We start from the raw sequence: 54960 nt of genomic DNA, 5'->3' as shown, positions 1-54960 counted from the left end.
ACGGCGTGCTGGCCTACCGCGGCGGCGAGGCCGAAGCGCGGGTGCTCGCTCGGGCGGGCCGGATGCTGACGCGCGGCGCCTGAAAGACCGCGACGTCAGGCTGGTTGCTGGCCCTGCTGGTCGAGCGACGGGCCTAAGCTATCTGAAAGTACTAACAGTACGATAGAAAATGCGTCACACTGGCGCCAGATGGGCGGACCTCTACGTGACAGGAGCGACCATGGACAAGGACGCGAACAGCCTCGGAGCCGACTACGAACAGTGGCAAAAGCTCACGGACGACTACGAAAAGGCGCTCGACGCATTGGCTCGCGGCGAGACCGGTGCACGTGAACACGCGATTGCTCTTTCCTTGGCGCTGCGGCGTCTGTACCCCGTACAGAACGTCAGCACTGTGAATTAAATGCTTCGCCTGCTGGAGCGTTACGGACAGAATCGCTATCGTCGATTGATTTTCTATCTCGATGAGGGCATAGCCTCTTGGCTGTGAGCATTCATCAACTTATTCGCGAAGGTCGAAAACGTCTCGGGATGAGCGAGCAACAGTTTGCTGACGCCGTCGGAGTGAGCCGTGGTGCCGTACAACAATGGGAAAAGGCCGGCGGAACCGCACCGAAGCGAAGCAACCAGCCGCGCGTCGCCGAGCTGTTGGGTGTCTCGCTGGCCGAGCTGGTCTCCGGCGGCACCAACATCAGCCCGGGCTTCGACATGCGCGCTGAGGTGCCGCTGGTGTCCGAAGTCGAGGCGGGCAACTACACCGTCATTGACAACTTCAAGCCCAAGGGCCGGTTCGAAACCGTGCCCGTCACGGTGCCGATCAAGCGCCACACCTATGCGCTGCGCGTGCACGGCGACAGCATGGTGAGCGAGACCGGCGACTCGTTTCCCGATGGCTCGCTGGTCATCGTCGAGCCCGAGATGGCAGCCTTGCCGGGCGACTACGTGATCGCCATGAACGACACGAACGAAACCACCTTCAAGCAGCTCATCCGTGACGGCGGCGACCTCTATCTCAAGCCGCTCAACACGCGCTATCCCATCAAGCTGCTCGGCAACGCCACCGTGATCGGCGTGGTGCGCGAGTTCACCAAGCGCTTTCGGTAGGCGCTTTTCATTTATTTCCAGATAGATTTGCCTGCGGGCCGATGAATTTGCTATCGGTGTCCGCGATCCGGCGGCAGGCCGTCATGGGTCTGTCACCTCGGGTTCACAGAATCGGGCCGCCTGCGGGGGTGGCGGGCCACGCCTGCACGGGCGGCGAGACTTCCTCCTGACGTTCAGCCCGGCGAAGCCTCTTCTTCCCCCTGCGCCTGGAACATCCGCGTGAAGTCGCAGCATTCCTGCGCCAGCATCACGATGGACGAGGTCAGCGCGCTGCGGTGCTCGCCCTTGTGCATGGCCACGTACCGCACCACGGGCAGGGCAGGCGTCACCTCGATCACCGCGAGCATGCCCGCATCGACCATCGGCGACAGGCATTCGCGCGGCAGGTAGCTCACGCCCAGGCCCGACACCGTGAGCCCGGTGAGCGCCACCAGGTTGCTCACCACGATCACGTTGGCCGGCTGCACGCCTTGCTCCTTCATCCACGCGTCGTAGGCACGCCCGGTGCCCGAGTTGTTGCCCTGCACCAGCATGCGGTGGCGCGCCAGCTCGTGCAGCCGAACGCTGCCGCTGGCCGACGCCGCAGGCACCACGCCGGGCTTGCACATCCACGCGCTGCGCACCTGCCCGATGACCGTGTGCGGCAGGCGCGACTCGGCGAAGGTGTCAGGCACGATGACCAGGTCGAGCTCGTCGGCCAGCAGCTTGTCGCGCAGCTGCAGGCTGTCGTCCACGTCGGGCTCCAGGATCACCTTGGGGTAGTGCTGCTGGATCAGCCCCACCAGCCGCGGCAGCCAGGTCATGGCGGTGAGCTCGGTCACGCCGATGCGGATGCGCCGCTCCACCACGCCGGGCTTGCCGAACTGCTCGACCGCGGCGTCGCGCTGCGCCAGCAGCTTCTGCGCGAGCACGAACATCTCCTCGCCCTTCTCGGTGAGCCGCGCGGTGCGCTGGCTGCGGTCGAACAGCGCGGTGTCGAACAGCAGCTCCAGCTCGTGCACCCGCTTGGACACCGCGGACTGCGAGGTGTGCAGCTGGTTCGCCGCCTGCGCAAAGCCGCCCAACTGGCCGATCCAGTAGAGGGCTTCGAGTTGCTTGAAAGTCATCACGGTGCGGCACTCCGGCTGAAAGAACGCTTTTAGTCATGTGATTCGATCACAAAAAATCGCTTTTGGAAATTCATCCAGAGGCAGAAGATGCGGCCAAGCCACCCTCATCCACCCTCCGTCCACTCTCTTCGACCCTTCAAGGAACCCCCGATGACCTTCAAGAAACTTCCCCTCGCGCTCTGTTTCGGCCTGGTCTTCGCCTGCGGGGCGGCCAGCGCCCAGGACGGCGGCACGCTGCAGAAGATCAAGGAGAGCGGCACGATCCAGATCGGCGCGCGTGACAGCCAGATTCCGTTCTCGTACAAGCTCAGCGCCGACAGCGCGCCCATCGGCTTCACCAACGACATCTGCCTGAAGATCGTCGACGCGGTGAAGGCCAAGCTCGGCCTGCCGAAACTCGAGGTGCGCTACACCATGCTCAACTCGACCAACCGCATTCCGCTGCTGCAGAACGGCACGGTCGACCTCGACTGCGCCACCACCACCAACACCACCCAGCGCCAGGCGCAGGTCGACTTCGCGCCCAGCCACTTCGTGACCAACATCACCGCCGCGGTGAAGAAGGCCTCGGGCATCAATTCGCTGGCCGACCTGAACGGCAAGAACGTGGCCACTGTCTCGGGCAGCACCTCGATCCAGCTGCTGCGCGGCGCGCGCAAGAACGGCACCATCGAAGTCAACGAGATCGCCGGCAAGGACACCTCCGACGGCTTCCTGCTGCTGTCCACCGGCCGCGCCGACGCCTACGTGCTCGACGACGTGCAGCTCGCCGGCATGGTCGCCAGTGCCACCAACCCCGGCGAATACAAGCTGCTGAAGGAGTCGCTGCGCCAGGAGCCCTACGGCATCATGCTGCGCAAGGACGACCCGCAGTTCAAGGCGCTGGTGGACGAGACCGTCACCGGCCTCATGAAGTCGGGCGCCATCGAGCAGCTGTACACCAAGTGGTTCCTCTCGCCGATTCCGCCGAAGAACGCGAACCTGAACTTCCCCATGTCCGACGCGGTGCGCGAGATCTACAAGAACCCCAACAACAAGGGCGTCTGAACGATGGCTTCCCCGCACGCACAACACCCCCATGGCCTGGCCTTTTCCGATGCGCTGATGCGCGAGGTGCAGCAGCGCTTTCTCGGCGTGGACCATGACCACCACGGCCGCGAGCGCCTGTACTTCGACAACGCCGGCGGATCGTTCCGCCTGAAGGCGGCGGTCGAGCGCTTCGCGCAGGTCGACGCCATTCCCGACAACGCCGAGCGCATCCACGCCACGGCCGTCGAGCTGCAGGACATCCAGGCCCGGGGCAGCGACGACCTGCGCACCATCCTGAATGCGAAGGGCGGCAGCGTGTACGCCTCGCTCACCGCCTCTGGCGCGATGTTCGACATGGTGCGCGCCATTGCCGAGAACGTGCCGGGCACGAACATGGTCACCACCGTGCTCGAGCATCCCTCGGCCTTCGACGCGATGAGCCTCTATGCCCAGCGCCTGGGCCGCGAGCTGCGCGTGGCGCAGAGCAACCCCGTCACCGGCGGCGTCGACGTGGAAGAGATCGTGCGGCTGGTCGACAAGGACACCTGCCTGCTCAACGTGATCTACGCGTCGAACATCTCCGGTGCCAAGCTCGACATGGAGGAGATCGTGCGCCGCGCGCGCGCCATCAAGCCCGACCTGTACATCGTGGTGGACGCTGTGCAGCATGCGCCGCACGGCCTCATCGACCTGCAGAAGACGCCGGTGGACGGCGTCAACATCGCGCCCTACAAGTTCTTCGGCTGCCGGGGCTCGGGCTTGTCATGGATGTCCGAGCGCGCGGCCGTGCTGCCGCACCACAAGCTGGCCGCCAAGAAGCCCGACTACTGGGACCTGGGCAGCTCGGCGCCGTGGCAGTTCGCGGTGCTGACCGAAATCGTCGACTACGTGTGCTGGCTGGGTGGTCACTTCACGGATGCCACCGACCGCCGCACCCTGTTCGTCGCGGGCATCACCCACATCGAGCTGCACGAGCGCGCGCTGCTCGCCGTGCTGCTCGACGGCAACGCCAATGCGACCGGCATGCGCGAGATGCGCGGCGTCGAGGTGTTCCTCGACCACGAAGACCTGACCCGGCGCGACCTGATCCTGGGCATCGGCTTCGACCACATCGACTGCACGCAGGCCGTCGTGGAATACGGCAAGCGCGGTGTGACGGTGTACGAGCGCGTGGCCACCAGCCTGTATTCGAAGCGCATGCTCGAATCCTTCGGCCTGGCGGGCACCGTGCGGGTGTCGCCGCTGCATTGCAACTCGGTGGCGGACATGGAGAAGTTCCTGCGCATCACGCAGGAGATCGCGGCTCAGCAGGGGCAGTAGCGCGGTGTTGTCCGCACGGTCATCCAGCGTAGCTCCATGAAGGCGCCCGCGGCCGCAAGACCGCCGAAGCGCCCGTAGCCTTCTTGCGCTGTCGAGCGCGGTGCTGGCGAAGGGCGGTGTGGCATTCTTGGACATGGCCAACCGCGCATACCTGTTCAACACCTCCGTCCCTGTCTGCGATCGCATCCACCTGCATGAGGCATCTGCGCGTGACGGATCGCCTTATGCGGCAGTGGCCGAAGGTGCCAATCAGATCCCGGCGATCTGGTTCTTCTGCTTTCGCAGGGAGGACCTGATTCCCGCAACCCTGACCTTCAGGCATGGGGCCGGCGTCGTGCACCAACAGATTCTTCTGCCATGCGTACCCGTCGAGAACGCGGTGCGCAACCTGGTCGCGGCCCGCGCGTTGCTTGATGCATTCGTCGGAGACCGGTCGCGGGTCGAGGACTATTGGCAAGCCGCCGTCGATGCGTTGCGCGGGCTCTCGCTGCCATATCTCGCCATGGACCCTACGGAAGTTTTTCTGCTCAACGATCCAGAGGAAGAGGCGCTTACTTTCGTGAAAGCCTTTGAAGGTGGCGAAGCAGCATTCGAGGCCGTCAGGTTGCTGTCGTTCTATGAAAGGGACCAGGCACCGTATACGTACAAGGAGTTCATGTCGGGGGTCGTGCTGGACCATGCGGTTCGACGGCGCAACTCCGCAGCGCTCCTCGGGGGCTTCGTCACCGCACCTGAAGCCCCTGTCGATGCTGTGCCGATGCCGATGCCGATGCCGATGCCGATGCCGATGCCGAACGTGGCTCGACCCGATTTCACCCGCGCGTCCGTGCCGTCCATCGCGATGACGCATGCGCCTGCATCCGTTTCTTTCGATACGGCCGCCATTGCGGCTTCCGTCCGGCGGGCTTTCAGGCCGCATGGCGCGCACGAGACAAAGGGCGACGCCAAGCCGAAGCCGTGGTGGAAGATCTGGTAAGGGCCGAACCGGGCGTTCTCGCTCACTGCACCGCGTCGTCCACGCTCCACGGCGCATACACGTCCGCATGCAGGTCGGGCGAATTCACCTTGGCCAGCAGGTCCCGCACGTCGTCTTTCACACGCGCCAGCGACAGGCGCGCGCCGCGCACGCGCACGTAGGCCGCGAAGTCGCACAGCGCCTCGATGCTGGTGGCGTCGAGGTCGGGCGACTCCTCCAGGCTCAGCACCATGCGCTGCAGGCCCGGCATCGCATCGACGCGCGCACGGATCGACGCGAACACCGCATCCGCATTGCCGAAGAACAGCGGCACCTCGGGCCGCGCGATCAGCGTGTGCGGCGGCACCACGGCCTCGGGGTGGCGGGCCGTGTCGACGTAGTCGTGGCTCTGGCCCAGCCGGCCGAGCCAGCTCACCGTGGTGCGCGAGAAGCCGCGCAGCAACAGCAACAGGCTCACGCCGATGGCGGCCAGCAGCCCGTCGAGCACGCCCAGCAGCAGCACGGCGGCCACCGCCACGAGTGCCACCAGCCGGTCGCGCCGCCACTGGAAGTAGGGCCGCAGCGCGGCCGGGTTCAGCGTGTGGCTCACCGCATGGATCACGATGGCGGCCAGCAGCGGCTCGGGCGTGTGCGCGATCCACGGCAGCAGCGTGAGCACCGCCACCAGCACCACCAGCCCCGCGACGATGCCCGCCGCGCGGCTCTGCGCCCCGGCCGACTCGTTGGCCGAGGTGGCCGAATAACCCGCGCCCACCGGCATGCCCTGGAACAGCGCCGAGAGCAGGTTGGCGCCGCCCAGCGCCAGCAGGTCGCGGTTGGCCGACACGTTGTCGCCGTGGCGCAGCGCGAAGGTGCGGATCGACCCGTACGACTCGGCGTACAGGATCAGCGCCATCGCGAAGGCCAGGCCGCCCAGGTTCTGCCACTGCGCGCGGTCGAGCACGGGCACGCGCGGGTGCGAGAAGTCCAGCGAGATGGTTCCCACCGCCGCCACGCCCCAGGCCTGGCACAGCCCGCTCACGTCGAGCGCGATGCCGCCCGCGATCACCAGCAGCGCGGCCGGCACCGCGCGCCAGCGCGCGAGACCCCGCAGCAAGGCGAGCGCGACCAGCGCCATGGCCGCGCCGGCCAGGTTCCAGTGCCGCCACTCGCCCAGCAGCCCGCCGGCGAGCCGGAAGAAGTCGCTGTGCGCCGGCTGCACCGCCAGCACCTTGGGCAATTGCTTCACCACGATGGTCAACGCCAGCCCGAGCGCGAAGCCGCGCAGCACCGGCTTCGCGATGAGGCTGGAAACCGCGCCGAGCTTCGCGACACCCGCGACGACGAAGAACAGGCCCGCCAGCAGCACGATGCCCGCGCCCATCGCGAGCCGCGTGGCGGCATCCACGCCCGTGACCGACATCGTGGCCGCGAACAGCACCGCGGCCGACGACGAGGTGGCCGAGACGATCGCGAAGCGGCTGCTGCCGAAGAGGCCGTAGACCAGCAGGCCCGCGAACAGCGCGATCACGCCGGCCTGCGGCGGCAGGCCCGCGATGCTGGCGTACGCCACGGCCTCGGGCAGCAGCAGGCCCGCGATGGACACGCCCGCCACGAGGTCGGCGAGACCGGGGCGGCGGGAGGCGGTGCTTCTCGGCGGGATTGGCGGGATTGGCGGGATGGGCGTGGCGGGCGGCGTGGCTGCAGTCATGAAGGAGTGGGTGTTGCCGCCGCAAGCTATCAGGCGCCGGCGGACCGGAAGCTGACGGCATGCGCCATGTGCGCAGCCCCCGCGGACCGCAGGCCGTTGAGCCCCGCGGGGTCGTAGCGCGCAATGCCCTGGTGCCCGTCCAGATCTTCCTTCAGCCGCAGGCCGGTGTCGAGCAGCAATGCCTGCAACGCCGCGGGATCGAAGCCCGACAGGAAGGACTCTCCCGCGGCCGACACATCGCTGCGCAGCTTGCGGAAGGCCTCCGCGCCGGCATGGCCCGGGGCGAGCGCGGCTTCGTCGATGTAGGTGAAGACCAGTTCACTGTGAGCGGACGTGCACGACGCGATGGAGCGCAGCGCCGCCAGGTTCGCCTCGCGCGTGAGGTACACGGTGACCCCCAGCCACGAGAAGAAGGCCGGCTGTGTCGGGTCGAAGCGCGAGCGGGCCAGCGCGGTGCCCAGGTCTTCCGTGGCCAGGTCCGCCTCGATGAAATGCACCGACGGCGACGCGGCCACGCCGCACGCCTGCAGGCGCTGGCGCTTCAGGCGCTGCGTGTCGGGGTGATCGACTTCGTAGATGTCCAGTGCGCGCGCCCATGCGGGCCGGCGGCACACGAAGCTGTCGAAGCCCGCGCCGACGATCACGTACTGCGCCACTCCCTTTGCCACGGCCGCCTGGAGCGCGTCTTCGGTGTAGCGCGAGCGCAGCACCACGTCGGCATACGCCGCGTTCGCGCGCCACACGGCGTCCAGCACGCTGTCGGATGAAAAGGCGGTCTCGGCCTCGGCCTTGCCGGCTGCTGCGTGCCGTGCCATCGCCCGTTCGCGAAAGGCCGCGCGCACGGCCTCCGGCACCAGGCGGTCGCCCCATGGGTCGTCCAGCAGCGGGGCGGGGTCGCAGCGCGAATGCAGTGCGCGCATCAAGGACGTGGCTAGGGCGGTGCGGCTGGCTTTCGAGGGGGTCACTGGGGCGGGCTCCAACGTGGAATGGGTGCGCAGTGTGCTTTGCCGGCGTGCGTGTGTACAGCGCGTCGTTTCAAGCAGGTCCCATGGCATCTCGAAGCTGCAGTGAATGCTTTAGAACGGGTCGCTTGCGATGCGGCGACAAACTTAAATCTTCCAGGCTAAGCCCTTCGTACGAAGTTCGTTTTTCACTCGAAAAATGAGGCCTCGACTGACACGCCAGGCCTCGGGAAAGACGCAATGCGCTGGTATGGTGCGCGGGTAGTTTCTTGTTCGCCCGTGTCCTTTCATCGGGCCCGCCACATGCCCATTCGCCACGCCAGAATCTTTCCTCGTTACTCGTTCTATTGCGTCCTCGGCGGTCTGGCCGCCATCTATGTCTTCTGCGCCATGATGCTGGTGCCGATCAAGGTCTACATCCTTCCGTACCTGATCACGCCGGACTTCATTCGCTACAAGGGCGCGATCGTCGTTCTGTTCCTGGCCATTCCTGCGGCGATCTACCTGATCTGCTGGAAGGGCAGCGACTTCTTCGCGTGGTTGCGCACGCCCGGAACGCTGACCGTCGGCGAGCACGGCCTGCAGCTCGGCGAACGCACGCTGGCCTTCGCGGACGTCACGCGCTTTCGCCATCGCCACAACCGCAACCACGTGCTGCTCACCACGCGCGACGGCAAGACGCTGCGCCTGCGGCTCGATCTGTGGGACCAGCCGGACGCGCTGCTCGCCGAAGTGGAAGAGGCCGTCGGCGACACCATGTCGCACGACGTGGAGCGCCGCCTGCACGCAGGCGAGACGGTGAAGTTCGGTGCGCTCGGCCTGCAGGCCGAAGGCCTGGTGCACAAGGGCCAGCTTATTGCGTGGTCGAGCATCGACACCATCCGCACGCAGTCCGACGAGGAAGGCATGGACGTGGACGAACACCTGGTCATCGTCGCCAGCGGCAAGACCCGCAAGATCGATCGCTCGAAGATCGACAACGAACCCGTGCTCATGGCCTGCCTGATGCAGCGCCTGCCCGCGCACTGAATCTTCTTCGTCGCCCTTCAGCCTTTTTTCAACCACTCCAACAGACGCACACAGCGAACACCACAAATGGAAATCTACAGCTCCGCCGCACAGCAAGAAAAGACCCGCCAGGACCGTCCCGTGTTCTATTCCCGCTCGCGCCTCATCGGCGGCACCGTGCTCTGGGGCGTGGTGACCCTGGTGCTGGCCGTGCTGTGCATCCGCGCGCAGGACAAGAACATCGGCATCCTCATCGCGGCCTGCTTCGCGCTGCTTACGGCGTGGCTGACCTTCAAGTGCTTCAACACGCTGCGCAACATCGCGACGCCGGCGTTCGTGGTCGGCCACCAGGGCCTGACCTTCGAGAACGGCATGGTGCTGCCGTGGGGCAACATCGTCGAGAACACATGGGTGAACCAGAGCTACGTCGGCATTCCGATCAGCCGGCAGATCCAGATCAGGACCGACCTGCCCAAGCCCAAGGCCCGCGTGCTGCGCCGCGCCACGGCGCTGGAGATTTCGGGCGACGAGTACCTTGCGCTGTGCGATGCCTACCGTTGACGAAGCGCTGACTCCTGCATGAACAACGCGCAGCACCGCCAGAGCGTTCCGCTCGACAAGGCCTACCGCCTGATGAACCACGGCCCCACCGTGCTCGTGAGCGCCGCACACGGCGGCCAGCGCAACATCATGGCCGCGGCCTGGGCCATGCCGCTGGACTTTGCGCCGCCCAAGGTGGCGGTGGTGCTCGACAAGAGCACCTGGACGCGGGTGCTGCTCGAAGGCGCAGGCACCTTCGCGCTGCAGGTGCCCACGCGCGCGCAGCTCGACCTGACCGAGGCGCTGGGCAGCAGCTCGGGCCGCGAGCTCGTCGAGACCTCGGGCCGCGACAAGTTCGCCGCCTACGGCCTGGAGACCTTCGCGGGCACGGCCACCGGCGCGCCGCTGCTCGAAGGCTGCGCGGCCTGGCTCGAATGCCGGCTGCTGCCGGAGCCGCACATCCAGGATCGCTACGACCTGTTCCTGGGCGAGGTGATCGCCGCGCAGGCCGATGCGCGCGTGTTCGCCAACGGGCGCTGGAACTTCGACGGCCACGACGAACTGCGCACGCTGCACCATGTGGCGGGCGGGCACTTCATCGTCGACGGCGAGGCGGTCGATGCGCGGGCGCTGCCGCCCACGGCCTAGTTCTCAGGGGCGCCCGGCTCAGGCCGAGTTGCTCCGCGCCGCGCGCGGTACCAGCATCGCGCGCAACACCACCACGCCGCACACGGCCGCCGCCAACGCCAGCAGCACGGCCCACAGCAGGCGCGAGGGCGATGCGGCCTCCAGCCAGTCGGCCAGCAGCAAGGTGGTGGTGTTGTAGGTGGCGTGCAGCGCAATGCACGGAATGAGCGAGCGCGTGCGCTCGTACAGCCAGGCGAGCACGGTGCCCATCACGAAGCCGACCACGAACTGGTAGATGTTCATGTGCGCCGCGCCGAACAGCAGCGCCGACATGAAGATGGCCTGCCAGCGCGGATAGCGCTGCAGGAAGCCGCGCAGCACGATGCCGCGGAACAGCATCTCCTCCAGCAACGGCGCCATCACGCACACCGCCAACACGGCCGCCACGCTGCCGTCGGCCATGCGGCTGAAGAACGACTCCTCCCAGCGCGACAGCGGCACGATCGCCATCAGCAACTGCAGCGCGGAGGTGATGGCGAGCAGCAGCGCCGGCACCAGCAGCAGCACCGGCGGCACCACCAGCATCAGCATGGCGCCCGGGGATGAAGGCGAATGATGGAAGAGCTCGCGGTAGGTGAGCTTTTGGAAGTGCATGACCACCGCGAACACGCAGCCGTTGCCCAGCACGGCCGAGAGCACGCCGATCTGCATGAGGTTCAGGCCGAGCCAGCCATTGGCGTCGCGCAACGCGGCACCCACGACGAACTCGCAGAGGAACAGGGCCACGAACAGCAGGGCGGCTTGCGCGAGCGAAGGGAAGGCCGCGCTTTTCGGGGAGGGCATGAGGGGGTGCGCCGGTGGGCGCCAGGGGGACGGTGGCGCGGATGTTACGCGACCGCCCGGGCGGCTCAGGGGCTCGCCAGTGTCCCGTTGCGCAACAGCTGCGAGAGCGGCGACGGCCAGATGCCGCCCGGTTGGCCGGGCAGCGGCAGCACCAGCTCGCGCAGCACTGCGTACTCGTGCAGCCGCGCCGATCCGTGCGGGTCGCCGGGCATGATGCCGGCGGCGGGGTGGCACATGAGCACGTCGCCGCTGCCGCTGGCCGAGAGCCATTCGGCCAGCCGGCGCGCATAGTCGCCGGCATCGCCCGAGAAGTCGTACACGCCCAGCAGGTGCCGGCTCGTGGGAATGCCGTGGCGTGCCGCGAGCGCGGGCAGCCGCGCGCCGCCCAGCGCGTGGATGAGCCTGGCCTTCCAGCGGTCGGGCCCCTGCAGCCAGCCCGGTGCGGTGCATCGCAGCCAGGGCGGCGAATCCGCGTAGCGCCGCACGATCTCCTCCACCAGCAGCTCGCGCACCACCGGGAACTGGTGCACGTGGCGGTGCCCGTCGATGAAGGCTGGCGCGCGGCCCATGGCGTCCTCGAAGCGTGTCATCTGGTCGCGGATGTCGGCCTTCAGCCCCGCCGTGAATACCGTGCGCGTGAAGGTCTGCGCGAGCAGGCCGGCCAGGCCGGGCTCGGGCCCGTCGGCCTGCGACGGCCGCGTAAGGTCCAGGTGCAGCCCGACATCGAGCCGCGCGGGCGCGATGCGCCGCAGCGCCTTCGCACCGGCCAGCCAGGCACTGCGCCGCACCATGCCGCCGGTGGCGGAGATCTTGCCCCGCTCGGCCAGGTCGACGACCGCCGCGTTCACGCCCATGCTCAGGCCGAAGTCGTCCGCGCAGACGCAGAGGCACGCGCAGATGTGGCGCGCCGTGGCAGGGTGCACGCCGGCCATGTCAGTCATCGCCGCCGGCGCCCGGGGGCGGTGCGCCGGGTGCGGCGTCCAGGCAATGCGGGTCGCTGGTGGCGCTGCCCGCGAAGCGCCACGCGGCCAGGGCATGGTTGATCGCCAGCAGCCGCGCGCGAGCCAGCCAGGGGTTCGCCAGGTGCGCGGTGTTCGCGCCCACGATCCAGGTGGCGCGCGGCACGCAGAGCGTGGAAGCCAGCTGCGTGCGCTCGAGCAGCGTGGCGGCGGCGCGCGCCGGCTCGAAGCGGCCGGCGTCGAAGATCTCCTTGCGCCAGTTGTCGCGGGTGTCGCGGGCCGCCGCCTGCCAGTCGTCCGACACCAGCACCGGCTCGCGCAGGTTCCAGTAGAACGGAATCTCGTAGTCGTAGCTGTCGAGCATCAGCACCCGCTCGCCGGGCGCCACCGACGCGCCGGCCGGCAGGCGCAGGTGCGCGCCCGGTGGCGTCGCGTACACCGCCACGGCGACCACGCAGGCCACGCACAGCGCCGCAGACGCCAGCGTGGTGGCGCGCACCTTGGACAGCAGCGATTCCGGCGTGCGGCCCGCGACCACGCGCTGCGCGATCAGGTACGCCAGCGGCGGCAGCGCCGGCAGCACGTAGCCCACGAGCTTGGAGCGCGGCATCGAGAAGAACACCACGATCACCGCGAGCCAGATCCACATGAGCACGTCGATGTCGGAGCGCCTCGGGCGGGTGTCGTCGTCCTTGCCGCGCGGCACCAGCACCCACGCGAACCACGGCAGCGTGAGGCCGGCCAGCACCGGCAGGTAGAACCAGAAGCCGTGCTCGTTGTTGAAGCCCGACGAGGCGAAGCGCCGGAAGTGCTGCGTGACGACGAAGTAGTCGAAGAACCCGGGGTACTTCATCTGCATGGCCACGAACCACGGGCCGGCCACGGCCAGCAGCACGGCCCAGCCGGGCAGCCACAGCGCGAGCTTCAGCGCCGCGAGCCTGCGCGTCGCCGCGCACCAGATGGCGATCACCATCGCGGGCAGCACCAGCCCGATGAGCCCCTTGGCCAGCAACCCGGCCGCGGCGAACAGGTAGGCGCCCGCGAGCAGCGCGCGCCACGGCTCGTCGCGCGCCTTCGCCAGGCACGCGCCTGCCGCCAGCAGCACCGTGCACGCGATGCAGCCCGCCACCAGCATGTCGAGGTTGGCGAACTGCGCGCCCAAGAAGAAGAAGGGGGTGGTCACGAGCACCACGGTCGACAGCAGCGCCACGCGCACGGTCGACCAGCGGCGCAGGAACAGGAACAGCCCGGCCGCCGCCGCGCCCGCGCCCAGCACGGAGGGCAGCCGCGCCGCCCATTCCACCGGCCCGGTCAGCGCCATCGCGGCCGCGCCGATCCAGTAGAACAGCGGCGGCTTGTGGAAGAAGGGCAGGCCGTCGAGCCGCGGCACCAGCCAGTCGCCCGAGTGCAGCATGGCCAGCGCGATGCTGCCGTAGCGGCCCTCGTCGGGGGCCATCAGGGGACGCACCCATGCCGTGGCCAGCAGCCACGCGAAGAGCGCCGCAATGAGCCACAGGGGCTGGCGCGCGGTCCACCAGCGCGAGCCTGGTTGCCTCATGGGTTCTCGGTCTCCAGGCCGGCGCCGTCCGTTCGGCGCACCACGTACAGCGGCCGGCCCTTGACCTCCTCGTAGATGCGCGCGATGTACTCGCCGACGATGCCGGTGGAGATCATCTGCACGCCGATGAAGAACATCAGGCTCACCACGATGGTGGTCCAGCCAGAGACCGCATTGCCGAACAGCAGGTGGTCGACGGTCACGTAGATGCCGTAGGCAAAGGCCGGCAGCGCGAACAGCAGCCCGACCACGCTCACCATGCGCAGCGGCCAGGTGGTGAAGGCGGTGAGGCCGTCCAGCGCCAGGCGCACCAGGCGCCGTGCGTTGAAGCTGCTCACGCCCTCCGCGCGCGGCGCGGGCGTGTACGGCATGGCCACGGCGCGAAAGCCGACCCAGGCGTACAGGCCCTTCATGAAGCGGCTGCGCTCGGGCAGGCTCATGAGCGCGTCGACCACCTTGCGGTCCATCAGGCGGAAGTCGCCGGCGTCCTCGGGCACGGCGAAGCGATCCGACGCGTTGACCAGGCGGTAGAAGAGCTTGCTGCCGAGCTGCTTGAAGCGGCTTTCGTCGCTGCGCTCCTCGCGCACGGCGTACACCACTTCGGCACCGGCCACCCACTGCGCGATCATCTGGTGGATCAGGTCGGGCGAGTGCTGGAGGTCGCCGTCGAGCAGCACCACGGCGTCGCCGGTGGCCGCCGCCAGGCCCGCCGTGATCGCGGCCTCCTTGCCGAAGTTGCGCGACAGCGAGATGCAGCGAAAGCCCGAGAGCTCGCACCATGCGCGCGCGACGTCGGCGGTGTCGTCGGTGCTGCCGTCGTCCACCACGATGATCTCCCAGCGCAGTTTCGTGGCACAGAGGATGTCTTCGAGCCGCGGCAGCAGGTGGCGCAGGTTGGCGCCCTCGTTGAAGCAGGGGATCACGCAGGAGACGCTGCGCGTGTCGCCGGCCGGCGCACGCGGCACGTCCGTGCGCGAAGCGGGCATGGGCACCCGCGACAGCGCGGGCGGTGCACCCGCGCCGATGCCGGCGTGCGCATGCCGGGCGTTGGCAGAAGAAATCATGGATGCCTCCGGAACGATGCGGCCGCGGTCTTCCTGTCGCGCGCGCGGCCGGCTTGCGACGTCGGAAAAGAAAGGAAGCGGTGTGCCAGCCACTGCGCGCTGCGCAGCGCGCCGGCCACCAGGCCGCCGAGCAGCAGGCCCGCCACGATGTCGAGCGGAAAATGAACGCCCACGTAGATGCGCGCCCACCCGGTGGCCGCCGCCAGCGCCAGCAGCGGCAGGCCCAGCCTGCGCAGGCTGGGACGCAGCATGAAGGCCAGCGCCACCATGAACATCACCGACGCATGCGTGCTGGGCAGCGAGCCACGCCCGGCGTGCGCGATGTAAGACGGCGCCAGGCCCAGCACGAAGGGCCGTGGCACGTCGAGCGACGCGCCGATGGCGTGCGCCAGCAGCGAGGTCAGGCCCGCCGCCGCCGCAACGACGAACAGCCAGGCACGGTCGGTGGGCTGGCGCCACAGCGCCACCGCGACGATGCCGGCGCTCGCCCAGGCGCCCCACAGCGCGAAGCCCGACGCCACGGACAGCACCCACGGCGTGGGCTGGCTGCCGGCGGCCAGCCATTGGAAGAGTGCGATGTTCAGCGCGTTCATGGGGCGACCCCGGACAGGCGAGCGAAGACGAGAGGCGCGCCAAGGCGCCCGGTGCGGCGTGCGCACCAGAAGAAACAAGACATGGTCTGGACCTTTTCGATGAGAAAGAGGCCGCGCTGCGCGATGTCGCGTGATGCGACGTGACGCAGCGAGGCGTTGCGGCGCACGCGGCGCCGGATCGCTTCTCAGACCGGGGAAGGTGGGGCGGTGGTGGGCGGCAGGCGCCGCCAGGGCGCCGCGGTGGGCGGCGCGCCGCCGGGCGGCGTTACATGCTCGGGCACCTTGCGCACGATGGGCACGACCAGCCGCGCCATCGCCAGCACCAGCGGCAGCATCGCCAGCACCAGGGCCATCAGGGCGCCGAGTGCGAAGCTGAATGCGTCGGGGTGGTCGATGCTCGCTGGCGGCTGCGCGAACACGGTGGTCTCGCGGTCCGTCGGATGGTCGGCGCGGTCGTCGGCCTCGAACTGGGCGGTGTCGCTCAGGCTGCGCACCCGCAGCATCGGCTCGTCTTCCAGGCCGTCGCAGCGGAAGTGAACCGCGATGAAAGGCTGAAGGAGCACCAGCAGCATGCCGAGCACGCACCACGCCTTGCGGTGGGCTTCGGCAAGACGGCGGACGCATGCGAGGAACATGCGCGGATGCTAGGAGCGCCGTGTGAACGCAACCTGATCGTGCGGGTCAGCGTCCCGCAAGGTTGCCGGCGAGGCGCAGCGCAGCGCGACGCGAGGTGCGCAGTGCGCGCGCTACAGCAGGAAGGGAATGAAGCGCCGCGTGCCGCGCATGTACGCGCGGTAGTCGTCGCCGAAGTGCGCAATGCACTCCTGCTCGTCGCGCAGCGCCGTCAGAAACAGCAGCACCGTGGCCGCCAGCACCAGCGCCAGCGTGAGCCAGGTGAACTGCTTCAGAAAGGCGCCCCACGCGAGCAGCAGCAGCGCGGTGTACATCGGATGGCGGATGTAGCGGAAGGCGCCCGTCTTCACGATGGACGAGGTCTTCTCGAAGCCGTAGAGCGCGGGGTCGTCGCTGCGTGCCTCGGTAGGCTTGCCCACGGCCCGCAGCAGCCGCACCGCATGAATGGGCAGCCAGATCGACAGCACGAAGAACGCCGAGGAGACGATCTGCTTCGGCGAGAACGGATCGTCGTGCCACATGGGCAGGTTCACCACGATCAGCACCAGCATGCATTCCCACGCGAAGAAGCGGTAGAAGCCGTGCGAACCGGGCTGGCTCAGCGGGCCGCGCGACACGTACAGCAGCGCGGCCGTGCCGGCGACGAACAGGAAGAGCTGGAACCAGAAGAGCATGGCGGCCGAATTTACACGGCCTTGCCCGTGCGGTGGCGCTTCAGGCGCCCGGTGCGGCGGGTTTCTTGGACACCAGCGTCAGGATGTCGTAGCTGGCCACCAGCTCGCCGTCCTGGTTGGTCACCTCCACGTCCCAGGCCACCACGCCCTGGCCCTGGCCGCTGGCGTCCTTCTTGTTGCGGTCGATCTTGCGCTTGCAGGTCAGGCGCGCCTGGATGGTGTCGCCGATGCCCACGGGCTTGGTGAAGCGCAGCGTGTCCAGGCCGTAGTTGGCCAGCACCGGGCCCGGCGACGGCGACACGAACAGGCCGGCCGCGGCCGACAGCACGAAGTAGCCGTGCGCGATGCGCTTGCCGAACGGACTCTGCTTTGCGGCCACCTCGTCGAAGTGCATGTAGAAGTAGTCGCCCGAGATGCCGCCGAAGGCGACGATGTCGGCCTCGCCCACGGTGCGGCGGTGCGTGAGCAGCGAATCGCCCACGCGCAGGTCTTCGAAGTAGCGGCGGAAGGGGTGCACCTCGCTCTCGCGCACGGCCGCGCCGCGCACGTGTTCGCCGGTGATGGCGGCCAGCATGGTGGGCGAGCCCTGCAGCGCGGCGCGTTGCAGGTAGTGCTTCACGGCGCGCAGGCCGCCGAGCTCTTCGCCGCCGCCAGCGCGCCCCGGGCCGCCGTGCTTGAGCTGCGGCAGCGGCGAGCCGTGGCCGGTCGATTCGGCGGCGGCTTCGCGCTCCAGCACCAGCAGGCGGCCGTGCCATGCGGCGGCCACCGGAATGGCCCTGGCCGCGATGGCGGGGTCGCGCGTGACCAGGGTGCCCACGAGGCTGCCGCGGCCGCGGGCAGCCAGCGCCAGCGCCTCGTCGATGCCGTCATAGGGCATCAGCGTGCTGACCGGGCCGAAGGCCTCGACGTCGTGCGCGGCGTCGTGTTCGAGCGGCTTGCGGCTCAGCAGCAGCGTGGGCGCGAAGAAGGCGCCGTCGGCCACGCCGTCGCCCACGGGGGAGAAGCCGTCGCGCTCGCCGTACACCAGCTCGGCGCCCTGCATCAGCGTGGCCACGCGTTCGGCCACGTCGGCCTGCTGGTCGCGCGTGGCGAGGGCGCCCATGCGCACCTCTTCGCGCGACGGGTCGCCGACCACCACCTTGGCCAGCCGCGCGCGCAGGCGCTCGGCCACCGCGTCCAGATGCTGGCGCGGTACGATCGCGCGGCGGATGGCCGTGCACTTCTGGCCGGCCTTGATGGTCATCTCGCGCGCCACCTCTTTCACGAAGAGGTCGAACTCCTCGTCGTCGGGCGTGACGTCGGGCGCGAGGATGGCGCAGTTGAGCGAGTCGGCCTCGGCATTGAACGGAATCGACTGGCGGACCAGGTTCGCATTCACGCGCAGCTTGGCCGCCGTGTCCGCAGAGCCGGTGAATGTGACCACGTCGGGGCCTTCGAGCCGGTCGAGCAGGTCGCCCGTGCTGCCGATGACCAGCTGCAGGCTGCCCGCGGGCAGGATGCCCGACTGCACGATGAGGCGCATCAAGGCTTCGGTGAGGTAGCTGGTGGCCGTGGCCGGCTTGCCGATGCACGGCATGCCCGCGAGGAAGCTGGGCGCGAACTTCTCGAGCAGGCCCCACACCGGAAAGTTGAAGGCGTCGATGTGCACCGCGACGCCGCCGCGCGGCACCAGGATGTGCGTGCCCGCGAAGCCGCCCTTTTTGCCGAGCGGGAAGGCCGGGCCTTCATGCACCAGGTTGCCCGAGGGCAGCTCGTTGGTGCCGATGCCGGCATAGGCGCTCAGCGTGCCGGCGCCGCCCTCGATGTCGATCCAGCTGTCGGCGCGCGTGGCGCCGGTGTGGGCCGAGACGGCGTACAGCGCTTCCTTGTTCGCGGCCAGGTACTTGGCCAGCGCCTTCAGGCGTTCGGCGCGCTGCTGGAAGTCGAGCGCCATGAGCGCGGGAATGCCGGTGCGGCGCGCGTACTGCAGCGCCTCTGCGAAGTCGATCGCCTCGGCGTGCGTGCTGGCCACGGGCTGGCCGTTGACGGCGCTGCGCAGCTGCTGCGCGGCCTGCTGGCCGATCCAGCGGCCGGCGATGTAGCTTTGGAGGGTGGTGGTCATGGTGCGTGTCCTTTGACTGTGTGTTGCCTTGCTCCTTCCCCCTCTGGGGGAAGGCGGGGATGGGGGCAAGCGGCGTTGGTGCGGCGCGATGCTTGATCGATCGCCGCGTGCCCCCACCCCTACCCTCCCCCGGAAGGGGAGGGAGAAATACCGTCAATCCTTCTTGCCGATGCCCAGGTACGTATCGATGATCCGCTGGTCGTGCAGCAGGTCGCGCGCCTTGCCTTCGAGCGCCACGGCGCCCATTTCGAGCACATAGGCGCGGTCGGCCACCTGCAGCGCGGCGCGCGCGTTCTGTTCCACCAGCAGCACCGACACGCCGTGGCTCCTGAGTTGCGACACCACGCGCAGCACTTCGCGCACCACCAGCGGCGCCAGGCCCAGCGAGGGTTCGTCGAGCATCAGCAGGCGCGGACGTGCCATCAGCGCGCGGCCGATGGCCAGCATCTGGCGTTCGCCGCCCGAAAGCGTGGAGGCCATCTGCGGCTTGCGCTCGCGCAGGCGCGGGAAGATCTCGAACACCTCTTCCATGCGCGCGCGCTGGTCGCGCTTGCCCTTGCGCCACTGGTAGAAGCCGCCGAGCAGCAGGTTGTCTTCCACCGACATCTCGCCGAACAGCTCGCGCCGCTCGGGCACCAGCGCCACGCCGCGCGCCACCATGGTCTCCACGCCGGGGCGCGCGATGCGCTCGCCGTCCAGCGCGAGCTGGCCGGTGGAAGGCAGCAGGCCCATCGCCGCGCACAGCAGCGTGGTCTTGCCCGCGCCGTTGGGGCCGATGACGGTGACGATCTCGCCCTCGTTCACCTGCAGGCGCACGTTGTGCACCGCTTCCACGGTGCGGTAGGCGACGCAGAAGTCGTCGAGTCGAAGCAAAGGGTGGCTCATCGGGCGTCTTCCAGCAGTTCGTCGTCGGCGCCGCCCAGGTAGGCTTCGAGCACGCGCGGGTTGGCCTGCACTTCGGCCGGCGTGCCGGTGGCGATGACGGTGCCGAATTCGAGCACCGTGATGCGGTCGGCGAGGTTCATCACGAACTCCATGTCGTGCTCCACCACGAGGATGCCCAGGCCTTCGGCGCGCAGCTGGCTCAGCAGCACGGAGAGCGCGCGCTTTTCCAGGTGGCGCAGGCCGGCGGCGGGCTCGTCGAGCAGCAGCACCGAGGGCTGGCCGGCCAGGGCGCGTGCAATCTCGACCACGCGTTGCTGGCCCAGCGACAGCGATGCGGCGGGCGTGTCCGCATGCGCGCCGAGGCCGCAGCGTTCGATCTGCCTGCGGGCCTCTGCCAGCAGCGCGGCCTCTTCGGCGCGGTCCAGCCGCAGCATGGCCGCGAGCCAGCCGCGCCTGGCGCGCAGGTGGGCACCCAGCGCCACGTTCTCGACCACGCTGCGCTGGCCGAGCAGGCGCACGTGCTGGAAGGTGCGGCCCAGGCCCAGCGCGGCGAAGGCGCGCGAGGGCCTGGTGGCCATCGACTGGCCCGACAGCCGCACTTCGCCCGAGGTGGGGTCGTCCACGCCCGAGATCATGTTGAAGAAGGTGCTCTTGCCGGCGCCGTTGGGGCCGATCAGCGCATGGATCTCGCCGGCCTTCAGCGTCATCGAGATGGCGTTGTTGGCGACGAGGCCGCCGAAACGCTTGCTCACGTCGCTGGCCTGCAGCAGCATCTCGCCGCTGGCGGGCAGGGTGCGCTGCGCGAGCTGCACGGCGGGCGTCCTGGTCGATACCGACGATGCGGCAGGCGACTTGCCCGTCGTGTCCTCGCGCACCCAGCGGCGCACCAGGCGCGCCAGCGTGGGCCACAGGCCGTCGGAGAAGCGCTGCAGCACGAAGAGCATCAGCAGGCCGAACACGATCACCTCGAAGTTGCCGCTGGTGCCCAGCAGGGCGGGCAGCACGTCCTGCAGCTTTTCCTTCAGCAGCGTGATGAGCGTCGCGCCCAGCACGGCGCCCCAAAGGTGGCCCGCGCCGCCGACCACCGCCATGAACAGCAGCTCGATGCCGATGTTCAGGTTGAAGGGCGTCGGGTTCACGAAGCGCTGCAGGTGCGCATAGAGCCAGCCCGACACCGCCGCCAGCAGCGCGGCCAGCACGAACAGCTTGATGCGGTGGCGTGCGGTGTCCACGCCCATCGACTCGGCCATGAGCCGTCCGCCCTTGAGCGCGCGGATGGCGCGGCCTTCGCGCGAATCGAGCAGGTTGTGCAGCGCCCACAGCGCCAGCAGCAGCACCGCCCAGATCACCACGCCCAGCATGCGCGGCGTGGCCAGCGACACGCCCGCGATGACCAGCGGCGGCACGCCGGTGATGCCGGTCTGCCCGCCCAGGAAATCCATGTTGCCCAGCAGGTAGTACAGGCTCAGGCCCCACGCGATGGTGCACAGCGGCAGGTAGTGGCCCTGCAGCTTGAGCGTGACCGCACCCAGCGCCCAGGCCAGCGCGAAGGTGAACACCAGGCCCAGCAGCAGGCCGGCCCAGGGCAGCAGCGCCGGACTCAGCGCGCCGCCCAGCCAGGCTGCGGCCGTGGGCGAGGTGCAGATCCACGCGGTGGCATAAGCGCCCATGCCCACGAAGGCGGCCTGGCCGAACGAGGTCATGCCGCCCACGCCGGTCAGCATGACCAGGCCGGCCGCCACCAGCGCATAGAGGCCGATGTTGCTGAGCACCGAGACTGTGAACTCCGGCAGGAAGCCCCAGGCCAGCGCCAGCAGCACCACGCACGCCAGCGTGAGCTGACGCGGCGTGACCAGCGGCTTGCCTTCGGGCGGTGCGGACACCGCGAGATTGTTCGAAGACGCGCTCATTCCTCGTCCTCCACATGATGGCTGCGGAGCGAACGCCACCACAGCACGGGAATGATCAACGTGAAGACCAGCACTTCCTTGAACGGGCTGGCCCAGAAAGAGGCGAAGGCTTCCAGCTGCCCGACCAGCAGCGCGCCGGCCAGCGCCAGCGGATAGCTCGCCAGCCCGCCGACGATGGCGGCGACGAAGCCCTTCAGGCCGATGAGAAAGCCGGTGTCGTAGTACACCGTGGTGATGGGGGCGATCAGCAGGCCCGAGATGGCGCCGATGAGCGCCGCGAGCGCAAAGCTCAGGTCACCCGACAGTTCCGTCGGAATGCCCGAGAGCCGCGCACCCACGCGGTTGATGGCGGTGGCGCGCAGCGCCTTGCCGACCATCGAGCGGCCGAAGAACAGGAACATGGCAATCACCAGCAGCAGCGTGACACCCACCACCACCAGCGACTGCCCGCTGACCGGGATGCCGCCGATGTCGAAACGCGCGTCCGAGAACGCCGTGGTGCGCGAACCTTCGGCACCGAAGAAGAGGAGGCCCAGGCCGACCAGCACGCCATGCAGCGCGACCGACACGATCAGCAGCATCAGCACGTTGGCGTCCGCCAGCGGCCGGTAGGCCAGCCGGTAGAGCAGGGGGCCGAGCGGCATGATGAGGACCAGCGTGGTGAGCGTCTGGCCCGCCATGGAGGTGGGCTTGAGCAGCAGCACCAGCGCGGCGGCGGCGGCAGGCAGCACCACGCACCATGCGAGCGCGGAGGCCCAGTCGACCACCGCGCCGCGCTTCCAGCGCCAGAACTCGACCACCAGCACCGCGACGGCCAGCACCAGCAGCAGCCACAGCGTGGCCGGTACGCGGCCGGCCTGCAGCATCGCCATCGAGAGGGCCCCGAAGGCGACGAACTCGCCTTGCGGAATGAAGATCACGCGAGTGACCGAAAACACCAGCACCAGCGCGAGCGCCATCAGTCCGTAGACCGCGCCGTTCACGATGCCGTCCTGCCCGAGCAACAGGGCAATCTGCAAATCCATATAAAACCTTCGGGCTCGGCCCTTGTATCGAGTCAGTGGAAGCTGCAGGCGCAGTCAACCGGTGTTGCTGCCTGGCTCCTTCCCCTTCCGGGGGAAGGTTGGGATGGGGGCACGCGCGGCCTCCAAGGCTGCGCGGCATCGAACGCAGTCAGCCCCCACCCCAGCCCTCCCCCAGCGGGGGAGGGAGCAGGGCGGGAAAACTCAGGGCTGGTATTTCCAGGCGTTGTTTTCGATCTTCACCATCACGCGGGCGCGTTGGTCCAGGCCCAGGTGGTCCTTCTCGGTGGTGTTGAACACGCCATGCGCGCCCGCCACTTCCTTGGTCTGCTCCAGCGCGTCGCGCAGCGCGGCGCGGAACTCCGGCGTGCCGGGCTGCGCCTTCTTCAGTGCGATGGGAACGGCCGAGCTCATCAGCAGGCCCGCGTCCCAGGCGTGCGCGCCGAAGGTCGACACGGTGCCCTTGCCGTAGGCGGCTTCGTAGGCGGTGACGTAGGCCAGCGCAGACTTCTTCACCGGGTTGGTGGCGGGCAGCTGCTCGGCCACGAGCACCGGGCCCGCGGGCAGGAAGGTGCCTTCCACGTCCTTGCCGCCCACGCGCAGGAAGTCGGCATTCGCCACGCCGTGTGTCTGGTACATCTTGCCGGTGTAGCCGCGCTCCTTGAGCGTCTTCTGCGGCAGCGCGGCCGGCGTGCCCGAGCCCGCGACCAGCACGGCGTCCGCCTTGCTGGACATGATCTTCAGCGCCTGGCCGGTCACCGAGGTGTCGGTGCGCGAGTAGCGTTCGTTGGCGACCACGGTGATCTTCTTCAGCGCGGCGGCCTTGGCGAATTCTTCCGACCAGCCTTCGCCGTACGCGTCGGAGAAGCCGATGAAGGCGACCGTCTTCACGCCGTTGGCAGCCATGTGCTCTGCAATGGCCAGCGACATCATGATGTCGTTCTGCGGCGTCTTGAACACCCACTTCTTCTTGGCGTCCATCGGTTCGATGATGCGGGCCGACGCGGCGATGGAGATCATCGGCGTCTTGGCCTCGCTCGCCACGTCGATCATGGCCAGCGAGTTGGGCGTGGTGGTGGAGCCCAGGATGATGTCGACCTTGTTCTCGGCGATGAGCTTGCGCGTGTTGGCCACGGCGGCGGTGGTGTCCGACGCGTCGTCCAGCACGATGTAGTTGATCTTCTGGCCCGCGATGGTCTTGGGCATCAGCGAGATGGTGTTCTTCTCGGGAATGCCGAGCGAGGCGGCCGGGCCGGTGGCCGAGACCGTCACGCCGACATTGACGTCGGCCCAGGCCGCGGCGGCGGTGGCGCACAGTGCGGCGATCAGCAGGGGCTTGAAGAATTTCATGGGTGGTTTGTCTCCGGGTTGAATAAACGTTGAGGCCTGAAGTATCTCAGCGCTCGTCGAACGAAAGCGTGACGCGTTCGGTCAGTGGGTGGGCCTGGCAGGTCAGCACGAAACCCGCGGCCACTTCATTCTTGTCGAGCGCGAAGTTTCTTTCCATGCGGACTTCCCCGTCCACGCATTTGGCGCGGCAGGTTCCGCACACGCCGGACGTGCAGGAAAACGGCACTTCGAGCCCGGCCGCCGACGCCGCGTCGAGGATGCTGGGCTGGCCTTCGGTGAAGGTGATTTCGCGCTGCAGTCCGTCGCGCACGATGGTGATGCGCGCCTGCTTCGCGTCGCCGGGCAGCGCTTCGTGCACCACGGCACCCACCTGCTCGGCCGACGTCGTCGAGGTCAGCGCAACGCCGAAGCGTTCGATGTGGATGCGTTCCTCGGGCACGCCGGCCGCGAGCAGTGCGGCCTCGGCCTCGTCGTTCATCTGGAACGGGCCGCACACGTAGACGTGGTCGATGCGCGCGGCGGGCACCACGCTCTTGAGGAACTCGCCGATCTTCTCGCGGTTCATCACGCCGAAGCCCAGCGGCGAGTCGGTGTGCTCGTCGGAGAACACGTGCTGCAGCACGAGGCGCGTCATGTAGCGGTTCTTCAGGTCCTCGATTTCTTCCTTGAACATCGTGGACTGGAGCTGGCGGTTGCCGTAGATCAGCGTGAAGCGGCTGTGCGGCTCGCGCGCCAGCACCGTCTTCATGATCGACAGGATGGGCGTGATGCCGCTGCCGCCGGCAATGCCGACGTGGTGGCGCGCGGCCTGCGGCTCGATCGGCACGAAGAAGCGGCCTTGCGGCGCCATCACCTGCACCTCGTCGCCGGGCTGCAGGTGGGCGTTGATCCAGTTGGAGAACACGCCGCCGCGCACCTTGCGCACGCCGACGCGCAGTTCGCCGTCGTCCAGGCCGGCGCAGATCGAATAGGAGCGGCGCAGGTCCTGGCCGTCGATGTCCTTGCGCAGCGTGAGGTACTGGCCCTGGGTGAAGCCGAAGACCTGCTGCAGGTCGCCGGGCACGTCGAAGGAGACGATGACGGCCTCGGCCGTGTCGGGCTCCACGGCCTTCACGCGCAGGGGATGGAAAAGGGTGCTCGTCGTGGACATCGTGGGCTCAGATCGGCTTGAAGTGTTCGAAGGGTTCGCGGCAGGCCATGCAGCGGTAAAGGGCCTTGCACGCCGTCGAGCCGAAGGCCGAGAGCCGCTCGGTGCGCTCGCTGGCGCAGCGCGGGCAGGCGATGCGCTCGCCCGAGATGCGGCCGAAGAGCTTGATCGGCATGGCGGTGCGGGCCGCGGCTTCGGGTGTGAGGTGGGCGGGCGGCGCGATGCCATACGCCTTGAGCTTGGCGCGGCCTTCGTCGCTGATCCAGTCGGTGCTCCACGCGGGTGCGCGGCGCAGCGTGGCGCGGGCGTGGCCGAGGCCGGCCTGTTCGATGGCGGCCAGCACGTCGTGCTCGATGGCCTCGGTCGCGGGGCAGCCGGAGTAGGTGGGCGTGAGCACGATCTCCAGGCCGTCGTCGTGGTCGATCACCTCGCGCACGATGCCCAGGTCGCAGACCGACACGGCCGGCACTTCGGGGTCGAGCACGGTGTGCAGCACGGCCCACGCGGCATCGACCCGCGAGGCGGTCATGGCGGTGGCGGCGTGGGTGTTCACCACACGCCCCCGGGATAGCTGCGTTGCAGGTGCTGCATCTCGGCCAGGATGAACCCCATGTGTTCGCTGTGCACGCCCTGCTTGCCGGTGCTGCGGAAGGCGGCTTCCTTGGGGCTGGCGAGGCCGGCGGCGTCCAGCACCTGCTGCATCTCTGCGAGCCACGGTTCGCGCAGTTCGCTCCAGGCCGGGCCCAGGCCGCTGGCGCTGGCTTCGGCTTCCACTGCGTCGCTTTCGAACAGCTCGGGCATGTAGAGCCACAGCTGCTTGAGCGCCTTCTCGGTGCGGCGGCGCGATTCCTCGGTGCCGTCGCCCAGGCGGATCACCCAGTCGCCCGAGTGCTGCTGGTGGTAGCGCGCTTCCTTCACGGCCTTGCCCGCAATGGCCGCCACTTCGGCGTCGCTCGACGTGGCCAGGCGCTGCCACAGCAGCTTGAGCAGGGTCGACACCATCGTGTTGCGCACGACGGCGAAGGCGAAGTCGCCGCGCGGCAGTTCGGCGATGGTCAGGTTGAAGTAGTCGCGCTCGTCGCGCAGGTAGGCCAGCTGGTCTTCGTCGTGCACACGGCCCTCGTCGCCGCCCGCGCCTTCGAGCTTGCCGGCGTGCGTCAGCAGCGCGCGGGCTTGCCCGACGAGGTCCAGCGCGATGTTGGCCATCGCGATGTCTTCCTCCAGCGCGGGTGCATGGCCGCACCATTCACCCAGGCGCTGCGCGAGCACGAGGCAGGTGTCGCCGATGCGCAGCAGGTACTGCACGGCGGGCGTTCGGTTCAGTTCGATCGATGCTTGCATGGCAGTTCAGTCCTTGCTCACATGTGGTCCACGGACTTGGGCAGCGCGTAGAAGGTCGGATGCCGGTACACCTTGTCCTCCGCCGGGTCGAAGAACATGTCCTTGTCCCCCGGGTCGCTCGCCACGATCTGTTCGGAGCGCACCACCCAGATGCTGCTGCCTTCCTGGCGGCGCGTGTACACGTCGCGCGCCATCTGGATGGCCATCTTCGAATCGGCCGCGTGCAGGCTGCCGCAGTGCTTGTGGTCCAGGCCGGCCTTGCTGCGCACGAACACTTCCCACAGGGGCCATTCTTGTTTTGCTTCGGTGCTCATGCTGCTTCCTTCATCGGTTGTTTGTTGGCGTGCGCCATGGCGGCTTCGCGCACCCAGGCGCCGTCTTCCCAGGCATCGACGCGGGCTTGCAGGCGCTCGCGGTTGCAGGGGCCGTCGCCGCCGATCACGCGCCAGAACTCGCTCCAGTCGATGGTGCCGAAGTCGTGCGCCTGGCGCTCCTCGTTCCACTTCAGGTCGGGGTCGGGCAGCGTCACGCCGAGGATGGCGGCCTGCTCCACGGCGGCGTCGATGAACTTCTGGCGCAGCTCGTCGTTGCTGAAGCGCTTGATGCCCCAGCGCATCGACTGCGCCGAGTTGGGCGACTGGTCGTCCGGCGGGCCGAACATCATGATCGAGGGCCACCACCAGCGGTTGACCGCGTCCTGCACCATCGCCTTCTGCGCGTCGGTGCCGTGGGTCATCATCGTCAGCAGGGCTTCGTAGCCCTGGCGCTGATGGAAACTTTCCTCGCGGCAGATGCGGATCATGGCGCGCGCATACGGCGCGTACGAGCAGCGGCAGATCGGCACCTGGTTCATGATGGCCGCGCCGTCCACCAGCCAGCCGATGGTGCCCATGTCGGCCCAGGTGAGCGTGGGGTAGTTGAAGATCGAGCTGTACTTGGCCTTGCCGGTATGCAGCGCATCGAACATCTGGTCGCGCGAGGTGCCCAGCGTTTCCGCCGCGGCGTACAGGTAGAGGCCGTGGCCGCCTTCGTCCTGCACCTTGGCCAGCAGGATGGCCTTGCGCTTCAGCGTGGGCGCGCGGCTGATCCAGTTGCCCTCGGGCAGCATGCCGACGATTTCGGAGTGCGCGTGCTGGCTGATCTGGCGCACCAGCGTCTTGCGGTAGTGCTCGGGCATCCAGTCCTTCGCCTCGATGAAGTCGCCGGCGTCGATGTGCGCATCGAAGCGCGCCTCGAGCTGCATTTCGTCGGCCGAACGCACGGCCTTCTTCTTGTCGTCGCCGGCGTCCTTGCCCATGGTGTCCATCGCTTGGGTGTACATGCGGGTGTCCTTTCGGTGGGATGTGAGGGGCGGCTCAGCGCGCGCGCGTGTCGATCACGCGGCGTGCCTTGCCGGTCTGGGTGCGTTCCATCTCGTTGGGCGCGTGAACCACCACGCGCGTGGAGATGCCGATGAGCGTCTTCACGCGGTGCTGCACCCATTCGCCGATGGCGGCGCGGTCTGCCGAGGCGGCGTCGGCGGCATTGAGCTCGCAGTGCACCTCGACCTGGTCGAGCTTGTCGGCGCGGCTCACGTGCACCTGGTACAGGCCCGAAAGCGCCTGGTGCGCGAGCACGATTTCTTCGACCTGCGTAGGGAACACGTTCACGCCGCGGATGATCATCATGTCGTCGCTGCGCCCGACGATCTTGCCCATGCGGCGGAAGGCGCGCGAGGTGGGCGGCAGCAGGCGCGTGAGGTCGCGCGTGCGGTAGCGCACGATGGGCATGGCTTCCTTGCTCAGCGAGGTGAAGACCAGTTCGCCTTCTTCGCCGTCGGCCTTCAGCTCGCCGGTCTCGGGGTCGATGATCTCGGGGTAGAAGTGGTCTTCCCAGATCACGGGGCCGTCCTTGCTCTCCACGCATTCGCTGGCCACGCCCGGGCCCATCACTTCCGACAGCCCGTAGATGTCGACCGCGTCCAGGCCGGCCTTGGCCTCGATGTCGCGGCGCATGGCCTCGGTCCAGGGCTCGGCGCCGAAGATGCCGACCTGCAGAGAGCTGTCTTTCGCGCTCAGGCCCTGGCGCTCGAACTGCTCGATGATCACCTGCATGTAGCTGGGCGTGACCATGATGATGTTCGGCTTGAAGTCTTGAATGAGCTGCACCTGTTTCTCGGTCTGCCCGCCCGACATCGGGATGACGGTGCAGCCCGCGCGCTCGGCGCCGTAGTGCGCGCCCAGGCCGCCGGTGAACAGGCCGTAGCCGTACGACACATGGATCATGTCGCCGGGCCGCCCGCCCGCCGCGCGGATGGAGCGTGCGACCAGGTCGGCCCAGGTGTCGATGTCCTTCAGCGTGTAGCCCACCACGGTCGGCTTGCCGGTGGTGCCCGACGACGCATGGATGCGTGCCACCTTCTCGCGCGGCACGGCGAACATGCCGAAGGGGTAGTTGTCGCGCAGGTCGCTCTTCACGGTGAACGGAAACTTCGACAGGTCGGCGAGCGACTTCAGGTCGTTCGGGTGCACGCCCTTGGCGTCGAAGGCCTGGCGGTAGTGCGCAACGTTGTCGTAGGCGTTCTGCAGCGTGGCGCGCAGCCGGGTGAGCTGCAGCGCGGTGATCTCGTCGCGGCTGGCGGTTTCGATGGGGTCGAGGTCGCCGGGGGCGGGGTGTTTCACGGTCATGGGTTTGCTCTCCTCAGGCTGCGACAGCGGGGCGGCCCTTGGCCGTGTAGGAGCGCCCGCGGAACATCGCGATGCGCTCGCCGCGCTGGTTGGTGATTTCGGTGTCGTACACGCCGGTGCGCCCGGCCTTGGACACCTCGTGGCAGCGCGCGGTGAGCAGGTCGCCCTCGCGCGCCGGGGCGATGAAGTCGATCGAGAAGCCCGAGGCCACGGTCAGCTCGTTGTACGAGTTGCATGCGAAGGCGAAGGTCGAGTCGGCCAGCGTCGCCATGAAGCCGCCGTGGCAGGTGGCGTGGCCGTTGAGCATGTCGGGGCGAACCTTCATTTCGAGCGTGGCCTGGCCGGGGCCGACCTCGACGATGCGCATGCCCAGGCCCTGGGTGGCGTTGTCGTTGGCGAACATGCCGTCGCGGACGTACTCGGCGGTCTGCTGCGGGGTGCGGGTGGCGGGCGTGGTGTCGGTCATGGCTCAGCGGTCCTTGAACACCGGGGCGCGCTTGGCGCGGAAGGCCTCGACGCCTTCGCGGTAGTCGTCGGCATTGCCCAGGTCGCGCTGCAGCCGGGCTTCTTCGGCGAGCGCGGTGTCCAGGTCCATGTCCTGCGCGGCGGCCATGGCCTGGCGCGTGGCGACCAAGGCACGCGTGGGCATGCCGGACAGCTTCAGCGCGAGTGCTGCCGCGGTGTCGCCAAGTGCCGCGTCGTCCACGCATTGCCAGATCAGGCCGATGCGCGCGGCTTCTTCCGCGGGCAGCTTGTCGCCCAGCATCGCAATGCCCAGCGCGCGCGCCGAGCCCACGAGGCGCGGCAGCAGCCAGGTGCCGCCGGTGTCGGGCACGAGGCCGATCCTGGTGAAGGCCTGGATGAAGCTGGCCGAGCGGCCGGCCACCACCAGGTCGCAGCACAGCGCCAGGTTGGCGCCCGCGCCTGCGGCCACGCCGTTCACCGCCGCGACCACCGGCACCGGCATCGAGCGCAGGCGCGCGACCAGCGGGGCGTAGTACGTGGAGATGACGTGGCCCAGGTCCTTGGGGGCGGCGCCGGGCGTGGGGTCGGGTGCGACCGAAGGGTCGGCCAGGTCTTGCCCGGCGCAGAACGCGCGGCCGGCGCCCGTGAGCACCACGCAGCGCACGCCGTCGTCGCGGGCGGCCGACTCGAGCGCCGCCAGCAGTTCGGCGTGCAGTTCGGTCGTGAAGCTGTTGAGCGCCGCGGGGCGGTTCAGGCTCAGCGTGCGCACCGCGCCGGCGTTGCTGATGAGTACCAAAGGCTCAGTCATGCGTGTCTCTTTCATCCTTCGTGGGAGGCCGATCGACATGCAAACACTATTGACCGACCGTTCGGTTGATTTTAGGATCGACCTCGATGACAGCACAAGCGGCGGCGGTTTAGGGCAAACCCTAGGCCTCGAGCCACCAACGCGCGCACCCCACGAAACAAGGAGACCGGATGCCCAGCTATTCCATCGACGGCGTGATCCCCGTCGTCGACCCGAGCGCCTACGTGCACCCCACGGCCGTGCTGATCGGTGACGTGATCGTCGGCCCGCGGTGCTATGTGGGACCCTGCGCCAGCCTGCGCGGCGACTTCGGGCGCATCGTGCTGGAGGAGGGCTCCAACGTGCAGGACCATTGCTGCATCCACGGCTTTCCGGAGAACGACACCGTGGTCGAGGTCAACGGCCACATCGGCCACGGCGCCATCCTGCACAGCTGCATCGTGCGGCGCGACGCGCTGGTGGGCATGAACGCGGTGGTGATGGACGAGGCCGAGATCGGCGAGAAAGCCATCGTGGCGGCTTGCGCCTTCGTGCCGGCCGGCATGAAGGTGCCGCCGCGCTCGCTGGTCGCGGGCATTCCGGCGAAGGTGAAGCGCGAACTGAGCGACGAGGAAATCGCCTGGAAGCTGGAAGGCACGCAGACCTACCAGGCGCTCACGGTGCGCAGCCTCGCGAGCCTGCATGAGGTCGCGCCGCTGGCGCAGGTGGAGGCCGGCCGCCCGCGCCTGCCGCAGGCCGAGGTGCGCTCGCTCATTGCCACCAAGCGAGGCGAGGGCGGCTGACCCGCGCCGGGCTTCGTGCAAGATCGCGCGTTGCCCTCAACCTTCCAACCCAGGAACCCGACCCGATGCCGCGTGGAAGATCCGCCACCTACGACGACCAGCGCGAACTGATCCTGGCGCAGGCCGCACAGCTGTTCGCGCGCAGCGGTTATCCGGCCACCTCGATGAACCAGGTGGCCGAGGCCTGCGGGCTCTCGAAGGCGACGCTCTATCACTACTACAAGGACAAGAGCAGCCTGCTGATCAGCATCGCCGAGACGCATGTCTCCAAGCTGGCGGCGCTGGTGGCCGAGGAAGAAGCCTCGACGCAGACCGACGAGGAGCGCCTGCGCCGCTTCATCTACCGCATCGTCGAGGAATATGCCGGCGCGCAGGACGCGCACCGCGTGCTGACCGACGACGTGCGCTTTCTGGAAGAAGCCGACCGCGAGCGCGTGCTCGACCAGGAGCGCAAGGTGGTCGCGGGCTTTGCGCGCGCGGTCGCGGCGCTGCGCCCGGGCACGCCGAGCGACGACCTGGCCAAGCCGCTGACCATGCTGCTGTTCGGCATGATCAACTGGATGTTCACCTGGATGAAGCCGAACGGAAAGCTCGACCACGCGGCCATTGCGCCGATCGTGGCCGACCTGTTCCTGGGCGGCATCGGCGCGGTGAAGTCGCCGGACTGCGCGGCCATCGAGGCCGCCCAGACCGATCCTGCCGATCAGGCCGTCGCCAGGTAGCGCGCCGCCGGCTTGCTGGTCTGCGATGCGGCGAACAGCTTGGCGCCCGCATCGACAAAAGTCGCGAGGAGGGCGGCATCGTTCACCGACGGCAGGGTGATCGGCTCGCCCAGGTCGAGGCCGGCCAGCGCGGCGTCCACGCAATCTTCGGCGGCCATGATGGTGCCTTCGGCCAGCGCCGACATCGGCACGCCCGAGAGCTCCCAGATGTCGGTGGCCGTTGCTGCCGGCAGCACCAGCTGCACCTTCACGCCGGTGCCCGCCACCTCGTCCTGCAGCCCGCGCGTGAACGCGACCACGAAGGCCTTGGTGCCGCTGTAGATGCTGCTGATGGGCAGCGTGTGAAAGCCGAGCACCGAGCCGATGTTCACCAGCGTGCCGCGGTTGCGTGCCTTGAAGGCGGCCAGCGCGGCGTGGCTCAGGTGCGCCAGGGCGTTGATGTTCACGTCCAGCATGCTCTGCAGTTGCGCGGTGGTGGTCTGCGCGACGGGCGCCAGCGTCGAGAGGCCGGCGTTGTTGACCAGCAGCGTGACCGAGGCGTCTGTGGCCAGGACGTGGGTCACACGCGCAAGGTCGTCATCGGCGGCCAGGTCGGCGGCGAGCGTCTGCACTTTCACGCCGTACCTGGTGCGCAGGGCGGCCGCGACTTCTTCCAGCAGGTCGGCGCGGCGCGCCACCAGCACCAGGTCGTGGCCGCGGCGGGCCAGGCGGTCCGCGTAGATCTTGCCCAGGCCGGCCGAGGCGCCGGTGACGACGGCGGTGCCGAGGGTTTTTTGTTCGCTCATTTCGATTCCATTCAAAGGTAGGGTCAGGGGGATGTGGCTGTAAGCATGATGACCATCATGTTTGGCGGGTCGAAGCATGATGGCTATCATGCTTAGCGTCAAGCCAGCCTACGAAGTACCCAGGAACGGAAAGAGGTCACATGCGATACCCCGCAGCGGAAACCGCCGAAAAGCACCAGAAGATCCTTGCCGAGGCCTCGCGCCTGTTCAAGGAGCGCGGCTTCGACGGCGTGAGCGTGAGCGAAATCATGAAAGCCACGGGCCTCACGCACGGGCCCTTCTACAACCACTTCGATTCGAAAGAAGCGCTCATGGCCGAGTGCATCGCCCACTCCGGGAGCGCCGCGCTGGCCGATCTCGATGCGGCCGGCGAAACGCCCGAAGGCATGCGCGCCTATGTGCGGGACTACCTGAGCCCCGACCACCGCGATGGTCGTGCCGATGGCTGCCTGGTGGCGGCGTTCGCGGCGCAGTCGGGAACCGAGAGCAGCGGGGGCATCAGCGTGCCGCTGACGACCTATCTCCAGTCGGTCATCGACCGCTTCACCAGGAACTTTCCGTGGCGCGCGAAGAAGAACGCACGGGGCGACGCGATCCGCATGCTGGCGTCGATGTACGGCGGCGTGGTGCTGGCCCGCGCCGTGGACGACGAGGCCCTGTCGGAAGAAATCCTGCGCGAGGTGCTCGCCGGCCTGCAAGCCGCGCCCAAGGCCTAGAAGGCGCCTAGAGGATGCGGTTGAACCACAGCAGCGACAGCCCCGCCGACAGCAGCGTGAGCACCGCCGCGCCGAGCGCGAACAGCGCCGAGATTTCCGTTTCCTTCTTCTCCACGGTGAGCTTGGAGCTCAGCGTGTTGTAGACCTTCTTCAGGTCGCTGGCGGTGCCTGCGTAGAAGTACTCGGCGTTCGTCTTGTTGGCGATGGCCTTGAGCGTGTCCTCGTCGAGCCGCACGCGCATCGACCAGCCTTCGAAACCGATGGTCTCGCCGTCGACGGTGCCCACGCCCACCGTGTAGATGCGCACGCCGCGGTCGGCCGCGGCCTTGGCGGCGTCGAGCGGGTCGACGCCGGTGGTGCGCTGGCCGTCGGTCAGCATGATGATCGCGGCCGAGGTGAACGAGCCGGGCGCCACGGGCGTGAAGTCCTTGAGCTTTTTCTCCGACTGGTCGATCGCCGCGCCGCGCTGGCGGCTCGGTGCGTTGAACTGCTCCACGTCGAGGCCCGCGTCCGGGAACAGCGTGGCCAGCGACACCACGATGGCGTTCCCCGTGGCGGTGGCGCGCTGCAGCTGGAAGCTGTCGATGGCTGTCACCAGGTCTTCGTGGTTGGTGGTGGGCAACTGCGCCACCTGCGCGCTGCCCGCGAAGGCGACGATGCCCACCTTCACGCTGCGCGGCAGGTCCTTGATGAAGCTCTTGGCCGCCTCCTGCGCCGCCACCAGCCGGTTGGGCAGCACGTCGGCCGCGCGCATGCTGCCGGACACGTCCATCGCCAGGATGATGGTCTGCTGGTTCGACGGCAGCACCACCACCGCCATGGGCCGTGACGCGGCGATCAGCATCGCGGCCATGGCCAGCAGGAACAGCAGCGGCGGCAGGTGGCGCCGCAGGCTCTGCCCGGGGCCCATGGCCTCGCGCACGATCGACAGGCTGGCGTAGCGCACCGCCATCTTCTTCTTGCGGCGAATCAGCCAGAGGTACAGCAGCACCAGCAGCGGCAACGCCGCCAGCAGCCAGAGGAATTGAGGCCAGAGAAAGTTCATGCTGCCACCGCCTTCGCGCCTGCGGAGCCGATGCGCGTGCGGCGCTTGCGCAGATCGGCAAAACGAACGATGGCCTCGACCAGGTCGTCGCTGGTCGACAGCTCGAGTGCATCGACGCCGGCCTTGGCCAGCGCGGCACGCAGGGTGCTTTCGCGCTCGGCCGCCAGGCGTGCGAAGCGCTTGCGAAAGCCGCTGTCGTGGGTGTCGACCCAGAGCTGCTCGCCGGTCTCGGCGTCGCTCAGCGGCACGAGGCCGAGGTCGGGCAGTTCGAGCTCCAGCGGGTCGAACAGGCGCACGGCGATCACCTCGTGGCGCTGCACCAGCTGCCCCAGCGGCTTTTCCCAGCCGGGCTCGCTCAGGAAGTCGGACACCACGAACACGGTGGAGCGCCGCGGCATGAGGTTGGCGGCGGACTTGAGCAGGTCGTCCAGCCGCGTCATGCCTTTTTGCGCGGGCACCGCGTGGGCCTGGTCGGCGCGCCGTTCCATGGAATGCAGCAGGTGCAGCACGTGGCGGCGTCCGCTGCGCGGCGGAATCACCGCTTCGAGGTCGTTGCCGTACACCAGCGCACCGACCCGGTTGCCGTGCCGCGTGAGCAGCCGCGCCAGCACGCCGACGAAGCCGGCGGAAATCTCGCGCTTGGCCTTCAGGCCCGAGCCGAAGTCGACCGAGCGACTCAGGTCGAGCACGAACCAGGCGGCCATCTCGCGGTCTTCGGTGAACACGCGCACGTAGGGCGTCTGCAGCCGCGCCGTGACGTTCCAGTCGATGTGGCGCACGTCGTCGTGGTGCTGGTATTCGCGCAGGTCAGCCAGGTCGAGGCCGGCGCCACGCATGAGCGTGCGGTAGTCGCCCTGCAGCAGGCCGTCGAGCCGGCGGATCACGGTCCATTCGAGCCGGCGCAGTGCGCGCTCGGCGCCGCCGGCCACCGCCGCTTCGGCGGCGAGCCGTTCGTCGTTCGCGGCCGCGGGGGCCTTACGCCACCAGCTTTTCATGCGATTCAGGGAACACCGCGGAACCGGCTTTGCCGGACCGCACGTGTTGCCCCCTGCAAGGGGGAAGGCGTAGCGACACGAAGTGCGCGAAGACTGGGGGTGTGCTCATTTCAGGCCACCAGCTTTTCATGTTCCAGGGGTTTGGGAGGAGCAGGGACGGCACGCATGATCTTCTCGATCAGGCTGTCGGGCGTCAGGCCTTCGGACAGGCCTTCGTAGGAAAGCGTCACGCGGTGGCGCAGCACGTCGGGCACCAGCGCGGTCATGTCCTCGGGCAGCGCATAGCTGCGCCCGCGCAGCATGGCCAGGGCACGCGCGCCTTCGGTCAGGCTGATGCTGGCGCGCGGGCTGGCCCCGAAGGTGATGAAGCGGCGCAGGTCCTTCAGGCCGTGCTTCTCGGGCGTGCGGGTGGCCGACACCAGCTTCACGGCGTACTGGATCAGCGAAGGGTCCACGTACACGCGCCGCGTCTCGGCCTGCAGCGCGGCAAGCTGTTCGGTGGTGGCGACCGCCGTGGCCTCGACCGGCGGACCGATCACGCGCTGTACGATCACGAACTCTTCTTCGTCGGTCGGGTAGTCGACCAGCACTTTCATCATGAAGCGGTCGACCTGCGCCTCGGGCAGCGGATAGGTGCCTTCGGTCTCGATGGGGTTCTGCGTGGCCATGACCAGGAAGGGGCGCGGCACCTTGTGCGTTTCACCGGCAATGGTGACCTGGCGCTCCTGCATCACCTCGAGCAGCGCGCTCTGCACCTTGGCCGGCGCGCGGTTGATTTCGTCGGCCAGCAGCAGGTTGGCGAACACCGGGCCCAGCGAGGTGCTGAACTCGCCCGTCTTCTGGTTGTAGATGCGCGTGCCGACCAGGTCGGCGGGCACCAGGTCGGGCGTGAACTGGATGCGCTTGAAGTGGCCGCGCACGGTGTCGGCCAGCGTCTTGATGGTGAGCGTCTTCGCCAGCCCCGGCACGCCTTCGACCAGCAGGTGCCCGCCCGCCAGCATGGCGACCATCACACGCTCCAGGAAGCGGTCCTGGCCCACGACCACGCGCTTGACCTCGTAGAGGATCTGCTCCATCAGTTCGGCGGTTCCGGCGGCGGTGGCGTTGGAAGTCTCTGTGCTCATGCGAAAGGCTTTCGTGGAGTTTCGTAGACGGAACGAAGAATCAGAACGGCGGCGACCCGGCGGCGGAGGCCGCGTTCTCTATGGGCACCGCGAAGCCGATGCCGATGAAGGTGCGCTGCTGCGTCGGGTTGAGGATGGCGGTGACGATGCCCAGCACCTCGCCGTCCATGTTGATGAGCGGGCCGCCCGAATTGCCGGGGTTGGCGGCGGCGTCGAACTGGATCAGGTTGCCCAGCTCCTGCTTGCCCTCGGGCGAGCGGAACGAGCGTTTCAGGCCCGACACCACGCCGGCCGACACCGACGGCCCGATGCCGAACGGAAAGCCCACGGCGGCCACCTGGTCGCCGGGGCGCAGGTCGGCGGTCGAGCGCATGGTGGCGGGAATGAGGTCGTCGGGCACCTTCTGCGCCTGCAGCACCGCCAGGTCGTTCTCGGGCTGCACGCCGGTGATGGTGGCAACGGCCTCCAGGCCGTCGAAGAAGGTGACCTTGATCTTGTCGGCGCCCGCGACCACGTGCAGGTTGGTGAGGATCACACCCTTGTCGACGATCACCACGCCCGTGCCCACGCCTCGCTCGACCTCGCCGGCCGGCCCACCGTCGTTGGGCGCTTCGGGCGCCTTGCCCTTGGCCAGGTTGCGGCCGCGCTTCTGGGTCTTGGCTTCGGGGGTGTTCTTTTCTTCGCCGTAGCTCACCACGCGCACCACGGAAGGCCGGATGATGTCCGCCGCCTTGGACGCGGGCGAGGGCAGGGTGTTGGTCTGCAGCGTGCGCAGCACGGCCGCGTCGATGTCTTTCTGGGTGAGGGCCTTGGCGCCAGGGCGGGGAGCCCAGATGGCACCGCCGACCAGTGCGGCCGACAGCACGACCAGGAGTGCGAAGCTGCGGCGTCCGGGTTGCCAGCCTGTCTTCTTCGCCGTCGCGGCCTGAACGACGGGGGCGGCACCGGCTGAACCCGCTGCGCCGGTGTCGACAGGCGATGCTGACGCCTGCGCGCTCTCGGCCGCCTCTGCGGCCGGTGGCGGCGTGCGTGGCGAACGGCTGTAGAAAGCAGGCCTGCGCATCGGAGCACCTCCGGCAAAAAATATCGCGTGAAGGAGTTCACGGTAGCACGCTTTCCGCGGCCGTGCATCCCTTCGGGCATCATCGCCCGATGGCTACCTTCGTCGATACCCATTGCCATCTGGACGCGCCCGAGTTCGGTGCGCAAATGCCCGAAATCCGCGCCCGCGCTGCCGAAAGGGGCGTGGCGATGTGCGTCATTCCTGCCGTGGCCGTCTTCAATTTCACAACCGTGCGCGCGCTGGCCCACGCCCAGGGCGACGCCTATGCGCTGGGCATTCATCCGCTGTGCACCGCAGAGGCCAAGGACGAAGACCTCGACACGCTCGACGCCGAACTCACCGCGCACCGCGGCGACCCGCGCCTGGTGGCGGTCGGCGAAATCGGGCTCGACTACTTCGTGGAAGGCCTGGACGGCCCGAAGCAGGAGCGCTTTTTTCACACTCAGTTGCAACTGGCACGCAAGCACGGGTTACCCGTGCTCATCCATGTACGCCGCTCTGTCGACAAGGTGCTCAAGCACCTGCGGCAGACATCGGGCGGCCAGCCGTGGCAGGGCATCGCCCATGCCTTCAACGGCAGCGAGCAGCAGGCCCGGGCCTGCATCGCGCTGGGCCTGAAACTGGGCTTCGGCGGCGCGGTGACCTTCGAGCGCGCGCTGCAGCTGCGCCGGCTGGCCACCACCTTGCCCCTCGAATCGATCGTGATGGAGACCGACGCGCCCGACATCCAGCCGCACTGGCTTTACCGCACCCAAGCCCAGCGCGACGCTGGCGAACCGCAGGGCCGCAATGACCCCGGAGAGCTGCCGCGCATCGCCGGCGTGGTGGCCGGCCTGCGTGGAATCGGCACCGAGGAACTGGCCGAAGCCACGACCCGGAATGCGCTCGACACGCTGCCACGTCTGAAAAATCTCACACCGCTGTCGGAACGCCCGCCGCACCGCGCGTAGGCCAACGTCCCGACCTGCTCACGTGTGTGCAGATGCTGCGGATTTGCTGTCATCCTTGAGGTTCAGAAGTTCGTTGCTTAGACCAGTGGCAAGTCAGTCACTTCAAAAACTTCATCCAAACAGGAGCCTTTACATGACCACGTCTTTCATTCGCACCATGCCCGTCGTCCTCGCGCTGGCGCTCGCCTCCATCGGCGTGTCTGCCGTGGCGCAGACCACCGCTCCCGCCACCGCGGCAACCCCGGCCACGGCCGAGCCCACCACCGGCGAAAAGGTGAAGGAAGCCGGCAGCAACGCCGTCGATGCCACCAAGCGCACGACCAAGAAGGCCGTGAACGCCACCGAAAACGGCGCCGAAAAGGCCTGGGACGCGACCAAGCGCACCACCAAGAAGGCCGCCAATGCCACCGAAAACGGCAGCAAGAAGGCCTGGAACGCGACCAAGCGCACCACCAAGAAGGCCACCACCGCCACCAAGAATGTGGCGGAGAAGACCGGCGACGCAGTCGAAAACACCGGCCACAAGGCCGCCAACGGCATGCGCAGCACCGGCGCCGCCATCGGCGAGAAGATCCCCGGCACGGCCGAGAACGAAGCTGCCAAGAAGTAAGGCGTCTCGCCCGTCTCGAAAGAACCCGCCTCGGCGGGTTTTTTCATGGGCGCGACAGTGGCACGATGCCGTCCATGAACCCATCCGCCGCATCCCCGGCACCGGCCGCCGTGCTCACGGGCCTGGCACCCATCGTCTCGGCGAACACCGCCGTCCTCGTCCTGGGCAGCTTCCCCGGTGTGAAGTCGCTCGAGCGGCAGCAGTACTATGCACACCCCCAAAACCAGTTCTGGAAGATCCTGCAAGCCGTGTGGCCCGACATTCCCCTGCATTCGGCCGCCGACGGCTATCGCCAGCGCTGCCAGTGGCTGCTCGATCGCGGCCTGGGCGTGTGGGACGTGTACGGCGCCTGCGAGCGCGAGGGCAGCCTCGACTCGGCCATCCGCTCGCCCGTGGTGAACGACATCGCCGGGCTGCACCTGCCCCGGCTGGCCGCCATTGCCCACAACGGCGGCGAAAGCTTCAAGCACGCGCGCCACACGCGCACCCTGGGCGTGCCGGTTCATCCGCTGCCATCCACCAGCCCCGCCAACGCGTCGTGGAGCTTCGAGCGCAAGCTCGCGGCCTGGCGCGAGGTCTTCGCCGCCCATAACCTCGTCTGATGGCTTCGAGCAAAACTCCCGCCCAACCCCTCGTCCTTCCCGAAGTCAATTTCTCCGACTGGGGCGACATCCGCTACCTGCACCTGGGCACCGAATGGGTCCAGGGCTCGATGAAGATCGACGCGCCCTTCGAGATCGAACTCGAGTACGTGCAGCGCATGATGGCCTGGCTGCTGTTCGCCGACGGCAAGACCGTGGCCAGCCGCCACGCCATGCAGCTCGGCCTGGGCGCGGCCACGCTCACCAAGTTCAGCCGAAAGATCCTGCGCATGCGCACCACCGCCGTCGAACTCAACCCGCAGGTGGTGTCGGCCTGTCGCGGCTGGTTCAAGCTGCCGGCCGACGACCCGAAGCTGCGCGTGGTGATCGCCGACGCGGCCGCCGAGATCCGCAAGCCCGAGTGGCACCAGTCGGTCGATGCACTGCAGGTCGACCTGTACGACCACGAGGCCGCCGCGCCCGTGCTCGACAGCGAAGACTTCTATGCCGACTGCCGCGCGCTGCTCACCGAGGACGGCTGCATGACGGTCAACCTGTTCGGCCGCTCGTCGAGCTACGAGCGCAGCCTGGAGAAGATTGCCGCCGCCTTCGGCGCCAATGCGGTGTGGGCTTTCAAGCCCACGCGAGAGGGCAACACCGTGGTGCTGGCGCAGCGCATCGCCACCCGCCCCAAGCGCGACCTGCTGGCCGAGCGCGCGCAGACCATCCAGACGCGCTGGAACCTGCCCGCGCCCAAATGGCTGCGCGTGTTCAAGCCATTGCAGCTTTTTTTGTAAACCTCCCCAGGCCCATGCGCCAGCGGGCCGGTGCGCATCCCTGCAGAGGGCGCAACCGCCGTGCCACCTGTCGCACCGGTGCTGAGGGCTTGTCGTCTGTGAGAAGGCACGACGTACCGCGTGTGGCGGGCGTGTCACGGCCGATCCGGTTGTAGAGGCAAAGCGTGTCGAATGGCACCCGGCGGGCTTGCCGAGTGCGTGCAAACCATCCAGACTCACTGGGCCTCGCCCGCCTGCGCGCGCATCCCGCTGTCGCTGCAGTGGCCGAGCCCAGCTTTTCTTAATTCTTTCCGGTTCATGAGCGCTGTCCCTGCTGCTTCCGTTTCCACATCTGCCACGCCGCGCCATGAAGGCCCGCTCGAACTGCGCCGCATGATCGAATGGCTGGCCACCGACGGCGTCATTTCGCCGATGGAGGCCAAGCGCACCATCGCGCGCTGCGCGCAGGCCGAAAGCCGCCAGGCCCCGCTGGTGCGTCTTGCCAATGTGGCCATGACGCGCGAGAGCGACAACAAGCCGCTCGACATCGAAATGCTCACGCAATGGCTCGCCGGCCGCGCGGGGCTGGCCTACCTGCGCATCGACCCGTTGAAGGTCGATGTGGGCAAGGTGGCCGAGACCATGAGCGCGGGCTATGCAGAGCGCCACAAGGTGCTGCCGGTGCAGGTGCTGGCCCACGAGGTGGTGGTGGCGACGGCCGAGCCCTTCCTCACCGACTGGATCTCCGAGGTGGAGCGACAGGCGAAGCGGGCGGTGCGCCGCGTGGTGGCCAACCCGGCCGACATCCAGCGTTACACGGCCGAGTTCTTCGCGCTCGCGAAGTCGGTTCGCGCGGCGCAAAAGGCCGGCGGCAACACCGGCGGCGCGAGCTTCGAGCAACTGGTGGAGCTGGGCAAGAGCAACAAGCTGCTCGACGCCAACGACCAGAGCGTGGTGCAGGTCGTCGACTGGCTGTGGCAGTACGCCTTCGACCAGCGCGCGAGCGACATCCACCTGGAGCCGCGCCGCGAGCAGGGCGTGGTCCGCTTTCGCATCGACGGCATCCTGCATCCGGCCTACCAGATGCCCATGGGCGTGATGAACGCGATGGTGGCGCGCATCAAGCTGCTGGGCCGCATGGACGTGGTCGAAAAGCGCCGCCCGCTGGACGGCCGTATCAAGACCCGTAACATGCGCGGCGACGAAGTCGAAATGCGCCTGTCGACCCTGCCCACGGCCTTCGGCGAGAAGATGGTGATGCGCATTTTTGACCCCGACACGGCGGTGAAGGACCTCGACGCGCTGGGCTTCGCGCAGCACGATGCGCAGCGCTGGGAACAGCTGGTCACGCGGCCCAACGGGATCATCCTGGTGACGGGGCCCACCGGATCGGGCAAGACCACCACGCTGTATTCCACGCTGAAGCGCGTGGCGACCGAAGAGGTCAACGTGAGCACGGTGGAAGACCCGATCGAAATGATCGAGCCCGCGTTCAATCAGACGCAGGTGCAGCCGCAGCTGGACTTCGGTTTCACCGAGGGCCTGCGCGCGCTGATGCGGCAGGACCCGGACATCATCATGGTCGGCGAAATCCGCGACCTCGCCACCGCCGAGATGGCGGTGCAGGCCGCGCTCACCGGCCACCTGGTGTTCAGCACGCTGCACACCAACGACGCGCCGAGCGCCATCACGCGGATGATGGAGCTGGGCGTGCCTTCGTACCTCATCAACGCCGTGATGCTCGGCGTGCTGGCCCAGCGGCTGGTGCGCACGCTGTGCCCGCACTGCAAGCAGCCCGACGACACCATCACCCGCGAGAAGCTGGAGACCATCGTCAAGCCCTGGCAGATCACGGGCTCTGTGCGTGCCTACAAGCCGGTGGGTTGTGTCGATTGCCGCATGACCGGCTACATGGGGCGCATGGGGCTGTACGAGTTGCTGAGCATCAGCGAGGCGTTCAAGGCCCAGGTGACCAAGGAGCCCAACCTGTCGGGCCTGCGCAGGCAGGCCGTGATCGATGGCATGCGCCCGCTGCGGCTCGCCGGTGCGCTGCGCGTGGCCGAGGGCGTGACCACCATCGAGGAAGTGCTGAGCGCCACGCCGCCCCTGGAATAGAGTCCTCTTGTTTCCATATCGGCCGCCCTTCACGGGGCCACTGTGTTCTTTCGGGTTATCCCTAGGCCTTTGGTTAGTGGAATCCACATCAGCCTGACCGGTAGCTGACTCGACAATCCCGCATCGAAATTGTTCGAGGAGACTGTTCGTGAAGATCAAGAGTCAGAAAGACTTTTTTTCGGGTCTGATGTTCACCGTGGTCGGTGTGGCGTTCGCATGGGGCGCCACCACCTACACGGTGGGCTCGGGTGCCCGAATGGGCCCGGGTTATTTCCCGTTGATGCTCGGCATCCTGATGGCCGTCATCGGCCTGGGGATCATGTTCACCGGCTTGACCGTTGAAACCACCGACGGCGAAAAGATCGGCAAATGGGCTTGGAAGCAGGTCGTGTTCATCCTGGGTGCCAACCTGGCGTTCGGCGTTCTGCTCGGCGGCCTGCCGAGCCTGGGCGTGCCGGCCATGGGAATGATCATCGCCATCTACGCGCTGGTGATCATCGCCAGCCTCGCAGGCAACGAGTTCGACCTGAAGAAGGTGCTGGTCCTGGCCACCGTTCTGGCGGTCGGCAGCTACGTTGCATTCATCTGGGCGCTCAAGCTCCAGATCCAGGTCTGGCCGACCTTCATCACCGGCTGAGAAACAAGCGACTCACATCATGGAATTGTTTGAACACCTCTCGATGGGTTTTGGCGTTGCCTTTACCTTCACCAACCTGCTGTACTGCCTGGTCGGCTGTATTCTGGGCACGCTGATCGGCGTGCTCCCGGGCATCGGCCCGGTCGCGACCATCGCGATGCTGCTGCCTGCCACCTATGCGCTGCCGCCCGTGTCGGCGCTCATCATGCTGGCCGGCATCTACTATGGCGCCCAGTACGGCGGCTCCACCACGGCCATCCTGGTCAACCTGCCGGGCGAGTCGTCGTCGGTGGTGACCGTGATCGACGGCTACCAGATGGCGCGCAAGGGCCGTGCCGGTCCCGCACTCGCTGCGGCCGGCCTGGGCTCGTTCTTCGCGGGTTGCGTGGGCACGCTGATCCTGGCTGCCTTTGCGCCGCCGCTGACCGAGCTGGCCTTCAAGTTCGGTCCTGCCGAGTACTTCTCGCTGATGATCCTGGGCCTGATCGGCGCCGTGGTGCTGGCTTCGGGCTCGCTGCTCAAGGCCATCGCGATGATCGTGCTGGGCCTGCTGATGGGCCTGGTCGGTACCGACGTGAACTCGGGTGTCGCGCGCTACAGCTTCGACATTCCGGAACTCACCGACGGCATCGGCTTCGTGGCCATCGCCATGGGCGTGTTCGGCTACGGCGAAATCATTGCCAACCTCTCGCGCCCCGACGACGAGCGCGAAGTGTTCACGGCCAAGGTTTCGGGCCTGTTCCCGACCAAGGAAGACTTCAAGCGCATGATCCCCGCGGTGCTGCGCGGCACGGCCCTCGGTTCGGCCTTGGGCATCCTGCCGGGCGGCGGTGCGCTGCTGGCGGCTTTCGCGGCCTACACGATCGAGAAGAAGACCAAGCTGAAGCCGGGCGAAGTGCCCTTCGGCAAGGGCAACATCCGCGGCGTGGCGGCACCTGAATCGGCGAACAACGCCGGTGCGCAGACCTCCTTCATCCCGCTGCTGACGCTGGGCATTCCGCCCAATGCGGTGATGGCGCTGATGGTGGGCGCCATGACGATCCACAACATCCAGCCCGGCCCCCAGGTGATGACCAGCAACCCCGAGCTGTTCTGGGGCCTGATCGCCTCGATGTGGATCGGCAACGCGATGCTGATCATCCTGAACCTGCCGCTGATCGGCATGTGGATCAAGCTGCTGTCGGTGCCGTACAAGTACCTGTTCCCGGCGATCGTGCTGTTCTGCGCCATCGGCGTGTACTCGACCAACAACAACACCTTCGACATCTGGATGGTCGGCATCTTCGGTCTGGTGGGCTACACCTTCTTCAAGCTCGGATGCGAACCCGCACCCTTGCTGCTGGGCTTCATCCTGGGCCCGATGATGGAAGAAAACCTGCGCCGTTCGCTGCTGCTGTCGCGCGGCGACTGGAGCGTGTTCGTGACGCGTCCGATCTCGGCGAGCCTGCTGGCTGCGGCTGCACTGCTGCTGATCATCGTGCTGCTGCCCGCGGTGAAGTCGAAGCGCGAGGAAGCCTTCGTCGAGGAATGACCTGAGCCTTGCGCTCTTTGAAAACGGCGCCTTCGGGCGCCGTTTTTACTGGGGCTTGCCCGAGCGCGGCGGCTTCATGTGCTGGCGCGCCATGGCCAAAAAGGCAAGGGCGGCAGGGCTCAACGGATGCTTGGCCAGCCGCACTGCCACCACGGGGTACTCCAGCGTCGGGCGGGTGACGGCCACCGCGCGCAGATTGGGCGGCATCAGCACCTCCACGTAGCGCGGCAACAGCGCCACACCCGCACCCGCCTGGATCAGGCCGAAGGCCGTCGACAACATCGACACGTGATGCACCACCCGCGGATACACGTTGGCCATGCTCGAGAGCTGACGGCTGACGGAACGCCACACGTTCGCGTCCGGATTCACATGAATGAACGGCAAGGACTCCAGGTGCCGCGCGTCGACCACCACGCGCTGCGCCAGCGCATGGTCCTCGCGCACGAACAAGGCCATGCGCTCGGAAAAAAGCGGCTCCGTCGCCAGCTCCGAATGCTTCTGGCCGATGTCCGAACCGAAGCCCAGGTCGGCCTCCTGCGACAGAACACGCGAGATCATCTGCTCGGCCGTGCTGTCGAGCAGCGTGGTCGCCAAGGTCGGGTGCTGCTGCGAGAAGCGGCCCAGCAACGGCGGCAGCAATGCGCCCGCGGTCAGGTGGCCCACCGCCAGCACGACGCGGCCTTCGCGCAACTGCGACTGCGAACGGCAGGCGCCCACCGACTCGTCGATCAACCGCAGCGCGCGCACGGCCGTCTCCACCATCACCTGGCCCGCGCTCGTCAGCTGGATGCGGCGGCCCCGCACCACCAACGGCTGGCCGAGCTCTTCTTCCATGCGCTTGATCAGGTGGCTGATCGCCGGCTGGGTCAGCTGCAGGCTTTCGGCCGCCAGCGTGAAGCTGCCTGTTTCGGCCACCGCGGCCAGCGCGCGAAGCTGCTGCAGCGAGACCTCTTCGGTGGCGTTCTTTGTCATAAGCAGCGCTCATAGTTGAATAAGCAGAATTATCTGGCTTGATGCGCGGGCGCTGAATAGCATGCAAGGTTTTTCCACCGGTCCAGAATCCAGCACCATGAAAAGAATCCAGTTCCTTCAAGGCTTTGCCGCTGCGCTGTGCCTGGCCGCGTCTTCCGCCAGCCTGGCCCAGGGCTACCCGACCAAGCCCATCCGGCTGATCGTGCCGTTCCCGGCGGCCGGCGCCACCGACCTCTTTGCCCGCACGCTGGGCCAGAAGATGGGAGAGAAGCTCGGCACCACGCTGGTGGTCGACAACAAGCCCGGCGCCGGCGGCGCCATCGGCTCCGACCAGGCCGCCAAGGCTGCGCCCGACGGCTACACCATTCTTCTGGCCACCACCAGCACGCACTCCATCGGCCCGGCCATCAGCAAGCTGCCCTACGACACGGTGCGCGACTTCACGCCCATCGCCCACGTGGGCGACGCGGCCAGCATCATGCTGGTGCCGGTCAACTCGCCCGCCAAGACCGTGCGCGAGTGGATCGACTACGCCAAGAAGAACCCCGGCAAGCTCAACTACGCATCGAGCGGCAACGGCACCATCGTGCAGCTGACGGCGGAGCTGTTCAAGGCGCAGGCCGGCGTGTTCGTCACGCACATTCCGTACAAGGGCACGGCACTGGCCATTCCCGACCTGATCAGCGGCAAGGTCGACGTGCTGTTCGACTCGTTGCCCACCGGCATGCCGCACGTGCGCGACGGCCGCCTGCGCGCGCTGGGCGTCACCTCGCTCAAGCGCAGCCCGCTGGCGCCCGAGCTGCCGCCCATTGCCGACACGCTGCCGGGCTACGAGTCGAACACCTGGTTCGGCTTCTACGGTCCGAAGAACCTGCCGGCCGACCTCGTGGCGCGCATCAATAAGGCAGCGAACGAAGCATTGGCCGACCCCGAGGTCAAGGAAAAGCTCGCGCGCCTGGGCATCGAGCCCGCGACGCCGGGCACGCCCGACCAGTTCGCGAAGATGGTGGCGGTCGACGCCGCCAAGTGGAAAAAGATCGTGGTCGAGCGCAAGATCACCAACGAATAAGGAAGAGCACGCCGACATGAACTTCGACTTCAACAATCCCTACCTCTCCACGCGCATCCCGATCTTCGCGCGCAACGTGGTCTCGACCTCGCACCCGCTGGCCTCGCAGGCCGGCCTGCGCATCCTGCAGCAGGGCGGCAACGCGGTCGATGCGGCCATTGCCACCGCCGCCGTGATGACGCTGGTCGAGCCGGTGAGCAACGGCCTGGGCAGCGACGCCTTCTGCATCCTGTGGGACGGCAAGGAACTGCACGGCCTGAACGCTTCGGGCCCGGCGCCCAAGGCCTGGACGCCCGAGTACTTCAAGGCCAAGTACGGCGCCGACGCCACCACGCCGCCGATGCGCGGCATCGACTCGGTCACCGTGCCCGGCGCGGTGCGCGGCTGGGTCGCGATGAGCGAGCGCTTCGGCAAGCTGCCGTTCGCCGACCTGCTGGCGCCGGCCATCGACATCGCCGAGCGCGGCTACCTCGTGCCGCCGGTGGTTCAGGGCAAGTGGGCTGCGGCCACGCCGGTGCTGCAGTCGCAGCCGGGCTTCGTGCAGACCTTCCTGCCTTGGGGCCGCGCGCCAGAGGTGGGCGAGCTGTTTCGCTTCACGGCCGCCGCGCGTGCGCTCAAGGCCATTGCGCGCACCAAGGGCGAGGCGTATTACAACGGCGAGATCGCCGAGGCGCTGGCCAAATTTTCCGCCGAGCAGGGCGGCGCGCTGACAGTGGCCGACCTGGCCGCCTACCAGCCCGAGTGGGTCAAGCCGATTTCGCGCGACTACCGCGGCCACACGCTGCACGAGATTCCGCCGAACGGGCAGGGCATCGCGGCACTCATCGCGCTGGGGATCCTCGAAAAGTTCGACATCGCCTCGCTGCCGGTCGACTCGGTGCAGTCGCAGCATCTGCAGATCGAAGCGATGAAGCTGGCCTTTGCCGACGTGTACCGCTACGTGTCGGAACGCGGCACCATGGAAGTGACCACCGAGCAGATGCTCGACGATGCCTACCTCGCCTCGCGCGCGCGCCTCATCGACGTGAAGAAGGCGCAGGACTTCAAGGCCGGCAACCCGGTGAAGGGCGGCACCATCTATCTCACGGCCGCCGACGAGAGCGGCATGATGGTGAGCTTCATCCAGAGCAACTTCATGGGCTTCGGCTCGGGTTGCGTGGAGCCCGAGTTCGGCATCAGCCTGCAGAACCGCGGCCACGGCTTCAGCCTGAAGGCCGAGAGCCCGAACGTGGTGGCACCGGGCAAGCGCCCGTTCCACACCATCATTCCGGCCTTCCTCACCAAGGACGGCCAGCCGGTGATGAGCTTCGGTGTGATGGGCGGCAACATGCAGCCGCAGGGCCACATGCAGACCCTGGTGCGCATGCTCGACTACAAGCAGAACCCGCAGGCCGCCTGCGATGCGCCGCGCTGGCGCTTCAACGCGGGCCTGGAAATCAACGTCGAGGCGGCGATGAACCCGGCCGCGCTGCAAGGCCTGCGCGACCTGGGCCACCACCTGGAAGTGATCAACGACTCCTACCAGGACTTCGGCGCCGGCCAGTTCATCTGGCGCGCGGGCGAACCTTCGGTGGAAGGCTACGTGGCCGCCAGCGACCCGCGCCGCGACGGCGTGGCTGCGGGGTATTGAGCCAGGGGGCGCAGCAAGGGAGCGAGCTTGCCGCGATGATCGGGGGATGAACAAGACAGCCGCGTCGGCCGGCATTCCCATTCCCCCTCAAGACGCGCCCAGAAAGGGCTACGCGTCCGGCCTGGTCCTTGCCACCCTGGGCGCCATCGCGTTCAGCGGGAAGGCCATCATCGTCAAGCTGGCGTACCGCTACGGCGTGGACGCCATCACCCTCATCATGCTGCGCATGCTGTTCGCGTTGCCGCTTTTCGCGGTGATGGCATGGTGGGCGGGGCGCGGCAAGCCGAAGCTCACGGCCCGCGACTGGCTCGGCGTGCTCGGCCTCGGCTTCTCGGGCTACTACCTCGCGAGCTTTCTCGACTTTGCGGGGCTCGCTTACATCTCGGCGAGTTTCGAGCGGCTCATTCTTTACCTCAACCCCACGCTGGTGCTGCTGTTCGGCTGGATCCTGTACCGGCGGCGCGCCACGCGCCCGCAGGTGCTGGGCATGGTCGTGAGCTATGCCGGCGTGCTGCTGGTGTTCGGCCACGAGCTGTGGACCGGCGGCGGCGGCAAGGGCGGCGGCGCGGCGGCCTGGGGCGCGTTCCTGGTGTTCCTGAGCGCGGTGAGTTATGCGGGCTACCTTGTCTACAGCGGCGAGTTCGTCAAGCGGCTCGGGTCGCTGCGGCTCGTGGGACTGGCCACCACCGTGGCCTGCCTGCTGTGCATCCTGCAGTTCGTGCTGACACGGCCGATGAACGCGGCCTTCGAGGTGGCACCCGAAGTCGTGTGGCTGTCGGTGCTCAACGCCACGCTGTGCACCGCGGTGCCCGTCCTCATGGTGATGATGGCCATCGAGCGCATCGGTCCGGCGGTGGCGGCGCAAACCGGCATGATCGGGCCGCTGTCCACCATCCTCATGGGGGTGGTCATACTCGGCGAGCCGTTCACGCCGTGGATCGCCGCCGGCACGGTGCTCGTCATTGCGGGCATCTTCGTTTTCACACGCAAGGGGCGCCCTGCCCCTGCACGATAGGAGCAAACAACATGGATCTGGGTATTGCAGGCAAGACCGCGCTGGTGTGCGGCGCGAGCAAGGGGTTGGGCTACGGTTGCGCCGAGGCGCTGGTGCGCGAAGGCGTGAACGTGGTGATCGTGGCGCGCGGCGCCGAGGCGCTGGATGCGGCCGCGAAGAAGCTGGCCGAAGCGGCCGGCGCATCGGGTTCGTTCGTCAAGCAGGTGGCCGCCGACATCACCACCGAAGCCGGCCGCGCGGCCGTGTTCGCGCTGGGCCACGACTTCGACATCGTCGTCACCAACGCCGGCGGCCCGCCGCCCGGCGACTTCCGCACCTGGGACCGCGAGGCGTGGATCAAGGCGGTCGACGCGAACATGCTCACGCCCATCGAGCTCATCAAGGCCACGGTGGACGGCATGGCCCAGCGCGGGTTCGGCCGTATCGTCAACATCACGTCGAGCTCGGTGAAGTCGCCCATCGACATCCTGGGCCTTTCCAACGGCGCGCGCAGCGGCCTCACCGGCTTCGTGGCCGGCGTCGCGCGCACGGCCATCGCGGCGCAGGGCGTGACCATCAACAACCTGCTGCCCGGCTCCTTCGACACCGATCGCCTCAAGGGCACCATGGCCGGCACGGCGCAGAAGACCGGCCAGGACTTCGACACCGTGTGGGAAGCCCGCAAGAAGAACATCCCGGCCAAGCGCTTCGGCACGCCGGCCGAGTTCGGCGCCATCTGCGCGTTTCTCTGCAGCCAGCAGGCCGGCTACATGACCGGGCAGAACGTGCTGGCCGACGGTGGGGCCTACCCGGGTACCTACTGAGCGGGTTCACGAGAGCGCCGCGCCGCCACCACGATCCCGCCCACGATCAGCAGGAACGCCACCCCGTGGTACCAGTGCGGCGGCTCGCGCAGGAAGGCCGCCGACAGCACCGCCGCGAACAGCGGCGTGAGGTTCATGAAGACGCTCGCCGCCTGCGGGCCCGCGCGCTGCACGCCCGTGCCCCAGCAGCGGTAGGCCACCAGCGCGGGGCCGATGCCGATGAACAGCATGGCGGCGGCGAGCGGCCAGCCCATGTCGATGTGCGCGTCGGTCAGCGTCCATTCGCCTGCCGCCAGCGCGCCCGACCAGGCCAGGCCGAACACCAGCTGCGCCATGAGGAAGGCGGCCCAGTCCTGGCGCACCGCCTTCGGCTCGTGCGTGCGCGCCAGCAGCCAGCTGTAGAAGGCCCAGGCGATGGTGCCCGCAATCATGTACAGGTCGCCGGGCACCAGCCGCAGGCCGAGCAGTTGCCGCCATTCCCCGCGACTCAGGACCAGCAGCACGCCGGCCATCGACAGCAGCGCGCCGCCGATCTCGCGCGCATTGACGCGGGCGCCGAAAAACAGGGTGCCCACCGCGAGCATCCACAGCGGCAGGCTGGAGCCGACCAGCGTGGTGTTGATCGGTGTGGACGTCTGCAGCGCCAGGTACTGGAAGGCGTTGTACAGGCCGATGCCCAGCAGCCCGAGCACCGCATAGCGCTTCCAGTGCGCCCACAGCGGGCTGCCGCGGCGCAGCACCGGTGCGGCCAGCGGAAGCAACAGCACGAAGGCGATGACCCAGCGCACGAAATTCAGCGTGACCGGCGACACCAGGTCGCGCACCATGCGGCCGACGACCGCATTGCTGGCCCACAGCAGCGGCGGAACGAGCAGCAGGAGGACGGTCAGGGCTGTGAGTGGCGCGTGGCGCGAGAGGTGCTGCTGCGGTGTCGACATGGCCGCCGACTCTACCCGGGCAATGATGGCCTGCGCTGCCGCGGGACACCCGGGCGTGGCAGGATGCTCGTCTTCCTTTTTTCCAGTGCGTGGAGACTCCAACGATGATCAGCAAAGCCGTCCGTATCGACCGCCATGGCGGCCCCGAAGAACTGAAGATCGTCGACGTGGAAGTCGGCGAACCCGGCCCCGGCGAGATCCGCATCCGCCACAAGGCCGTGGGCCTGAACTTCATCGACACCTACCAGCGCAGCGGGCTCTACCCGTTCCAGATGCCGCTGCAGCTCGGCATGGAGGCCTCGGGCATCGTCGAGGCGGTGGGCGAGGGCGTGACGCACCTGAAGGCCGGCGACCGCGCCGCTTACGCGAGCCCGCCGCCGGGCGCCTACTGCGAGCTGCGCGTGATGCCGGCCAAGTGCGTATGCAAGCTGCCCGACGACATCTCCTTCGAGACCGGCGCGGCCATGATGCTCAAGGGCCTGACCACGCAGTACCTGCTGAAGAAGACGCTGCCGGCCGAAGGCCTGCAAGCCGGCGACTTCATCCTGTTCCATGCGGCCGCCGGCGGCGTGGGCCTCATCGCCTGTCAGTGGGCCAAGGCACTGGGCCTGCAGCTGATCGGCACGGCCGGCAGCGACGCCAAGTGCAAGCTGGCGCTCGAGCACGGCGCGGCGCACGCCATCAACTACAGCACCGAGAACTTCGCCGCCCGCGTGAAGGAGATCACCGGTGGCAAGGGCGTGAAGGTGGTGTACGACTCGGTGGGCAAGGACACCTACGAAGGCTCCATCGACTGCCTGCGCCCGTTCGGCCTGCTGGCGGTGTTCGGCAACGGCTCGGGCCCGGTGCCGCCGATCAACCTCGGCACGCTGGCGTCCAAGGGCTCGCTGTACGTCACCCGGCCCACGCTGTTCACCCACATGAGCACGCGCGAAAGCACGCAGGCCATGGCCGACGACCTGTTCGCGGTGGTGCGCAGCGGCGCGGTGAAGATCCCGATCGAGCAACGCTATGCGCTGGCCGACGTGCAGCAGGCGCACCGCGACCTGGAAGCGCGCAAGACCACGGGCTGCACCATCCTGACGCTCTGAGCCTGCGTACGGCGAGGCCCCGGTGCATGGCGACAGACTTGTCCTACCTGGGCTGGGGTGTCATGCCTTCGACTTGTGCAGGATGCATTTTGTAGCCTCGATCGCAGGCGCATGAGCGCACCATTCAAGCCCAAGTCGCAACCCGTGATGACCACCATTCGCACCTTCATCGTCGAAGACAACCCCACCATCCGGGAAAACCTCGTGGGCACCCTGCGGGAGGTCGCGCGCATCGACCCCATCGGGCAGGCCGAGACGGAAGCGGAAGGAACGCGCTGGCTCGCCGGCAACCTCTCGCAATGGGACCTGGCCATCGTCGACCTGTTCCTGAAGGACGGCACCGGTTTCCGCGTGCTGGAGGCCTGCCGTGAACGCGATCCGGCGCAGAAGGTGGTGGTGCTGAGCAACTACGCCACGCCCGAAATGCGCCGCAAGTGCACCTTGCTGGGCGCGGACGCGGTGTTCGACAAGGCCACCGAGGTGGAAGACCTGATCGACTACTGCGTGCAGCAGCGGCAGTTGCATTTCAAGATTCAGCCTTCGGCGCCGTCGCGCCAGAAAACGTTGCCGCACTGAGCAAGGCGGTGTCGCGCACGATGCCCCACACATGCTGTGCCAAGGGCGAGAGCGCCCGGTTGCCGCGGCGGATGAGCATCACGGCGCGCTGAACGCGCGGCGTCAGCGGGCGAACGGCTAGTTGCGCCAGGCCTTCCGGTGGCAACGACATGCCCGGCATCACGCTGATGCCAATGCCGGCTTCCACCATCCGAAAAATCGTGGTCGGGTGGCCGAGCTGCTGCTTCACGTCGCAATGCGCCCCATGGCGCTCCAGCGCCTGATCGATCAGGCGGCGGCTGCCCGATGCGTGGTCGAGCAATACCAGCGCTTCGCCTTCGAGCGCACTCCAGCGAACGGTCGCTTTTTGCGCGAGCCGGTGCGTGGGCGGCAGCACCAGCACGAAGGGGTCGTTCAATATCGGCTCGCAGTGCAGGTCGCCCGCTTCCGAAGGCTCGATGACCACGCCGAAGTCGACCTCGCCACTGCGCACGCTGTCGAGCACGTCCTGCTGGATGCGGTCGAGCAGCAGAAACTGGATGCCGGGCGCCTGTTCGGCGCAGGTGGCAATGCAGGCCGGCATGAGGTTGGCCGAAAGCGTGGGGCTGCTCGCCACCCGCACCTTGCCGCCGCGCGCGCTGGCGAGGCCGGCCACGTCCTGCAGTGTCTGGTCGAGGTCGTCGAGCACCCGGTCGAGCCGTGCCGCGAGCGCGTGGCCGGCCTCGGTCAGCACCACCTCGCGCGTGGTGCGGTCGAGCAGCTTGAGGCCGAGCTGCCCTTCAAGCTCCAGGATCGAGCGGCTCACCGCCGGCTGGCTCAGGCCCACCTGGTCCCCGGCCCGGCTGAAGTTGCGGCCCTCGGCGACCGAGCGGAACACACGGAGCTGACGCAGGGTGACATTCATGCGTTGGAATCATATATCCATCCGATAAATCCATTTCTCTTTTGAATGGCGGCGGCGTCCAATCCGCGTCATGGCCCGTTCACGCTTTCTCCCCGACAACTTCACGCTCGCGCTCGTCTCGGTCGTGACCCTTGCAAGCCTGCTGCCCGCCAGCGGGCGCACTGCGCATTTCTTCGAAGGACTGACGACCGTCGCGATCGGCCTGCTGTTCTTCCTGCACGGCGCCAAGCTCTCGCGCGAGGCGATCATGGCGGGCATCACGCACTGGCGGCTGCACCTGCTGGTGTTCGCGAGCACCTTCGTCCTGTTCCCCGTGCTGGGGCTGGCGCTGAAGCCGGTGCTGTCGCCGCTGGTGACGCCCGACCTGTACACCGGCGTGCTGTTTCTCTGCGTGCTGCCGGCCACCGTGCAGTCGGCCATCGCGTTCACCGCCATGGCGCGCGGGAACATGCCGGCTGCCATCTGCAGTGCCTCGGCTTCCACGCTGCTCGGGGTGTTCATCACGCCGGTGCTGGTGAACCTCGTGGTGTTGCCGCATGGCGGCAATGCGACCTCCTCGTTCGATTCGATCGGGCGCATTCTTCTGCAGCTGATGGTGCCGTTCCTGGCCGGGCACCTGCTGCGGCCGGTGATCGGCAAGTGGGTGCAGAAGCGGGCGGCGGTGCTGAAGTTCGTCGACCAGGGTTCGATCCTGCTGGTGGTCTACACGGCGTTCAGCGCGGCGGTGATCGAAGGGCTCTGGAAGCAGATTCCTGTGAGTGCGCTGCTGGGCTTGCTGCTCGTTTGTGCGGTCTTGCTGGCACTGGCCTTGACGCTCACGACGTTCATGGCGCGCAAGTTCGGCTTCGACATTGCCGATGAGATCACCATCGTGTTCTGCGGGTCCAAGAAGAGCCTGGCGAGCGGGATTCCGATGGCGAAGGTGCTGTTTGCATCGCACGCTGTGGGGGCGATTGTTTTGCCGCTGATGTTGTTTCATCAGATGCAGTTGATGGTGTGTGCTGTGTTGGCGCAGCGGTATGCGCGGCGGGAGGTTGTGCCCGCTAAGGCTGGTGTTCTTGGGGCGGCTGACTGAGGTTGGTTCAGGGGCCGGGACTCGCCCCGGCGGGCGACTTACTTTCTTTTGCTTCGCCAAAAGAAAGTAAGCAAAGAAAAGGCGACCCC

57 protein-coding genes (1 of these 57 only partly in view) are annotated in these 54960 nt (G+C 67.9%); 26 read left to right on the top strand and 31 right to left on the bottom strand.

Annotated elements, in window-relative coordinates; all coding sequences use genetic code 11:
- The 3 genes from AC0IYU_RS12335 to AC0IYU_RS12325 form a co-directional block, all read left to right on the top strand.
- Window positions 1-83: the final stretch of an N-acyl-D-amino-acid deacylase family protein gene (locus AC0IYU_RS12335; RefSeq protein WP_472116997.1), read on the top strand. Its footprint begins 1393 nt before the window's first position; only the last 83 of its 1476 coding nucleotides appear in the window; its start codon lies off the left edge, out of view; it ends in the stop codon at window positions 81-83.
- 137 nt (window positions 84-220) lie between these two features.
- Window positions 221-403, top strand: a complete 183-nt coding sequence (locus tag AC0IYU_RS12330) for a hypothetical protein (protein ID WP_435482865.1) — start codon at window positions 221-223, stop codon at window positions 401-403.
- Window positions 404-486: 83 nt separating this feature from the next.
- Window positions 487-1104: a LexA family protein gene (locus AC0IYU_RS12325; RefSeq protein ID WP_472116994.1), complete on the top strand. Its 618-nt coding sequence runs from the start codon at window positions 487-489 to the stop codon at window positions 1102-1104.
- 173 nt (window positions 1105-1277) lie between these two features.
- Here the strand turns inward: AC0IYU_RS12325 and AC0IYU_RS12320 are convergent, their stop codons facing one another.
- Window positions 1278-2210 carry a LysR family transcriptional regulator gene (locus AC0IYU_RS12320; RefSeq protein ID WP_472117446.1) on the bottom strand — a complete coding sequence of 311 codons (933 nt, stop codon included), beginning with the start codon at window positions 2208-2210 and terminating at the stop codon, window positions 1278-1280.
- A 153-nt stretch (window positions 2211-2363) separates the two neighbouring features.
- Here AC0IYU_RS12320 and AC0IYU_RS12315 point away from each other — a divergent pair, with 153 nt between their 5' ends.
- The 3 genes from AC0IYU_RS12315 to AC0IYU_RS12305 all read left to right on the top strand — a co-directional run bounded on the left by AC0IYU_RS12315 (window position 2364) and on the right by AC0IYU_RS12305 (window position 5538).
- The gene (locus AC0IYU_RS12315) at window positions 2364-3260 is read left to right on the top strand and encodes a transporter substrate-binding domain-containing protein (RefSeq protein ID WP_472116991.1); all 897 of its coding nucleotides are present in this window, start codon (window positions 2364-2366) and stop codon (window positions 3258-3260) included.
- Between the two features lie 3 nt (window positions 3261-3263).
- Entirely contained in the window at window positions 3264-4562 is a 1299-nt protein-coding gene (locus AC0IYU_RS12310) for an aminotransferase class V-fold PLP-dependent enzyme (RefSeq protein WP_472116989.1), read from the top strand.
- Window positions 4563-4695: 133 nt separating this feature from the next.
- On the top strand, window positions 4696-5538 hold the full coding sequence (locus AC0IYU_RS12305) for a hypothetical protein (RefSeq protein ID WP_472116986.1): 843 nt from the start codon (window positions 4696-4698) through the stop codon (window positions 5536-5538).
- Window positions 5539-5560: 22 nt separating this feature from the next.
- Here AC0IYU_RS12305 and AC0IYU_RS12300 read toward each other — a convergent pair whose 3' ends face one another.
- Window positions 5561-7228 carry a SulP family inorganic anion transporter gene (locus AC0IYU_RS12300; protein ID WP_472116983.1) on the bottom strand — a complete coding sequence of 556 codons (1668 nt, stop codon included), beginning with the start codon at window positions 7226-7228 and terminating at the stop codon, window positions 5561-5563.
- Window positions 7229-7257: 29 nt separating this feature from the next.
- Complete coding sequence (locus AC0IYU_RS12295; RefSeq protein ID WP_472116981.1) at window positions 7258-8193, bottom strand: class I SAM-dependent methyltransferase; 936 nt, start codon at window positions 8191-8193, stop codon at window positions 7258-7260.
- Window positions 8194-8493: 300 nt separating this feature from the next.
- Here AC0IYU_RS12295 and AC0IYU_RS12290 point away from each other — a divergent pair, with 300 nt between their 5' ends.
- The 3 genes from AC0IYU_RS12290 (at window position 8494) to AC0IYU_RS12280 (ending at window position 10386) form a co-directional block, all read left to right on the top strand.
- Window positions 8494-9219 (top strand): hypothetical protein, encoded by a 726-nt coding sequence (locus tag AC0IYU_RS12290; RefSeq protein WP_472116978.1) that lies wholly within the window; start codon window positions 8494-8496, stop codon window positions 9217-9219.
- 66 nt (window positions 9220-9285) lie between these two features.
- On the top strand, window positions 9286-9759 hold the full coding sequence (locus tag AC0IYU_RS12285; protein WP_435482874.1) for a hypothetical protein: 474 nt from the start codon (window positions 9286-9288) through the stop codon (window positions 9757-9759).
- 18 nt (window positions 9760-9777) lie between these two features.
- Window positions 9778-10386, top strand: a complete 609-nt coding sequence (locus AC0IYU_RS12280; RefSeq protein WP_472116975.1) for a flavin reductase family protein — start codon at window positions 9778-9780, stop codon at window positions 10384-10386.
- 18 nt (window positions 10387-10404) lie between these two features.
- Here the strand turns inward: AC0IYU_RS12280 and AC0IYU_RS12275 are convergent, their stop codons facing one another.
- The 20 genes from AC0IYU_RS12275 to AC0IYU_RS12180 form a co-directional block, all read right to left on the bottom strand.
- Window positions 10405-11208: a lysostaphin resistance A-like protein gene (locus tag AC0IYU_RS12275; protein ID WP_472116972.1), complete on the bottom strand. Its 804-nt coding sequence runs from the start codon at window positions 11206-11208 to the stop codon at window positions 10405-10407.
- 65 nt (window positions 11209-11273) lie between these two features.
- Entirely contained in the window at window positions 11274-12149 is an 876-nt protein-coding gene (locus AC0IYU_RS12270) for a ChbG/HpnK family deacetylase (RefSeq protein ID WP_472116970.1), read from the bottom strand.
- Window positions 12142-13725, bottom strand: a complete 1584-nt coding sequence (locus tag AC0IYU_RS12265; protein WP_472116967.1) for an ArnT family glycosyltransferase — start codon at window positions 13723-13725, stop codon at window positions 12142-12144. The genes AC0IYU_RS12270 and AC0IYU_RS12265 overlap by 8 nt, the downstream gene beginning before the upstream one ends.
- Window positions 13722-14789, bottom strand: coding sequence for a glycosyltransferase family 2 protein (locus AC0IYU_RS12260; protein WP_472116964.1), 1068 nt, complete (start codon window positions 14787-14789; stop codon window positions 13722-13724). The genes AC0IYU_RS12265 and AC0IYU_RS12260 overlap by 4 nt, the downstream gene beginning before the upstream one ends.
- Window positions 14786-15382 (bottom strand): phosphatase PAP2 family protein, encoded by a 597-nt coding sequence (locus AC0IYU_RS12255; protein WP_472116961.1) that lies wholly within the window; start codon window positions 15380-15382, stop codon window positions 14786-14788. The genes AC0IYU_RS12260 and AC0IYU_RS12255 overlap by 4 nt, the downstream gene beginning before the upstream one ends.
- A gap of 185 nt (window positions 15383-15567) precedes the next feature.
- Window positions 15568-16017, bottom strand: coding sequence for a hypothetical protein (locus tag AC0IYU_RS12250; RefSeq protein ID WP_472116958.1), 450 nt, complete (start codon window positions 16015-16017; stop codon window positions 15568-15570).
- A gap of 111 nt (window positions 16018-16128) precedes the next feature.
- Window positions 16129-16689, bottom strand: a complete 561-nt coding sequence (locus AC0IYU_RS12245; RefSeq protein WP_472116955.1) for a methyltransferase family protein — start codon at window positions 16687-16689, stop codon at window positions 16129-16131.
- 40 nt (window positions 16690-16729) lie between these two features.
- Entirely contained in the window at window positions 16730-18790 is a 2061-nt protein-coding gene (paaZ, locus tag AC0IYU_RS12240) for a phenylacetic acid degradation bifunctional protein PaaZ (RefSeq protein ID WP_472116952.1), read from the bottom strand.
- A gap of 153 nt (window positions 18791-18943) precedes the next feature.
- Window positions 18944-19675, bottom strand: a complete 732-nt coding sequence (locus tag AC0IYU_RS12235; RefSeq protein ID WP_435440591.1) for an ABC transporter ATP-binding protein — start codon at window positions 19673-19675, stop codon at window positions 18944-18946.
- Complete coding sequence (locus AC0IYU_RS12230; protein ID WP_472116950.1) at window positions 19672-21585, bottom strand: branched-chain amino acid ABC transporter ATP-binding protein/permease; 1914 nt, start codon at window positions 21583-21585, stop codon at window positions 19672-19674. The genes AC0IYU_RS12235 and AC0IYU_RS12230 overlap by 4 nt, the downstream gene beginning before the upstream one ends.
- Window positions 21582-22610: a branched-chain amino acid ABC transporter permease gene (locus tag AC0IYU_RS12225; protein ID WP_472116947.1), complete on the bottom strand. Its 1029-nt coding sequence runs from the start codon at window positions 22608-22610 to the stop codon at window positions 21582-21584. Before AC0IYU_RS12225 ends, AC0IYU_RS12230 begins: the two co-directional genes overlap by 4 nt.
- A gap of 201 nt (window positions 22611-22811) precedes the next feature.
- Complete coding sequence (locus AC0IYU_RS12220; RefSeq protein ID WP_472116945.1) at window positions 22812-23957, bottom strand: ABC transporter substrate-binding protein; 1146 nt, start codon at window positions 23955-23957, stop codon at window positions 22812-22814.
- Between the two features lie 46 nt (window positions 23958-24003).
- Window positions 24004-25107 (bottom strand): 1,2-phenylacetyl-CoA epoxidase subunit PaaE, encoded by a 1104-nt coding sequence (gene paaE, locus AC0IYU_RS12215; protein WP_472116942.1) that lies wholly within the window; start codon window positions 25105-25107, stop codon window positions 24004-24006.
- A gap of 7 nt (window positions 25108-25114) precedes the next feature.
- On the bottom strand, window positions 25115-25633 hold the full coding sequence (paaD, locus tag AC0IYU_RS12210) for a 1,2-phenylacetyl-CoA epoxidase subunit PaaD (protein ID WP_472116939.1): 519 nt from the start codon (window positions 25631-25633) through the stop codon (window positions 25115-25117).
- Window positions 25634-25653: 20 nt separating this feature from the next.
- Complete coding sequence (gene paaC, locus AC0IYU_RS12205) at window positions 25654-26445, bottom strand: 1,2-phenylacetyl-CoA epoxidase subunit PaaC (protein ID WP_435482888.1); 792 nt, start codon at window positions 26443-26445, stop codon at window positions 25654-25656.
- A gap of 17 nt (window positions 26446-26462) precedes the next feature.
- On the bottom strand, window positions 26463-26759 hold the full coding sequence (gene paaB, locus AC0IYU_RS12200) for a 1,2-phenylacetyl-CoA epoxidase subunit PaaB (protein WP_093123531.1): 297 nt from the start codon (window positions 26757-26759) through the stop codon (window positions 26463-26465).
- Window positions 26756-27766, bottom strand: a complete 1011-nt coding sequence (gene paaA / locus AC0IYU_RS12195; protein WP_472116937.1) for a 1,2-phenylacetyl-CoA epoxidase subunit PaaA — start codon at window positions 27764-27766, stop codon at window positions 26756-26758. Before paaA ends, paaB begins: the two co-directional genes overlap by 4 nt.
- Before the next feature lie 34 nt (window positions 27767-27800).
- Window positions 27801-29111, bottom strand: coding sequence for a phenylacetate--CoA ligase PaaK (paaK, locus tag AC0IYU_RS12190; protein ID WP_472116934.1), 1311 nt, complete (start codon window positions 29109-29111; stop codon window positions 27801-27803).
- Between the two features lie 13 nt (window positions 29112-29124).
- Entirely contained in the window at window positions 29125-29577 is a 453-nt protein-coding gene (paaI, locus tag AC0IYU_RS12185; protein ID WP_435440599.1) for a hydroxyphenylacetyl-CoA thioesterase PaaI, read from the bottom strand.
- 3 nt (window positions 29578-29580) lie between these two features.
- Entirely contained in the window at window positions 29581-30384 is an 804-nt protein-coding gene (locus AC0IYU_RS12180) for an enoyl-CoA hydratase-related protein (protein WP_472116931.1), read from the bottom strand.
- A gap of 170 nt (window positions 30385-30554) precedes the next feature.
- Here AC0IYU_RS12180 and AC0IYU_RS12175 point away from each other — a divergent pair, with 170 nt between their 5' ends.
- Window positions 30555-31166, top strand: coding sequence for a phenylacetic acid degradation protein PaaY (locus AC0IYU_RS12175; RefSeq protein WP_472116928.1), 612 nt, complete (start codon window positions 30555-30557; stop codon window positions 31164-31166).
- A gap of 65 nt (window positions 31167-31231) precedes the next feature.
- Window positions 31232-31888, top strand: a complete 657-nt coding sequence (locus AC0IYU_RS12170) for a TetR/AcrR family transcriptional regulator (RefSeq protein ID WP_472116925.1) — start codon at window positions 31232-31234, stop codon at window positions 31886-31888.
- Here the strand turns inward: AC0IYU_RS12170 and AC0IYU_RS12165 are convergent.
- Complete coding sequence (locus tag AC0IYU_RS12165; protein ID WP_472116922.1) at window positions 31870-32673, bottom strand: SDR family NAD(P)-dependent oxidoreductase; 804 nt, start codon at window positions 32671-32673, stop codon at window positions 31870-31872. The genes AC0IYU_RS12170 and AC0IYU_RS12165 overlap by 19 nt on opposite strands.
- A gap of 140 nt (window positions 32674-32813) precedes the next feature.
- On the opposite strand from AC0IYU_RS12165, the gene AC0IYU_RS12160 reads away from it, so the two are divergent.
- On the top strand, window positions 32814-33389 hold the full coding sequence (locus AC0IYU_RS12160; protein WP_472116919.1) for a TetR/AcrR family transcriptional regulator: 576 nt from the start codon (window positions 32814-32816) through the stop codon (window positions 33387-33389).
- Window positions 33390-33396: 7 nt separating this feature from the next.
- On the opposite strand, the gene AC0IYU_RS12155 is transcribed toward AC0IYU_RS12160, so the two are convergent.
- The 4 genes from AC0IYU_RS12155 to AC0IYU_RS12140 all read right to left on the bottom strand — a co-directional run bounded on the left by AC0IYU_RS12155 (window position 33397) and on the right by AC0IYU_RS12140 (window position 37616).
- Window positions 33397-34434, bottom strand: coding sequence for a VWA domain-containing protein (locus tag AC0IYU_RS12155; protein WP_435440603.1), 1038 nt, complete (start codon window positions 34432-34434; stop codon window positions 33397-33399).
- Window positions 34431-35429: a DUF58 domain-containing protein gene (locus tag AC0IYU_RS12150; protein ID WP_472116916.1), complete on the bottom strand. Its 999-nt coding sequence runs from the start codon at window positions 35427-35429 to the stop codon at window positions 34431-34433. Before AC0IYU_RS12150 ends, AC0IYU_RS12155 begins: the two co-directional genes overlap by 4 nt.
- Before the next feature lie 110 nt (window positions 35430-35539).
- Window positions 35540-36553, bottom strand: a complete 1014-nt coding sequence (locus AC0IYU_RS12145) for an AAA family ATPase (RefSeq protein WP_472116913.1) — start codon at window positions 36551-36553, stop codon at window positions 35540-35542.
- 40 nt (window positions 36554-36593) lie between these two features.
- The gene (locus AC0IYU_RS12140) at window positions 36594-37616 is read right to left on the bottom strand and encodes a S1C family serine protease (protein WP_472116910.1); all 1023 of its coding nucleotides are present in this window, start codon (window positions 37614-37616) and stop codon (window positions 36594-36596) included.
- Between the two features lie 89 nt (window positions 37617-37705).
- Here AC0IYU_RS12140 and AC0IYU_RS12135 point away from each other — a divergent pair, with 89 nt between their 5' ends.
- The 7 genes from AC0IYU_RS12135 (at window position 37706) to AC0IYU_RS12105 (ending at window position 44816) form a co-directional block, all read left to right on the top strand.
- A complete protein-coding gene (locus tag AC0IYU_RS12135) occupies window positions 37706-38566 on the top strand; it encodes a TatD family hydrolase (RefSeq protein ID WP_472116907.1) in 861 nt (286 codons plus the stop codon).
- A 133-nt stretch (window positions 38567-38699) separates the two neighbouring features.
- Window positions 38700-39176 (top strand): hypothetical protein, encoded by a 477-nt coding sequence (locus AC0IYU_RS12130; protein ID WP_472116904.1) that lies wholly within the window; start codon window positions 38700-38702, stop codon window positions 39174-39176.
- A gap of 74 nt (window positions 39177-39250) precedes the next feature.
- A complete protein-coding gene (locus AC0IYU_RS12125) occupies window positions 39251-39778 on the top strand; it encodes a DNA-deoxyinosine glycosylase (RefSeq protein WP_472116901.1) in 528 nt (175 codons plus the stop codon).
- Window positions 39778-40554: a class I SAM-dependent methyltransferase gene (locus AC0IYU_RS12120; RefSeq protein WP_472116898.1), complete on the top strand. Its 777-nt coding sequence runs from the start codon at window positions 39778-39780 to the stop codon at window positions 40552-40554. Before AC0IYU_RS12125 ends, AC0IYU_RS12120 begins: the two co-directional genes overlap by 1 nt.
- Window positions 40555-40851: 297 nt before the next feature.
- Window positions 40852-42648 (top strand): type IV pilus assembly ATPase TfpB, encoded by a 1797-nt coding sequence (gene tfpB / locus AC0IYU_RS12115; protein WP_472116894.1) that lies wholly within the window; start codon window positions 40852-40854, stop codon window positions 42646-42648.
- A gap of 148 nt (window positions 42649-42796) precedes the next feature.
- The gene (locus AC0IYU_RS12110) at window positions 42797-43285 is read left to right on the top strand and encodes a tripartite tricarboxylate transporter TctB family protein (RefSeq protein ID WP_435482903.1); all 489 of its coding nucleotides are present in this window, start codon (window positions 42797-42799) and stop codon (window positions 43283-43285) included.
- A gap of 19 nt (window positions 43286-43304) precedes the next feature.
- Complete coding sequence (locus tag AC0IYU_RS12105) at window positions 43305-44816, top strand: tripartite tricarboxylate transporter permease (RefSeq protein WP_472116891.1); 1512 nt, start codon at window positions 43305-43307, stop codon at window positions 44814-44816.
- Window positions 44817-44861: 45 nt separating this feature from the next.
- On the opposite strand, the gene AC0IYU_RS12100 is transcribed toward AC0IYU_RS12105, so the two are convergent.
- Window positions 44862-45791, bottom strand: coding sequence for a LysR family transcriptional regulator (locus tag AC0IYU_RS12100; RefSeq protein WP_435482905.1), 930 nt, complete (start codon window positions 45789-45791; stop codon window positions 44862-44864).
- Between the two features lie 97 nt (window positions 45792-45888).
- On the opposite strand from AC0IYU_RS12100, the gene AC0IYU_RS12095 reads away from it, so the two are divergent.
- From AC0IYU_RS12095 to AC0IYU_RS12080, 4 genes are read left to right on the top strand one after another with little or no spacing between them, the layout of a single operon-like run.
- Entirely contained in the window at window positions 45889-46860 is a 972-nt protein-coding gene (locus AC0IYU_RS12095) for a Bug family tripartite tricarboxylate transporter substrate binding protein (protein WP_472116888.1), read from the top strand.
- 16 nt (window positions 46861-46876) lie between these two features.
- Window positions 46877-48490, top strand: a complete 1614-nt coding sequence (locus AC0IYU_RS12090) for a gamma-glutamyltransferase family protein (RefSeq protein WP_472116885.1) — start codon at window positions 46877-46879, stop codon at window positions 48488-48490.
- A 46-nt stretch (window positions 48491-48536) separates the two neighbouring features.
- On the top strand, window positions 48537-49505 hold the full coding sequence (locus tag AC0IYU_RS12085; protein WP_472116882.1) for a DMT family transporter: 969 nt from the start codon (window positions 48537-48539) through the stop codon (window positions 49503-49505).
- A gap of 11 nt (window positions 49506-49516) precedes the next feature.
- Window positions 49517-50308 carry an SDR family oxidoreductase gene (locus AC0IYU_RS12080; RefSeq protein WP_472116879.1) on the top strand — a complete coding sequence of 264 codons (792 nt, stop codon included), beginning with the start codon at window positions 49517-49519 and terminating at the stop codon, window positions 50306-50308.
- Here AC0IYU_RS12080 and AC0IYU_RS12075 read toward each other — a convergent pair.
- Entirely contained in the window at window positions 50302-51246 is a 945-nt protein-coding gene (locus tag AC0IYU_RS12075) for a DMT family transporter (RefSeq protein ID WP_472116876.1), read from the bottom strand. The genes AC0IYU_RS12080 and AC0IYU_RS12075 overlap by 7 nt on opposite strands.
- Window positions 51247-51350: 104 nt before the next feature.
- On the opposite strand from AC0IYU_RS12075, the gene AC0IYU_RS12070 reads away from it, so the two are divergent.
- Window positions 51351-52337 (top strand): quinone oxidoreductase family protein, encoded by a 987-nt coding sequence (locus AC0IYU_RS12070; protein WP_472116873.1) that lies wholly within the window; start codon window positions 51351-51353, stop codon window positions 52335-52337.
- Window positions 52338-52484: 147 nt separating this feature from the next.
- Window positions 52485-52913, top strand: coding sequence for a response regulator (locus tag AC0IYU_RS12065; protein WP_472117443.1), 429 nt, complete (start codon window positions 52485-52487; stop codon window positions 52911-52913).
- Here AC0IYU_RS12065 and AC0IYU_RS12060 read toward each other — a convergent pair.
- Complete coding sequence (locus AC0IYU_RS12060) at window positions 52864-53796, bottom strand: LysR family transcriptional regulator (RefSeq protein ID WP_472116870.1); 933 nt, start codon at window positions 53794-53796, stop codon at window positions 52864-52866. The two genes, AC0IYU_RS12065 and AC0IYU_RS12060, sit on opposite strands and share 50 nt — an antisense overlap.
- A gap of 70 nt (window positions 53797-53866) precedes the next feature.
- Between AC0IYU_RS12060 and AC0IYU_RS12055 the strand changes: the two genes are divergently transcribed.
- A complete protein-coding gene (locus AC0IYU_RS12055) occupies window positions 53867-54871 on the top strand; it encodes a bile acid:sodium symporter family protein (RefSeq protein ID WP_472116867.1) in 1005 nt (334 codons plus the stop codon).
- Window positions 54872-54960: the final 89 nt, after the last annotated feature.

The sequence above is a fragment of the Variovorax sp. AC103 genome (assembly GCF_979254005.1).
Note: the sequence above shows the minus strand (reverse complement) of the source record. Positions and strands in the feature narration are given on the sequence as shown.

Coding starts and splice junctions, on each gene's coding strand:
- AC0IYU_RS12330 (WP_435482865.1), top strand. CDS start 221: ATGGACAAGGACGCGAACAGCCTCGGAGCCGACTACGAACAGTGGCAA.
- AC0IYU_RS12320 (WP_472117446.1), bottom strand. CDS start 2,210: ATGACTTTCAAGCAACTCGAAGCCCTCTACTGGATCGGCCAGTTGGGC.
- AC0IYU_RS12315 (WP_472116991.1), top strand. CDS start 2,364: ATGACCTTCAAGAAACTTCCCCTCGCGCTCTGTTTCGGCCTGGTCTTC.
- AC0IYU_RS12310 (WP_472116989.1), top strand. CDS start 3,264: ATGGCTTCCCCGCACGCACAACACCCCCATGGCCTGGCCTTTTCCGAT.
- AC0IYU_RS12305 (WP_472116986.1), top strand. CDS start 4,696: ATGGCCAACCGCGCATACCTGTTCAACACCTCCGTCCCTGTCTGCGAT.
- AC0IYU_RS12300 (WP_472116983.1), bottom strand. CDS start 7,228: ATGACTGCAGCCACGCCGCCCGCCACGCCCATCCCGCCAATCCCGCCA.
- AC0IYU_RS12290 (WP_472116978.1), top strand. CDS start 8,494: ATGCCCATTCGCCACGCCAGAATCTTTCCTCGTTACTCGTTCTATTGC.
- AC0IYU_RS12285 (WP_435482874.1), top strand. CDS start 9,286: ATGGAAATCTACAGCTCCGCCGCACAGCAAGAAAAGACCCGCCAGGAC.
- AC0IYU_RS12280 (WP_472116975.1), top strand. CDS start 9,778: ATGAACAACGCGCAGCACCGCCAGAGCGTTCCGCTCGACAAGGCCTAC.
- AC0IYU_RS12275 (WP_472116972.1), bottom strand. CDS start 11,208: ATGCCCTCCCCGAAAAGCGCGGCCTTCCCTTCGCTCGCGCAAGCCGCC.
- AC0IYU_RS12270 (WP_472116970.1), bottom strand. CDS start 12,149: ATGACTGACATGGCCGGCGTGCACCCTGCCACGGCGCGCCACATCTGC.
- AC0IYU_RS12265 (WP_472116967.1), bottom strand. CDS start 13,725: ATGAGGCAACCAGGCTCGCGCTGGTGGACCGCGCGCCAGCCCCTGTGG.
- AC0IYU_RS12260 (WP_472116964.1), bottom strand. CDS start 14,789: ATGATTTCTTCTGCCAACGCCCGGCATGCGCACGCCGGCATCGGCGCG.
- AC0IYU_RS12255 (WP_472116961.1), bottom strand. CDS start 15,382: ATGAACGCGCTGAACATCGCACTCTTCCAATGGCTGGCCGCCGGCAGC.
- AC0IYU_RS12250 (WP_472116958.1), bottom strand. CDS start 16,017: ATGTTCCTCGCATGCGTCCGCCGTCTTGCCGAAGCCCACCGCAAGGCG.
- AC0IYU_RS12245 (WP_472116955.1), bottom strand. CDS start 16,689: ATGCTCTTCTGGTTCCAGCTCTTCCTGTTCGTCGCCGGCACGGCCGCG.
- paaZ (WP_472116952.1), bottom strand. CDS start 18,790: ATGACCACCACCCTCCAAAGCTACATCGCCGGCCGCTGGATCGGCCAG.
- AC0IYU_RS12235 (WP_435440591.1), bottom strand. CDS start 19,675: ATGAGCCACCCTTTGCTTCGACTCGACGACTTCTGCGTCGCCTACCGC.
- AC0IYU_RS12230 (WP_472116950.1), bottom strand. CDS start 21,585: ATGAGCGCGTCTTCGAACAATCTCGCGGTGTCCGCACCGCCCGAAGGC.
- AC0IYU_RS12225 (WP_472116947.1), bottom strand. CDS start 22,610: ATGGATTTGCAGATTGCCCTGTTGCTCGGGCAGGACGGCATCGTGAAC.
- AC0IYU_RS12220 (WP_472116945.1), bottom strand. CDS start 23,957: ATGAAATTCTTCAAGCCCCTGCTGATCGCCGCACTGTGCGCCACCGCC.
- paaE (WP_472116942.1), bottom strand. CDS start 25,107: ATGTCCACGACGAGCACCCTTTTCCATCCCCTGCGCGTGAAGGCCGTG.
- paaD (WP_472116939.1), bottom strand. CDS start 25,633: ATGACCGCCTCGCGGGTCGATGCCGCGTGGGCCGTGCTGCACACCGTG.
- paaC (WP_435482888.1), bottom strand. CDS start 26,445: ATGCAAGCATCGATCGAACTGAACCGAACGCCCGCCGTGCAGTACCTG.
- paaB (WP_093123531.1), bottom strand. CDS start 26,759: ATGAGCACCGAAGCAAAACAAGAATGGCCCCTGTGGGAAGTGTTCGTG.
- paaA (WP_472116937.1), bottom strand. CDS start 27,766: ATGTACACCCAAGCGATGGACACCATGGGCAAGGACGCCGGCGACGAC.
- paaK (WP_472116934.1), bottom strand. CDS start 29,111: ATGACCGTGAAACACCCCGCCCCCGGCGACCTCGACCCCATCGAAACC.
- paaI (WP_435440599.1), bottom strand. CDS start 29,577: ATGACCGACACCACGCCCGCCACCCGCACCCCGCAGCAGACCGCCGAG.
- AC0IYU_RS12180 (WP_472116931.1), bottom strand. CDS start 30,384: ATGACTGAGCCTTTGGTACTCATCAGCAACGCCGGCGCGGTGCGCACG.
- AC0IYU_RS12175 (WP_472116928.1), top strand. CDS start 30,555: ATGCCCAGCTATTCCATCGACGGCGTGATCCCCGTCGTCGACCCGAGC.
- AC0IYU_RS12170 (WP_472116925.1), top strand. CDS start 31,232: ATGCCGCGTGGAAGATCCGCCACCTACGACGACCAGCGCGAACTGATC.
- AC0IYU_RS12165 (WP_472116922.1), bottom strand. CDS start 32,673: ATGAGCGAACAAAAAACCCTCGGCACCGCCGTCGTCACCGGCGCCTCG.
- AC0IYU_RS12160 (WP_472116919.1), top strand. CDS start 32,814: ATGCGATACCCCGCAGCGGAAACCGCCGAAAAGCACCAGAAGATCCTT.
- AC0IYU_RS12155 (WP_435440603.1), bottom strand. CDS start 34,434: ATGAACTTTCTCTGGCCTCAATTCCTCTGGCTGCTGGCGGCGTTGCCG.
- AC0IYU_RS12150 (WP_472116916.1), bottom strand. CDS start 35,429: ATGAAAAGCTGGTGGCGTAAGGCCCCCGCGGCCGCGAACGACGAACGG.
- AC0IYU_RS12145 (WP_472116913.1), bottom strand. CDS start 36,553: ATGAGCACAGAGACTTCCAACGCCACCGCCGCCGGAACCGCCGAACTG.
- AC0IYU_RS12140 (WP_472116910.1), bottom strand. CDS start 37,616: ATGCGCAGGCCTGCTTTCTACAGCCGTTCGCCACGCACGCCGCCACCG.
- AC0IYU_RS12135 (WP_472116907.1), top strand. CDS start 37,706: ATGGCTACCTTCGTCGATACCCATTGCCATCTGGACGCGCCCGAGTTC.
- AC0IYU_RS12130 (WP_472116904.1), top strand. CDS start 38,700: ATGACCACGTCTTTCATTCGCACCATGCCCGTCGTCCTCGCGCTGGCG.
- AC0IYU_RS12125 (WP_472116901.1), top strand. CDS start 39,251: ATGAACCCATCCGCCGCATCCCCGGCACCGGCCGCCGTGCTCACGGGC.
- AC0IYU_RS12120 (WP_472116898.1), top strand. CDS start 39,778: ATGGCTTCGAGCAAAACTCCCGCCCAACCCCTCGTCCTTCCCGAAGTC.
- tfpB (WP_472116894.1), top strand. CDS start 40,852: ATGAGCGCTGTCCCTGCTGCTTCCGTTTCCACATCTGCCACGCCGCGC.
- AC0IYU_RS12105 (WP_472116891.1), top strand. CDS start 43,305: ATGGAATTGTTTGAACACCTCTCGATGGGTTTTGGCGTTGCCTTTACC.
- AC0IYU_RS12100 (WP_435482905.1), bottom strand. CDS start 45,791: ATGACAAAGAACGCCACCGAAGAGGTCTCGCTGCAGCAGCTTCGCGCG.
- AC0IYU_RS12095 (WP_472116888.1), top strand. CDS start 45,889: ATGAAAAGAATCCAGTTCCTTCAAGGCTTTGCCGCTGCGCTGTGCCTG.
- AC0IYU_RS12090 (WP_472116885.1), top strand. CDS start 46,877: ATGAACTTCGACTTCAACAATCCCTACCTCTCCACGCGCATCCCGATC.
- AC0IYU_RS12085 (WP_472116882.1), top strand. CDS start 48,537: ATGAACAAGACAGCCGCGTCGGCCGGCATTCCCATTCCCCCTCAAGAC.
- AC0IYU_RS12080 (WP_472116879.1), top strand. CDS start 49,517: ATGGATCTGGGTATTGCAGGCAAGACCGCGCTGGTGTGCGGCGCGAGC.
- AC0IYU_RS12075 (WP_472116876.1), bottom strand. CDS start 51,246: ATGTCGACACCGCAGCAGCACCTCTCGCGCCACGCGCCACTCACAGCC.
- AC0IYU_RS12070 (WP_472116873.1), top strand. CDS start 51,351: ATGATCAGCAAAGCCGTCCGTATCGACCGCCATGGCGGCCCCGAAGAA.
- AC0IYU_RS12065 (WP_472117443.1), top strand. CDS start 52,485: ATGACCACCATTCGCACCTTCATCGTCGAAGACAACCCCACCATCCGG.
- AC0IYU_RS12060 (WP_472116870.1), bottom strand. CDS start 53,796: ATGAATGTCACCCTGCGTCAGCTCCGTGTGTTCCGCTCGGTCGCCGAG.
- AC0IYU_RS12055 (WP_472116867.1), top strand. CDS start 53,867: ATGGCCCGTTCACGCTTTCTCCCCGACAACTTCACGCTCGCGCTCGTC.